Below are 51,290 nucleotides of genomic sequence, written 5' to 3' on the forward strand. Positions count from 1 at the left end.
CGCCGGGCAGAGCCATCCCTGAAACCCTTGCCAAGCAGGGCGCCAGACTGGAGTTGAGACGTCAAGGGCGCGAAGCGCCGCTTCGCGGTCAGGACCCTTGACGTCTCAACTCCAGTCTGGCCGGATCCCGGCATAGGATTCAAGGCGGGGTCTGGCCGGCGGGCCGGGGTATTTAACTAGCTGGGCACACACGTAATTATCCAGAACAACGGCGCGCGTCCCCGCTTATTCAGCCGCCATTTGCGCAAATTTGTCCTGCCAGGCGGTAATGGTGGCGCGATTATCGTGATCCCAGGGATGAAAGCCGGGCTTGTACCAGGCCCAGTAACTGCGCCAGCCCTTGCGGAACAGGCCCGGCTTGAACAGAAGATACCACAAGACCCGCGCCCGCGCTGTCCAGGGGCTGACGCCGTCGGCGATCAGGAGTTTCGAGGCATAGCGGCTGATATTCGAGGTGAAGAGCAGGGTCACCAGCGCCATCACCCGGGTGCGTAGAAAATAGCGCTGACGCGGCGTCCAGTCTTGCGTGACCTGCTGGAAGACGTCAAAGGCGACGGCCTTGTGTTCGGTCTCCTCCAGGGCATGCCATTGCCACAGGCGCAGGATGTCCTCGTGTGTGCCTTCGAAAATGCTGCCATCCTCGAGCGTCACATCGGCCATCATGGCGGTGAAATGCTCCAGCGCGATGGTGACGGAGAGCATGGCGATCGGGCCGCGCTCGCGGGTGATGCGGATCCGGTCGCGGATTTCCGTCTCGATGGCGTCAATCGGGTAGTGGTCCCGGTCCAGCCCGCCATTGAGCGCCACATGCTCACGCGAATGGATCGCCTCCTGCGTGATGAAGGCCTTCGCATCTTCCAGCAGCTTGCCCGAAAGCTCGCTGCGATAATGGCGCACCGCGTCCATGAACAGGCGCTCGCCATCGGGGAAGGTCAGCGACATGGCGTTGAACACCGCCGTCGCCACCGCATCACCGCCAAGCCACGCCTGGCCGCTGGCCGCCTCCGTCGCGAAATGGATATCGCGGGGGGTGACCGTGAGGTCGGGCGGGGTGGTTTTTGTGGCGGGGCGAGGGGCGGTCATAGGCGGTATCCTGAAGGCAGGATGCCATAATGAACGCTGTTCACTTCACGCGCTAGCGAAAAAGGGCGGGCGCAGAAATCACGTCTCCCGGGGCGCCTGATCCGCGCGCACAGCCTTCTTCAGCATCGCCCGATAGCCCGGCGCGCTTGAGCCCTCATAGCCTTCGAAATAACCGCGCTCGCTCAAAAGGCGATGCAGCCGGGGCAGGTTATAGGGCGGGATGGCCGCGAAGAGGTGATGTTCGAGGTGGTAGTTTACAAAATTCGGCGCAACCAGCAGACGCTCGGCCCAATTGGCGTGGGTGGTGTGAGTGTTATTGCGTGGCTCGGTGTCGAGCCGGTTGATGGCGACACCATGCTCTCCGATATGGCGCAGGCGCATGACGGCGGGAAAGACCATGATCCGGGCCGCCCACCACAGACCGATCGCCCAAAGCGCGCCGGCCGCGTAAAGCGCGATCATCATCACCAGCTGGAAGACGAGGAAGGGAAGCTTGGCCTCCAGTGTCGGGTTTTGCCATGACGCGATCAATTCGCGCATCCCGGTCTGGCCGGTCAGATCGCGGGTGAATTTGCGGCGCAGGCTGGCGCGCGTGACGGGATAGTCCTTGACCAGGCCCTTGTCGGGATCCTTTGCCGTGCCGGCATATTTGTGGTGGTCAAAATGATAGGCGCGGTAGGCGAGGAAGGGCGCATCAATGGCGGCGCCGCCGATCCATTTGCCGACGAATTCATTCAGCGCGCGGGTGTGGAAGAGCGAGCGGTGGGCGCAGTCATGCATGATAATGGCAAAGCTGAGCTGACGTCCCCCGAGCAGTGCGATGGCCATCAGCAAGGTGAGCGGATGGGGCCAGATGATGGCCAGCGCATAGGCGGCGATCACGAGGGCAATATCGCCAGCCAGCATCAGGGCACCCTGCCAGTCGGTCGACCGTGACAGGACGCGCAGCTCTTCGCGTGAAAGGCAATCGGACAGGCTGGACGTCATGGCAAATCCTCCAATCCCACTATCGCGCAAAATCCTGCGGTCGGCCAGCTGCCCCCGGCAGGCGTGCTGGCACCGCACCAGCCGGGATTGGCGGGTGACAAGGCCTTGATTTACGCCGATTATGGCCCGCAGGGACGAGGCCTCAAGAGCACGGCGTGATGGCGTTGAAATTTGTCGATCGACGCGGCGTGCTGGCGAGCCTCGCTGCAATGGTGCTGATGCCGTCGGCATCTCCGGCGCAAAGGCGATCGGGCAGAGCCATCGTGATTGGCGCTGGCGTCGCGGGTCTGGCCTGTGCCCGTGACATGAGGCGTGCTGGTTTGGAAGTCGTGGTGCTCGAGGCGCAGACTCGGATTGGCGGTCGCCTCAAGACAAGTCGCCACTGGGCCGATCTGCCGGTTGAGCTTGGCGCGTCCTGGATCCATGGCGTGACGGGTAACCCGGCCGCCAGCGCCGCGCGCAGCGCCGGGCTGGAATTGCAGCCCGCCGATTATGATAATCGCGCTGTTTACGAAGCCGGTGCCGGCTTGCTCGGTCGCCAGGCGCTCGCCCGGCTGGAAGCGGTCGAACGCCGGCTCGAACGCCATATGCAGAGTGCGCCGGGCGAGGCCCTGGCGCGCGCCTGCCGCACGCGTCCGCGCGGTACGATTGCCAACCGGGTGGCGCGCCAGGTCAATCTCGACGCGACCGGTGAGAGCAAGCGCCAGAGGGCCCAGTTCGCTATCAACTCTATTGTTGAACATGAATTCGGCACTGATTTCGAACACCTCTCGCGCTGTTTCTGGACCGAGGGCGAAGCCTTGCCCGGTGGCGATGCCTGGGTTGGGGGCGGGTTTGACCGCCTGGCGCAATCGCTGGCTGACGGGCTCGATATCCGCCTGGGACAGCGGGTTGCGCAGGTTGATTATCGTGGCAATGGCGTCGCTGTGACGACCGCAGACGGGGTCGAGCAGGCCGATGTGGTCATCGTGACGGTGCCGCTGGGCGTGCTGCAGGCGGGCCATATCCGTTTCGAACCCGGCCTGCCATCAACCAAGCTCGAGGCCATTGACGCTCTGGGCTCGGGCCTGCTCAATAAATGCGTGTTGCGTTTCGATGCGATCAACTGGCCGCGCAATATCGAGATTTTCAACCGGCTCGCCGATGCGCGCGGTGAGTGGAGCGAATTCGTCAATCTCGGTGCCTATGACCAGGGCGCGGCGATCATGGCTTTCAATGCCGGCTCCTTTGCCCACGAGCTTGAGAGCGCCAGTGACGCGACGACCGGCATGCTGGCCCTTGAGGCCTTGCGCTCCATGTTTGGTTCAAGCTTTCCCGAGCCGACGGCATTGCAGGTCACGCGTTGGGCCGGCGATGAAAACGCCTTCGGCAGCCATTCCTTCCCGATCGAGGCGACGCGGGCCGACACTCGAATTCGTCTGCTCGATGCGGTCGATAACCGGATATTCTTCGCCGGCGAGGCAACCTCGACCAATGCGCCCGGAACGGTTCATGGTGCGATGCGTTCAGGCCGTGCCGCTGCCGTCGCTGTCGTCGAGCGCTAGGCGCGCTTGCGCTTCGGCCAGACGCGCCCGGCCACCAGGCCGGCGAGGACAGCCCACACCGGCAGTGTCGCCAGAAGTCCGGCCTGGCCTTCAAACATCGCCGCTGTGGCAAACAGCACGACGATCATGGCACCGCCGCGGACACGGCGGCGTTCGAGCGGTTCACTGCTGGCATCGCAGACGCTGGTGACGGCCGGGCAGGTGAGGATGAAGATCGCGCTCAGCGCGGTCACAATCAGGGCGGCGAGGCTCCACGCCGGATCGATCTGGCCCAGCGGCTCCAGTGTCAGCGGCCCCCATTCGCCGCCGCGCTGGACGACGGCAAACATCGAGAACCCGGTCGCGAAGGCGGCAAACACCAGGTTGAGGGTGCGCTTGCGGTCATAGAGCAGGTCGACTGCCATCGCGAAAGCGGCGATCAGGCCCATCGCCCAATAGCCGTCAACGAATACCGCCATGCCGGCCAGCACGGTGACGAGCGCAAGATCGGTCAGCTTGGCGGCCTGTCCGACCGTGCGCACGACGATGCGGGTCGCCATCAGCACCAGGGCGAGCACCCACAGGGCGGGCGCATAACCCAGCGCCATGGCTGCGACGGTCAGCGCCATGGCGATGAAGGCGGCTTCATTGCGATCGGGATCCACTTCGCGGCCGAGTGCCCAGGCCAAGAAGGCGGACAGCAGGCCACCGAGCCCGGCGGAGGCCGCAGCGGCCAGGCCGGCATCGCGCAGGATGAAGGCGGTGGCGCCGGTCGCCAGGGCGATCAGGGGCAGGAGGATCAGCACGGCCTTATTGGTCGGATATTGCGGCTCCAGCGGGCGCGCGATCGAAGACAGACGGTAGATCGGCTTGGACATGATTGGCTCCTCGAATCCCTGTGGCCTATCATGGCGCGGATCGGGCTGCGCGCGAAGAACAGTCTTGCGATTTCGCCGTCATGCGCTTTAGTGACGGCAAGGCCTGCGTACCGAGCAGCCCGGTGGCGAAGGGCAAGAGCATGATCTGGGCAATACTGGTTTCTTTCGCGATCTGCTCGGTCACCGTGGTGGTGCATATGGGCGGACTGGTCTTGCTGATGGCATTCATGCGCGCCCGGACCGGCCGGATCCGGCCGCATCAAAGCATGGCGCGCCAGACTGGATTCATCATGCTGATCGTGTTCGGCCTGTTCGCGATTCATGCGGTCGAGATCTGGGCGTATGCGTTGCTCTATCTGGCGTTGGGCGAGTTTTCGACGCTGGAATCCGCGCTGTATTTCGCCACCAGCACCTTTACCACGCTCGGCTATGGCGATGTGCTGCTGTCGCAGGAGTGGCGCCTGGTCGGGGCCATAGAGGGCTTTAACGGCTTCCTGCTGATCGGCTGGTCGACGGCATTTCTGGTGACGGTGATCGGCAGATTGCGGGCGATCGAGTTTGATTGGCTCGACCATCATCTCGAAGGCGACTGACCGGTTACACACCGCGACTTGCTCCATGGGCGCGAGCCACGTTAAACCGGAGCCTAACCGGGCGTCCGCCCGTCTTGCCTGGGGCCGCAATGTTCAAGAAAATTCTGATCGCCAATCGCGGTGAAATCGCCGTGCGAGTTATCAAGACCTGCCAGCGTCTGGGCATTGCCACCGTGGCGGTCTATTCGGAGGCGGATGCCGACAGTCTTGCTGTGGAAATGGCCGATGAGGCCGTTTTCATCGGACCGCCGGCGCCGGGCGAGAGCTATTTGCGGCTCGATAAAATTCTTGAAGTGATTGAGCAGACCGGTGCCGATGCCGTGCATCCCGGCTTTGGATTTCTGTCCGAGAATGCCGCTTTCCCGATTGCGCTCGAGAAAATCGGTGTGGCCTGGATCGGGCCGAATGTGCATGCGATCGAGGCTATGGGCGACAAGATCCGCTCCAAGCAATTGGCCGCCAAGGCCGGCGTTTCGACCATCCCCGGTGCTGATGGCGAGATCGCCGATGCCGACACGGCCGTCGCGGCGGCCAAGGCCATCGGTTTTCCCGTCATGCTCAAGGCTTCGGCCGGCGGCGGCGGCAAGGGCATGCGGATCGCCCGCACCGAGCAGGAGACCCGCGAAGGCTTTGCCGCGGCGCGCAATGAGGCCAAGACCGCTTTTGGCGATGATCGCATCCTGATCGAGAAATTCATCGAGGAGCCGCGCCATATCGAGATCCAGGTGCTCGGCGACAAGCACGGTCATGTGATCCATCTCAATGAGCGCGAATGTTCCGTTCAGCGCCGCAATCAGAAAGTCCTCGAAGAGGCGCCATCACCCTTCCTCGACGCCAAGACCCGCGCCGCCATGGGCGAACAGGCTGTCGCGCTTTCGGCCGCCGTCGATTATGACAGCGCCGGCACGGTCGAATTTATCGTCGACAAGGATCGCAAATTCTACTTCCTCGAAATGAATACGCGGCTGCAGGTCGAGCATCCGGTGACCGAGATGACGGTGCAGCTCGATCTGGTCGAGCAGATGATCCGCTCCGCTGCCGGCTTGCCGCTCGAGCTGACCCAGCGCGAGGTCAAGATCAAGGGCTGGGCCGTCGAGGCGCGGCTCTATGCTGAAGATCCCTATCGCGGATTCCTGCCCTCGATCGGGCGGCTCAAACGCTTTGTCGAGCCGAAACAGGGCCCGCTCGGCGAGGGCGAATTGCGCATTGATGCCGGGGTGAGGGAAGGCGATGAGATCTCGCTCTTCTATGACCCGATGATTGCCAAGGTGATCGGCTATGGCAAAACCCGCGAGATCGCCATCGACACGCTGGCCGCCGCGCTGGACCGGCTGCATGTCGAGGGGTTGCAGTCGAATGCGCCCTTCCTCTCGGCCGTGCTCGACGAAGCCGATTTCCGCGCCGGGCGTATCCATACCGGCTATATCGACCAGCATTTCCCCGACGGTTTCCACGGCACCGCGCCGCGTGAGGGCCAGCTGGCCTGGATGGTCTGTGCTGCCGCATTCGTGCACGAAACCTTCGTGCGCCGGGCTGCGCAGATCGAGGGCCGTGTCACGCCGCCACCGGCGCCGGGGCCGCGCGAATGGGTCGTCCTGATGGATGGCCGTCGTTTCCCGGTCGAGATCGAGCTGGGCGGACCGGGCGAGGCCCGGGTCTGGGCGCCGACGCTGGCGGAAAAACAGTTCGAGTTGAAGACCGGCTGGCGCGCCGGCGGACAATTATTCGACGGCGAGATCAATGGTCAGGCATTCGCGCTGGAATTCTCCGACCGCACGGAAGGTTACCGCCTGCGTCATCGGGGCTATTCGGCGGTCGCCCTGGTCTGTTCGGCGCGTTCGGCGGAACTGCACCTCCTGCTGCCGGAGAAGGAGAAGGCCGATACCTCCAAACTGGTGTTGAGCCCGATGCCGGGGCTGGTGGTCTCGATCGCGGTCGAGGCCGGCCAGGCGGTCAAGGGCGGCGAAATCCTGCTGGTCGTCGAGGCGATGAAGATGGAGAATGTCATCCGCGCGGAGAAGGATGGCGTGGTCAAGGCCGTGTCGGTCACGCCGGGAGCCTCCGTCGCCGCCGACGAGACGATGATCGAGTTCGAATAGCGCGTGATTGCGCTCGCCGATTCAATCGGAACCCGAAATCGCCTTCACAAATTCGCGTATTAGGCTAGTATTTCGCCTTTGGACGGGGAGAATCTCATGAACTTTCAGGATTTTATTATCGATCCCAAGGATGCCAAGCGCATCCTGATCGGCGCCAGCGGCAAGCTTGGTCCGATGGATTTCGCCCAGGGGCTGGTGGCGATCATTGCGGGATCACTGATTCTCAACCTGGTGTCGCTGGTTCCCGGGATCGGACCGCTGGTCGGCTTTCTGGGCGGACTGGTTCTGGCCTTTGCCTGGGTGTGTATCTTTTCCAAGCGCTTTCATGATGCCGGTCAGTCCGGCTGGATGACCGTCGCCGCGATTGTGGCCGTGATCGTCCTCTCTGTCGTGATCGCAATGATTTTGACCCCGCTCTTCGGCGGTGCCAGCTTCACCGATATGAGCCGCATGCAGACGATGGGGTTCGGCTTTGCGGTCAAGAACATGATCACCAGCGTGCTCGCGAATGCCGCTGTCGGCTATTACATGTTCAAGCTCAAGCCTGCCCTGCTCTGAGGCCTGCCCTGGTCTGAGGCCGGCTCCGGTCTGGCACGGCCAGGTCGGCCCTGTCGCAGCCTTCACTGCCCCATTCCGGTTGACGCCGCGCGCGATCAGCCGGAATGGTGGCCGGTGTTTGCTTGAAAGGTGTGGCCGCCCATGAATCCGCTCATTCTGTTCCTGCCGGTCTATCGCGCTTCGGTCACGGCCTATCTGCTCGGGCTTGTCGCGCTGGCATTGCTGGACGCGATGCGGATGCAGTTCGGGCTGATCCTCATCCCTTCGGGCATCGCGCTGATTGCCATCTGGTTCTTCGTTTACGCCCTGCACGCCAATCGCCGCCGCCATGCGGGGCGGGAGCCGGCGCTGGGTGTGCTGCCGGTTGTGGTCGCCGTGCTCGCCAAGGGCGTTGCGGCCGTGATGGGGATATTCCCGGGCCTGGTCGCGGCCATGACGGATTTCGCCGAACGCAATGGCGTCGACACCGCTGACGACCAGGCCTTTGCCGAGGCCATCAGCCAGCCTGGCTTCCAGGAAGCCTTCCAGAATGATTTGCTGGCCCAGCCGGAACTGATGGACACGCTGACCGCGGGCATGGCCTGGCCGTCCTGGTTTGGCTTCTGGCTGGTAATCGCCCTGTTTGCGATCTGGTTCGCGCGCATGCGCCCGCCAAACGCGCCGTCAGTCTCACCGGGCGTCTGAGGCCTCGGCCGGCGCTGTCTCAGCCAGCTCAGGCGGCGGCACCATGCGCGCCGGCCCGAAAATCTCGTTGAAGCCGAGATGCAGCGCGGCGTCGAAATCCGCCATCGAGGCGCGATGGCCCAGATCCGCCAGGCTGGTGACGCCATAGAGCGGATTGGAGATGCCGCACGGCGTGATGCCGCTGAAATGCGTGAGATCGGGCGCGACATTGAAGGCGATGCCGTGGAAGGACACCCAGCGGCGCAGGCGCACGCCGATGGCGGCGATCTTGTCTTCGCGGCGATCACCACGCTCGACCCAGACACCGACCCGGCCGTCGCGCGTGCCGGCCTCGACGCCGAAACTGGCGGCGGTCGCGATCAGCCAGCGCTCCAGATTGCAGACAAATTTGCGCGCATCCCGGCCGCGTCTTGTCAGGTCGAGCATGACATAGGCCACCCGCTGGCCCGGGCCGTGATAGGTATATTCGCCGCCGCGGCCCGTCGTGTAGACGGGAAAGCGGTCGGGCATAAGCAGATCGCCCGGCTTGGCCGAGGTGCCGGCAGTGTAGAGCGGCGGGTGTTCGAGCAGCCACACCAGCTCACGGGCCTCACCGCTCGCGATCGCCGCGACCCGGGCTTCCATGATCGCAACAGCGTCGGGATAGGCCACTGGCTGTGGCGAAACGGCCCAGTCGACAGGATGTGCGGCATTTTCCATTTGTCTTAACCCTGCGGAAACCGGTTCGGTCAAACATCATCATTCCAGCGAGAAATCGCAAGCCCAGGAGTGTTTGTCCTTGAGCCAGCTCGGCGCCGTGCAGATCGAGATTGCCGTCCTTCTGGGGCGCTCGAAAATGCCAATCCAGCAATTTCTGCGGATGGGGCGTGGAGCTGTGATCCCGCTCGACAGCGGCGAGGACGACCAGGTCTGGATCCTGGCGAACAATCATCCCATCGCCCGCGGCGACGTGGTTTTGCAGGGGGATCGCATCTCGATCACCATTTCCGGGGTCGCAGATGCCAATGAATTCTTCGCAGCTGCTTAAACTGCGGTATTAAGCACTTCACAAGGGGAGGGGATGTTGCTATCTCCGCGCCTCTTCCACGTGCGGTCGTGGCGGAATTGGTAGACGCGCAGCGTTGAGGTCGCTGTGGGGTAAAACCCGTGGAAGTTCGAGTCTTCTCGACCGCACCATTACTTCTCGAAATTGCCTGCAAATATTCGGCGCAGCGAGCCCAGGCTCTCTCGCCTTTGCGGCGCTTGCGTCCTAGTGTGCCGCTGAATCATACAGCGCATGGAGGGCAACTTGAGCGACACAGCTTTCGAAGACGACCTCTATCGCAAGGGCTCTGCCCGCGCTGATACCGACCCCGAGTTTGTCGCCGAGCTGCGCCAGGCTATTTCCGATCTCGATGCCGACCTGATCCGGCAATTGCTGGCGCCTCTGCATGCGGCTGATATCGCCGACGTGCTGGAACAGCTTTCCGCTGGCCAGCAGGGCATTCTTGCAGAACTGACACCGGATATCTTCTCCGGCGATGTGCTGGCCGAGATGGATCCCGGCACGCGCGAAGTCGTGATGGACTATCTCCATCCTTCACATCTCGCTGCGGCCATTGCCGAACTCGACAGCGATGACGCCACCGAAGTGGTTGAAGAGCTCAATGCGGTGAGACGTGCCGCCGTGCTGGCGGAAATCTCAGACATCAATCGCGAGGCCGTCGAATCGAGCCTCGCGTTCGATGATGAGACGGCCGGCCGCCTGATGCAGCGCGAATTCGTCGCGGCGCCGGACTTCTGGACGATCGGCCATGCTATCGATCACATGCGCGAATCCGCCGACGACCTGCCCGACAAGTTTCACGACCTCTTTGTGGTCGATACCGGGTTTCGGCCGGTCGGGGAGATCCCGGTTTGCCGTCTGCTCAGCGCCCAGCGCGATGTTCACCTGACCGATATCATGGAGCCGCCGCGCATTCTGGTGAAGCCGGAAACCGATCAGGAAGAAGTCGCCTATCTGTTCCAGAAATATCACCTGGTCTCCGCGCCGGTGGTCGACAGCGCCGGGCGCCTCACTGGTATGCTGACCGTGGAAGACATGGTCGATGTCATCCAGGACGAGAACAAGGAAGACATGCTGGCGCTGGCCGGCGTGAACGAGGCCGACCTGGCCGATACCGTGCTGCGCTCTGTGCGTTCGCGCGCGCCCTGGCTGTTGGTGAATCTGTTCACGGCGATCCTCGCCTCGGGCGTTATCGCCCTGTTCGAGGGCGCGCTGGAGCGCATCGTGGCGCTGGCCGTGCTGATGCCGATCGTGGCCTCTATGGGTGGCAATGCCGGGACGCAATCCCTGGCCGTTGCCGTGCGCGCAATTGCCGAACGCGATCTGACGGCGGCGAACTCGATGCGGGTGATCTGGCGCGAACTGGCGACGGGTACGATAAACGGCGTGATTTTTGCCGCACTCATTTCGACCGTGACACTGCTCTGGTTCCAGGACTGGGAGATCGCTGCGGTGATCGGGATCGCCATGATCGTCAACCTTTCCCTTGCAGGTCTGTCGGGCATTTTGATCCCGCTCGGCCTGGTTCGTGCGGGGGCCGACCCGGCTGTCGCATCCTCGGTTTTTGTAACCACGGTGACCGATGTCGTCGGCTTCCTGGCGTTTCTGGGACTGGCGACAATCGTCTTGTTGTGATGATATCAGCGCGGGTGCCGGGCGGAGTATTGGTGGTGTAATGGTGCATTTGATCAAATTGCTTGCGGTTGTGGCCCTGTTATGGACGCCGGCCGCCATGGCGCAGGGGCAGGGGCGCTGGGAATCGGCAGCCCGTCTCGATGTGCCCCGCGCCGGGCTTGCGGTGGCAGTGCTGGATGGGCGGCTCTACGCCGCCGGCGGCGCAGGACTGACGTCGCCCCGCGCCGAATTTGAAGTTTTCGAACCCGAACTCAATCGCTGGATGCCCGAGCGGGCCTTGCCGCGCGGGCTCGAACGTTTCGGCATGGCGGCGGTCAATGGCCGTATTTATGCCGCTGGCGGTTACGCGCCCGGCGAGCTCGGCGTTGAGCCGACCGCCTCAATGTGGTCCTGGTCGCCCGAGGGCGGCATCTGGCAGAGCGAAGCCGCCATGCCCGGGCCCAAGGCCGATTTCTCGATGCTGGCCTATGGCGAGCATCTCTACGCGATCGGCGGCACGCGCGATGACAATAGTATCTATGTCTTCGACCCCGAGGCCCGCAGCTGGGAAACCCTCGAGATCCCCGATGATCTCACCCGGCGTGGCGCCGCGATCGTGGCATTCGATGGCCATATCTATGTGATTGGTGGCTCCCTGGGCGGCGAACTTTCGGCCCGCGTCGATGTCTATGATCTGGAGGCGGATGCCTGGACTTCGGGGCCAGACCTGCCGGGCGCCAGTACAGGAATAGCGGCGGTGGCCCTTAATGGCCGCCTGCATGTGCTTGGTGGTACGGGCACCGAGGGCGAGCAAAGACAGACCCTGCGGCGTCATGCCTCCTGGCAGCCCGGTGAGCCGGGCTGGCGTAGCGAGCCTGATCTGCCGACACCGCGCACGGCGGCCGATGCAGCTGTCCTCGAGGGCGGTATCTATCTGATCGGCGGCGGAAGCGGCGGTGGGTTCTTTGCGCCCTTCACCGCGATGGATACGACGGATGTCTTCCTCGATGAGGCCAGCTAAGCCGTCCGGCACCGGGCTTGCAGTCGCTCTGTATTGATGCAGCGACGGGTCTCGAAACAGGACACGATGAAACCGCAAATGAAATCCTCTCCGGCGGCCCGCGCACTGATTCAGCGGTTCGAGCCTTATCGTGAACGTGCTGCCCAGGGCAGTGACGGACGCTGGCGTGTCGGCTTCGGGCACCGTGCCGCTGCCCGTGAGGGTGTGCGAGTGTCGCGCGAGGATGCCGCGCTCCTCCTGATCTATGATGTGATGCAGGCCGAAGCCGCGGTGGACGAGATCTTCCCGGCCCGGCTACCCGATTCACAACGCGATGCGCTGACCTCCTTTGTCCATGACATCGGACCGGCCGCATTCCGAAATTCCGATGTCGCCCGCTATATGTTTGAAGGCCGCGTGGAGGCTGCTGCCGAGGCGCTCGCCAGCTATGGCGAGAGCAATTCGGCCCGCCGTGAGGCGGAAAGCGCCATGATACTGGCCGGGCTCGCCCCGGAACGCGGTGCCGGTCGCAAGCCGGCCATGGTCGATGTCGTGATCAAGGTCGAGCATGCTGGCGATGCGGATCAGCCCGCAGCGGCGACGCCGCCGGCTACGCGCCCGGCCTTGCCCGGTTCGATCATGCCGCCGCCGGCGCCACCGGTTCTGAGCCGCCAGCTCGCTGCGCGCCGTGAAGCGGAACAGGAAATTGCCAGGATCCTTGCGACCGTCGGTGCCATGCCGCACGAGGACGCGGACGATCAGCCCGAGATCGTGCGCCCCGATCCAGCGCCCGAAAGCCCCGCCGCGGCTGAAGTCGAGGCCGCGAGCGAACCGGTCCCGGAGCCAGAGCCAGAGGCTGAAGTTGAAGTTGAGGTTGAGCCAGAGACAGAGCCGGAAGCCGAGCCTGTCGACCAGCCAGGCGGGGATGCCCCACAGGGCATAACAGTGCCTGAACCGCTTGTGGCCGAGGAGCACGCGGTGTCCGCTGAGCCTGCGGACAGCCCGGTTCAGGAGAGCGCCCCCGCGCCGGCCTCGGCCCAGGTGATTGCGCGCATGTCGCAGGAAATTGCCCAGGTCGAGATCGAAATTTCCGGGCGGCAGGCCAGCCAGACAGCCCCGGCCGCGCAAGGGGAAACCCTGCCGGACGGTGTCACGCTGGGCTACGTCTTCGTGCGTACAATATCCGCCTCGCTGGTACTGCCCGATGAATCCCGGGCTGAGGCGGTCGCCCCGCAATTCGCTGTGCCTTCGGACGATGCAGCGGTAAAGCCGGACAGCGATGTGGCCGAAGCTCTGAATGAGGCTGACCTCCCGATCGAGGATCAGCCGACTGACGCGCCAGAGGTCGAGCCTGAAGTCGCGCCGGAAGCCATATCCGAGCCAGAATCGGAACCAGACCCGGAACTAGACCCGGAACCGGAATCCGAGCCCGCGCCTGAAGCCGCCGACGTTGCGGATGCCGGGGATGCGGATTCTGTCCCTGCGGCGGCGGCAATTGTCGAGCGCGCGCTGGCCGTCTCGGGGCAACGTACGCCGCCACCGCATCCAGCGGATACGCCGGCAGCGAGCGCCGGTGCTGTCGGCGACATTGCCGGCGAGGGCGGTCAGACCCGCTTCGGCGAAGATGAGATCGCACATATCGATGAGCTGGCGGGCCTGTCCCAGTCGGCAGATGCCGGTGGCGATGATGATGACGCCTTGTCGCCCAGCGATCTGGTGGGCGATTCAGACATGTTTATCGAGAGCAAGCCTGCCACTTCGGCAGGCGAAGAGGATGGCTGGGGTTTCGTCGCCACCCTCCTTGCCGGTCTGGTCGTTGCCGGTGCCGGGGTGCTGGACATCTATGGCGACTGGCCGCGTGTCTGGGTCGAGCGCGATCCAACCTGGGGCGTGCTGGCAGCGGTGGGCGGCACCTTCCTGGCGGTCACGGCGGGCTGGATGCTGACCTCTGTCCTGGCGGCCAAGCGCCGGCGTCGCCGCGCAGGCTAGGCCATAATGGGCAGGCGGCGATCTTGACCGCCCCGGACGCCGTGCTATGTCGCTGGGCATGATCTCCAATCAATATCCTTCCCTCGACTTCGACCTCGGTGAAACTGCGGACATGATCCGCGACACCGTCCGTTCCTTTGCGTCTGACGAGATTGCGCCGCGCGCGGCCGAAATCGATCGCTCTGACGTGTTTCCTGCTGATCTGTGGGAGAAAATGGGCGCCCTCGGCCTGCTTGGCATGACCGTGCCGGAAGAGGATGGCGGCACCGGTCTGGGCTATCTCGAACATGTCGTGGCGATGGAAGAAATCAGCCGCGCCTCGGCTTCGGTCGGCCTGAGTTATGGCGCTCATTCCAATCTCTGCGTCAACCAGTTGCGCCGGTGGGGTAATGCCGAGCAGAAGGCGCGCTATCTGCCGAAACTGATCTCCGGCGAACATGTCGGGGCGCTGGCCATGTCGGAGCCGGGCGCCGGGTCCGATGTCGTCTCGATGCGTCTGAAGGCTGAAAAGCGGGGCGATCACTACATCCTCAATGGTTCGAAGATGTGGATCACCAATGCGCCGGCCGCCGATACGCTGGTCGTCTACGCCAAGACTGACGCTTCGGCCGGGTCGCGCGGGATTTCCGCCTTTCTGATCGAGCGGAGTTTCAAGGGCTTCTCCGTCGCCCAGAAACTCGACAAGCTGGGCATGCGCGGTTCGGAAACCGGCGAACTGGTGTTCGAGGATTGTGAAGTCCCGGTCGAGAATGTGATGGGGCCGCTCAATGGCGGTGCCAAAATCCTGATGTCCGGGCTCGATTACGAACGCGCCGTGCTCTCGGCCGGTCCGATCGGTATCATGCAGGCCTGTATGGATGTGGTGATGCCCTATGTGCGCGAGCGCAAGCAATTCGGCGAATCGATTGGCTCTTTCCAGCTGGTCCAGGGCAAGCTGGCCGACATGTATGTGCGCATGAATGCGGCGCGCTCCTATGTCTACGCCGTTGCGAAGGCCTGTGACCGTGGCCAGACAACGCGCAAGGATGCAGCCGGGGCGATCCTCTATGCCGCCGAAGCGGCGACCCAGATGGCGCTCGACGCGATCCAACTGCTGGGCGGCAATGGCTATATCAATGAGTACTCCACCGGCCGTCTGCTGCGCGATGCCAAGCTGTACGAGATCGGTGCCGGCACCTCGGAAATCCGCCGCTGGCTGATCGGGCGCGAACTGTTCAACGAGAGCGCCTGATTTCGGACCGGCGCTACGCTGGACCGGGGGAAGGGAATGGCGCTAGGCTCGGGGCCTCGATGCACCGATGAGGCTCTCCATGCGCGTTCTGATGCTTGCAGCCAGTTTGTCGATTGGCCTGTCCGCCTGCGGCGATGCGCAGAAATCGGAAGAGCCGGACGTCCAGTCCATGCCCATGCTTTCGGCGATCAATACGATCGAGGCCTGCCTGGGCCGTTATCCCGATCTTGCCGCGCGTGAAACCGAATGCATCGGGCAATATTCCAATGCCTGTATGAGGTTGAGCCGGGACGGTGAGACCAATGCCGGCATGATCCGCTGCACGGTTGAGGAATATGAGGCCTGGGATGACCGGCTCAACACTGCCTATGGCGCCTATATGCAACGGCTCGACGCGCCGCGGGATGCCGGTTTGCGCGAGGCCCAGCGCGCCTGGATGACGCTGCGCGATGCCGATTGCGACTTTTCTGCCTCGGCCTATGAGGGCGGCTCGATGCAGCCGCTGGTGAGTGCCGGTTGCCATCGGGACTATGCGGCGCGGCGCACGCTTCGCCTGCTCAGCTGGCTGGAAGGCCCGCCTTACTGAGACCGGCGATCAGCCGACGCGCGCGGGCAGGCCGAGCCGGGCGCGCATCTCATCGCTCAGTCCTGCGAGCATGCCCTGGGCCGCGTCGAAGCCGGCTTCCAGCGATTCGTCATAACGATCCCAATCGCGCAGATCGACTGTGGTTTCCGGCAGAATCAGCAAATCGGCCGCTTCGCGCCCGGTATCGCGGTCATCGGCGACGCCGACGGTCGCCGCGCGCATCAGTAGCGAGGCAATGGGCGGCAGGGATTTGAATCCGTTCTTGCGAACCCAGTTGAAAAAATTGGGCGGATCAATGAAATCGGCCGGATCGAGCCCCTGCGCCCGGCTGACATCGACACCGACCACCGAGCCGCGGTGGAAGGCGCGCATTTCACGAGCCGGGAAATTGGTGAAGACGGCGCCATCGACCAGGATTTGCCCGTCCTGGACCACGGGCGGCAGCAGGCCCGGGATTGCGACGGTCGCGCGCAGGGCTTCGCGGACCAGGCCGCTGCGGTGCACGAAGGGCCGGCCGGTGGCGAGATTCGAGGACAGGCAGAAGAAGGGGCGCACCATGTCGGCGATCTCGGCATCGCCGAAATGCTCCTTCAGGCGGGCATTGACCTTGCGGCCCTTGGCCAGGGAGATGACCGGCAGATTCCAGTCGTCCAGCGGGTTGGAATCAACGAAGGCACGGCGGATCCGGTCCTCGAGCTCGTCATCGCTCCAGTCCAGCCCGATCCCGGCGGCAATAATCCCGCCCATCGAGGCGCCGCCGACAAAATCAAACTTCATGCCGGCTTCGCGCAGGGCCCGGATCGCGCCGATATGCGCATAGGCTCGTGCGCCACCGCCGGAGATGATCAAGCCGACCGATTGGCCGGTCAGCGTGCGGGCGAGCCGTTCGGCATCAATACGGTCATGATCCTGACGCCAGTGGAAGACCCGGGCCGCGTCAGCCGCCGCAGCCCATTCCTGCGGCCGCGATGCCGCTGTGGTGCCGCCGAAATGAAGCATGACGACATCGATCAGCTTGAGCTTGGCGGCAGGTGAGGGATCGTCGGGCAGGAGCGGCGTGGAGGGGCGCGCATCCGAACGCGCCAGCAGCCAGATGCGATCCGCCCGGCCCATCGCGCGCCGGGCCCAGACCGGATCGCCCAGGCGCGCGGTCAGCAGCACGATGTCGTGGCGCGTCTCGAGGGCTTCGAGGCGGCTGCCGCTCCATTCTGCATGGCTGTCGTCACAAATGACGCAAGTCTTGCCCAGCCGGGTGAGCGCGTCCTTCAATTCGGCGGCGCGGTAGGCCAGGTCAATCGTTGGCGAGCTGCCGATCAACGCAAACACTTTGGGCTCGGCGGCGACATTGCGCTGGGTACCGCGCAGGCGCGCCAGCATCATGCGGGCCAGCTCGCGCATCAGGCTGGCATGCTTGCGGGTCAGCTTGTCGAAACTCGCCTTGGGCAGGCGCACCAGCTCGGTATCGCGCAGCGCGTAGACGCTGGCACTGTGGGGACTCTCGTCGAGCAGTGACATTTCGCCGACCGGCTCGCCGGCGCGGATATAGCCGATCAGATTAGGCCGCCCGAGCGCCCCGCCGCGAAAGGCTGCCAGCGCCCCCGATCGCACCAGATAGAAAGCATCGGCCGGGTCGCCTTCGCGGAACAGCATTTGTCCGGCGGGCAGGCAGAACCATTCAACCTCGGCCTCAACCGCATTGAGGGCGGATTTCTCCACGCGTTTCAGGAAGGGCAGGAAGGAGAGATTGAGTGCCATGATGTGTCGGGCGAATCTTCAAACGGGCTGTCAGGCCCGCACAATGGATGATTCGAAGGAAACCACGGACTGACGCCCAGCGCAAAGCGCGAAATCGGGTGGATTATTCGGGATGGCAGGATTGGCGTCGCCGTCAGAAGCGGCGGCGGATCACCAGATGGGCCACCGGACGGAAAGAGCGGGCCTGGGTTTCACCGACGGCCTCGCGATCCATATTGTCGAGATCGTCGAGCAGGGTCATGGTCTCGCCGGTATCCTGATCGAGGATTTGCAGCCGGTCGCGGCCGCGGTCCTGGAAATAGGCGCCACCCTCGACGGTCAGGCTCCACTGATCGAGATTGCGCACCGTGATGCCGGCACCAAGATAGCTGGTCAGCTTTTCCAGCCCGGTCTCGCGCAGGTCTTCCGTCAACTCAGCGTGTGGAAAGCCAGCCCAGGCAGGACTGCCAGCCTGTTGGTTCCACGCCGGAACCGCATTGCCATAGAGCGGGCGCACGGCGCCGGCCGACAGGTAGAACTCATCACCAAAGGGGAAGAAGTCGACTTGCCCGGTCAGGGTGGTGATATCGGTTTCCAAAATCGGTGTACTGGGCAGAAGGCCAATCGCCGGTGCCGCTTCCTCACTGGAAAAATGCCAGCGCAACAAGCCCGAATCGCCGGTTTCCCCGATGCGCGTCGTCCAGGACTGTGAATCCTGCAGAGCCTGCGCCGAAACGGCGCCTGAGGCCAGTATCGACACGGCGGCAGCCAGTGCAAAACGCGAAACCATGGACACCTCCCTGAGTGTGATCCGGCGGACAGGAATCTTTGTTCCTGAAGCCTGCGCCCCACCCCTGAATCAGAAGTTAAAGTGCCGACATTGATGGTTTCAAGCCATCTTATGGTTGCCAGACTATGATGAATTCGCGCGCGCTCCAAGGCCGATCATGGGGCTGTGCAAGATTATCATATGCACGCCCGGCCCTTGCCAAGTCAGGCAAGGGCCGGACGATATTGCCCGGTCGCTGGGGAGTGATCGGGCGATGGGTAAGGTCGGTCAGTCCAGATAGGCCAGCGGGTCGACCAGGACGAGATTGGGAGCCGAATCGACGAACTGGTCGAGGAGGTATTTGTGGCCACCGCCATAGACAACCAGGACCCGGTCACCCGGCCCGGCGAGCCGCGCGATATTGGCGAAGATGTGCAGGTTGCGGCCCCACCAGAGCTGCATCTGTTCGGCACCGACAGGATTATCGGCCGCCCCCATCTGGGCGGTGAGAAGGTAGAGCGCGTGATAGCTGGCCATTTCGGCTGAATTGGTCTCGATCAGCCGTTCCAGCACAGGCCGGGCGGCCTGGTCCGGCGACTCCATCTGTGCCTGGATTGGTGCCATGAAGGCATGGAAATCGGCGAGGAGTTCACTCTGGCCGGCCGCTTCGGCCGCGGCGAACATGCCGCCAAAATCCATCTCGCTCGCATAATCGATGGCGTGGACTTGATCCAGGCCGAGCCGTGCGGCGAGCGCCAGGCCGATTTGCTGTCGTTCATTGACGGTCAGTGTGCCTTCGCCGGCACGGTATTGCTGGTAAGTCGCGTTGAATTCCGCCTCGTATTCCGGGAGCAGCTCGACGAGAATCCGGGTCGGTGCGAAGGCTTCGAGCCGGTCGAGCACGACGGCGATTTCCGCCTGGCGTTCCGGGCTCAGATAATCGACGACGGGCGAATTGACGTAATCGCTGCCGCCACCAGTAAAGTGAAATGTACCCAGGACCATGATTTCCGGGGCTGCTGCCGGTTCGGTGGCTGGCGGTTCCTGCGCCAGGGCGGCGGAGCTCATGGCCAGTGCCATGAAGATGATTGCGGTCTGACGAAGCATGGCGGCGTCCCCTGTTTGTGATTGCCTGGACCTGTGATGCCCGGGGCGGGCATTTTGGATGCACGGGTGATTGCCTTGAGGCGGTCAGGCGGGGTAAGCAGCGAAACCCATCCGCGACATGTCGAGGCTTTTCATGACCCAGTTGACGACGGCCATCGATACCGGCTCTCAGGCCTTCCGCGATAATGCCACCGCGATGCAGGCCTTGCTGGAGCAGTTGCAGGCCAAAACGGCGGAGGCGGCGATCGGCGGTTCGCAACGCTCGCGCGACAAGCACACATCGCGCGGCAAACTCCTGCCCCGGGAGCGCGTCGAACGCCTGCTCGATCCGGGCTCGCCCTTGCTTGAGATCGGCGCGCTGGCTGCCAATGGCATGTATGAGGGCAATGTCCATGGTGCGGGCATGATTGCCGGTATCGGCCGCGTCTCCGGCCGCGAGGTGATGATTGTCTGCAATGACCCGACGATCAAGGGCGGCGCCTACTACCCGATGACGGTGAAAAAGCATCTGCGCGCCCAGGAAATCGCGATGCAGAACCGTCTGCCCTGCGTCTATCTGGTTGATAGCGGCGGTGCCAATCTGCCCCACCAGGCCGATGTCTTCCCCGATCGCGAACATTTCGGACGGATTTTCTACAATCAGGCCAATATGTCGGCGATGGGTATTCCCCAGATCGCCGTCGTGATGGGATCCTGCACGGCGGGCGGCGCCTATGTGCCGGCGATGTCGGATGAGAGCATTATCGTGCGCGAACAGGGCACGATCTTCCTCGCTGGCCCACCCCTGGTGAAGGCCGCGACCGGCGAAGTGATCTCGGCCGAAGATCTCGGCGGTGCCGATGTGCATTGCCGCACCTCCGGCGTTGCCGATCACTATGCGGCCAATGACGAGCACGCGCTGCATATCTGCCGCCGCATCATCGCCAATCTCAATTCGACAAAGAAGATCGATCTCGACCTGTCCGAACCGCGTGAGCCGGCGCTCGATCCGGCCGAGCTCGACGGTGTCGTGCCGGCCGATATCCGCGCGCCCTATGATGTGCGTGAAGTGATTGCCCGCCTGGTTGATGGCTCGGTGTTCGACGAGTTCAAGAAACTCTATGGCGAGACCCTGGTCACAGGCTTTGCCCGGCTCTACGGTATGCCGGTCGGCATTATTGCCAATAATGGCATCCTGTTCTCGGAGAGCGCGCAGAAGGGGGCCCATTTCATCGAGCTGTGCGCCCAGCGCGGTATTCCGCTGGTCTTCCTGCAGAATATCACCGGCTTCATGGTCGGTTCGAAGGCCGAGCATGGCGGTATTGCCAAGGATGGCGCCAAGCTTGTCACGGCGGTATCGACCTTCAAGGGACCGAAATTCACGATCATCATTGGCGGATCCTATGGCGCCGGCAATTACGGCATGTGCGGCCGCGCCTACAGCCCGCGTTTTCTCTTCATGTGGCCCAATGCCCGCATCTCGGTGATGGGCGGCGAACAGGCCGCGGCCGTGCTCGCGACGGTCAAGCGCGACTCGATGGAGCATCGCGGCGAGAACTGGCCGCTCGAGGACGAGGCGGCCTTCAAGGCGCCGATCCGAGAAAGCTATGAGGCCGAAGGCAATCCCTATTTCTCCACCGCGCGGATGTGGGATGACGGCATTATTGCGCCGTCCGATACCCGCCGCGTACTGGGCCTGGCTTTGTCGGCGGCGCTCAATGCGCCGATCGAGAAGACGACATTCGGACTGTTCCGGATGTAGGCGAGGCAGGCTGCGGCTCCGTGCCGCGCCGGTAAAACCGATCCGGTTTGCTAGAATGTGGGCGAGGAGATCCGCCCATGCCCAAAACCGTCTGTGTCATCAATGGCCATCCAGATCCGGCCAAGGGGCATTTCGTCGAAGCTCTGGCCGATGCCTATGCGCATGGCGCCGGAGAGGGTGACCACCGGGTCAGCCGGATCGATATTGCCAAACTGCCGGTCGAGTTTCTGCGCAATGCAGCCGAGTTCGGCCGGCCGCCCTGTGATGCGATCATTGCCGAGCGCGCCAAGATCGCGGCCGCCGACCATGTCGTGCTGATATATCCGCTCTGGATGGGTTCGATGCCCGCGATCGGAAAGGCCTTTCTGGAACAGGTCAGCCGCGACGGTTTCATGGCGGACACTTCAGGCGAGGCCAATCAGATGCCGATCCGGAAAATGACGGGCAAATCGGTTCGCCTGATCGTCACCATGGGCATGCCCGGTCTCGCCTATCGCCTGATTTTCGGAGCCCATAGTGTGAAAGCCGTCAAGCAGGGCATTTTCCGTATGGTTGGCTTCAAGCCGGTGCGGCACACGATTCTGGGCATGGTCGAGGCCGCAGGGGCCAAGGGGCGGGCGAAGATGCTCGCCCGCGTACAGGCGCTGGGGCGCCAGGCCCGGTGACGCCTCGCAGGTCAGACTGATCCGCTGCGGCGGCGCGCGCGTATCGTTTCAGACACATGGAGTTTGAAGCGATGCGATATTTGATGATTTCCGCACTGATGAGTTTGGGTACCGCTTCGGCAGCGTCCGCTGCAGATGAACCGGCCCACACAGTGATCCGCTCCGAAGGGGCGATAGAGATCCGCGATTACGAGTCAGTGATCGAGGCACATGTCGAGGTCGAAGGCGACCGGCGCGGCGCGGTCAATGCCGGTTTCCGGCCGTTGGCCGGCTATATTTTCGGCGGCAACCAATCTCGCGACCAGGACGGAGCCGAGGAAATCGCGATGACCACGCCGGTCATCCAGTCGGCCTCGCAGCGCATTGCCATGACCACTCCGGTGACCCAGGCCGCCGCCGAGGACGGCGTCTGGCGTGTTGCCTTCATCATGCCTGCGCAGTGGACGATGGAGACCTTGCCGGTGCCGGACAATGCCGAGGTTCGCCTGGTTGAAGTCCCGGCGCGCCGGATGGCGGCGATCCGGTTTTCCGGGCGCGCCCGTGATGCGGACATGGCCGAGAAACAGGCTGAATTACTCGAATTTCTCGCCGCCAATGCCTATCGGGTGATCGGCGAGCCCCAATATGCCTATTACGACCCGCCCTGGACACTGGGGCCCTTCCGCCGCAATGAAATCATGATCGAGGTCGAGCGATCTGATTGACGGTCGCTCCGGATCGCCCCGAATCCCGGCAGCATTGTCGTGACAAGATCGCTCTTGTGCCTGTAGTCTTTGCCCGAAGTGCTACACGCCAAGCCCGGGGGGATTGAGATGGCAGAGTTTTTCCAGACGGTACTGATGTATGCCCGCGAGGGATTTGCCGAGGTCAACGCCCTGCAGGGGCTGGTGATAGCCTTGATCGCAACCGTCCTGATGACGCGCTGGGCGCGGTTGCTGGTCATGGTTCTCGCGGCTGTGGTGGCCAATGTCCTTGTCGATACGCTGCGGCCGGTCCTGTTCGACCAGGCCGCGGTCAGACTGCCGCCCCTGCTTGAACCGGCCTACTGGCACTACCTGTTGCTCTTGTTTGCTGGCTTTCTGGTCGTGATCGGAATTATGTTCATGGTCAAACGGGTTATGATGAAAGGCTGATAAAATTCCCCTGAGAGGGGAAGAGGCTTTCCAAATCGTAAATTTGTGAACATCGTTAGCCTAATGGGCGCGTCTTGGGGTAAGGTAAGCGTCGTCATTCATGGCGGAGGGGAACGCAATATGGAATTCATGGAGCCGGTGATCGGCTATTTTAATCAAGGTCTCGACTTTTTCATGCCGGGGCTTCTGGCGCATGCAGGCGACGGCGCGGCCGTTAACTGGATGGCGCTTGGCATCCAGCTTGGCGTAATTGCACTCGTGCTGGCGCTGTTGATGCGCGAAATTGGCGGGATCATCATTTTCACCGTCGTCGGTGTGATCATTCACGTGATCGTCGATGTCGTGATGCCGATGGTACGCGGCGGTGGCGGCGAAGGTTTCGATATCAACGCCTTCATCTCGCAATTCACGCAGACCGATTACCTGTTGTATCTGGGCGCCCTGGCGATCGGCTACTTCGTGGGCATCATCATTCTGTCCATTCTCAAGGGCCTGATCTTCCGCGGCGACTGATGCCGGCAGGATGACGGGTTGAAATCGGGGCTGCCGGCATTCGTGCCGGCGGCCCTTTTTTATTTGCCATCCGGGCAGGCAGCGGCAATCCGCCCCTTGGCCCGCGCCCGCCGCGGGGCTAAGTCTGGTGGATCAGTTTCACAGTGAGGAAATCCGATGAGCGACGCAGCCGTCCTGCTTGATGTCAGCCCTGCCGGTGTGGCCGTGGTCACGATCAACCGTCCCGAGAAACACAATGCCTTCAATGCCGAGGTGATTGCGGCGCTGTCGGAAATCTTCGAGACCCTGCGCGCCAATCCGGGCAATGTCCGCCTGGTGCTGCTGCGCGGTGCCGGGCCGAGCTTTTCCGCCGGTGCCGATCTGGAATGGATGCAGTCGGCAGCCCATTTCGACGAGGTCGATAATGAGCAGGACGCGATGGCCCTCGCTACCATGCTCAAGCGCCTCTACGACTTGCCGCAGATGACTGTCGCCCTGGTTCAGGGCGCAGCCATGGGCGGCGGTGCCGGCCTGCTGGCGGCCTGTGATGTCGGTGTCGTGATGGCCGACGCCAAGATCCGCTTCTCTGAAGTGCGCCTCGGCCTGACCCCGGCGACGATCTCACCCTATGTGATCCGCGCGATCGGCCCGAAATGGAGCCGCGCCCTGTTTGCCTCCGGCGAAAGCTTCGATGGCAATTTCGCCTATCACATGGGTCTGGCCCAATATGTCGTCGCGAATATGGAAGAGATGACCCAGATCGAGGAACATCTCGCCAAGCTGGCTTTCGCAACGGCACCGGGCGCCGTCGCCGATGCCAAGCAATTGGTCGATGATGTCGCCGGACGCGAGATCGATCACGGCCTCGCCGTCCACACCGCCAAGGCGATCGCCAAACGCCGCGTCTCCGAAGAGGGCCGCGAGGGTCTTTCGGCCTTCCTCGAGCGGCGCAAACCGAGCTGGGCCGAGTAGGCGCGCGCGCCGCGTGGTCCGACTACCCGATCCGCGCGCATTCCTGCATGCGCGCCGTGAGGCGTTGCGGACCTGGTTCGTGCGCGGACCGTGGACCCAGGGCGTGTTTGAATTTGTCGCCTTCGGCATCAAACAGGCCTGGGCCTGTCTGTTCGGCGGATTGATGCTGGCCCTGCTGCTGGGGACCTATCTGTGGTACCCGCAGGGCTGGGCGCTGGCGCGCTATGATTTTCTGACCCTGGCGGCGCTCTCGATCCAGGTCATGCTGATCGCCACGCGGCTGGAGACCTGGGAGGAGGCGAGGGTGATTGCCGTCTTCCACATCGTCGGCACGGTGATGGAGATTTTCAAGACCTATGCCGGCAGCTGGGAATATCCCGAGGCGAGCCTGCTGCGGATCGCGGGTGTGCCGCTCTTCACCGGCTTCATGTATGCGGCGGTCGGGTCCTATATCGCGCGGGTCTGGCGCATCTTCGATTTTCGCTTCGACCGATTTCCGAAGATATCCTGGCAAATCGCTTTGGCTGTCGCGGTTTACGTGAATTTCTTCGCCCATCACTACGGGCCGGATTTCCGCCTTTTCCTCTTCCTCGCGACCGGGGTCATCTATGGCCGCTGCGTTGTCTGGTTCCGCCCCGATGCGGCCCACCGGCCGATGCCGCTTGTGGTTGGTTTTCTGCTGGTGGCGCTCTTCATCTGGTTTGCCGAGAATCTTGGCACCTTCGCCCGCGCCTGGGCCTATCCCGGTCAGGAGGCGGGTTGGCACATGGTTTCGCTGGCCAAGCTGGGGTCGTGGTACCTCCTGATGATCATCAGTTTTGTCCTGGTGGCCGCTGTGCAGGCCCGCGCGAAACGGGACTGAGGTTTTCGCCTGTCCGGGAATTTCGGTCTGCTCCAGCTTGCGTCGGATAATATTCATCCTTATGGTTGCAGTTCTGATTACCGGCGGGGACCGAGTAATGCGGCGCATCATCATTCGATATTTGACCATCCTGACCGCGGCTGTGCTCGCCACCGCCTGCGCGTCCAATGTGACGGAAACGCATTATTTCGCGGCCTATTCACGCGATGAACCGCGCGAACCCATCGAGTTTTTCCGTCTCCAGGTTGCCGCCGACGCGCAATTCTCATCGTCGCGCTTTGTCGCCGGCTTCTATGATGAGCGGGCTGTCGACTTCCTGTTTGATGAGCTGCGCATGGATAATGGTGCAACCTCGCCGTCCTCCGATGCGTCGCGGCAATTGTCGTCGCTGGGAAGCGGGGAAGGCGCTCCGGATGATATCTCCCTGCTGTCACCCACTATGGATAATGGCGCATTCGTCCTGATTTTCAGTACCAATGCGGACTCAATCGCCCGGACGATTGGCAGTTTTTCTGAATCGGAAATCGTCGCGCAGGCCGTCACCAACCTGCTCAATCAGGAGCGGTTTCGCGGCCTCGAGCAGAGCAATGCCCGGGCCTCAGCGCAGATTTCGCTGGCCAATGCCATGACAGTCAGCTTTGGGCAATCGCTGGAACGGGCAGCGCAGGCGCAGGCCGGTACAGCGGCTGAAGCGGAGTATCTGCGAGCTCTCGGCGTCCTCGCCCGCAGCATGGGGCGGGCCGAGCCGTTTTCCGGTTTCGACGAGGCGCGTGGCTGGTTTGGCGCCGCCGCCGCCGGGCTTGACCGGGAGGCCCGGCGCGAATGAGGACATCTCTGAGACTGACGCTCGCCTTTGGTCTGATGGTCGCGCTGGCAGGTTGTTCCAGCCTCAGCGTCCAGGTCGATGTGGCGGACGCGACCGAGGTTCGAGCCGCGATCGCGCTGCAATCCGCACGCGAGCAGTCTTTCCGCTACCTGTCGCAGAGCGAGGCGGATCTGAGGATACGCACCGAGGCCTTGCAGCAACGCGTGTCTGTCGCTTTCAACGCCGTCGCACAGAGCTATATCGATCTGGCCCGGACGGCCGACCCGGATGAGGTGCCGCGACTTCACAGGCGAGCCGAAGATCTTCAAACTGGCCAGTTGCGTAGGGATGTCCAGAGCGAGACAGACCGCTACTGGGCCCGGGCTGTGACCCTCAATCACCAAATACGTGAGGCCTATCTGGCCAGCAATCCGGGTGAGCAATGGTATGTGAGCGGCCCACTCAGCGCCTTGATTCAGCAGCGTTCGGAGCTGGATGCCGAACTCAACGAGGCGATCGACGCGCTGATCGATCAGTTGATGGCTATCGCCGCGGAGAACTCGGCGCTTGCGCGGCAGTCCGCCGAGGCCGCCGGCGGGCTGAACCGCGGGCAGACGGGCGTGCTCGACGGCCCACCGGCTCCGCCAGACACCCCGGTCGCGGTCGTCGACGCGGCGCAGACCCCCGTTGGCACATCCGGGGCCGAAGTGTCGCCCGAGGTCGCAGCGGCGCTCGCTGCACTGGGCCGGAGTTCACGTTCGGTGATCGGTGAGGGTAGTCTTGTTGGCACCGGCTATGCCTATGCACTTCGGGCCCTGCCGGATAATTTTTGGCGCAATAATTATAATCAGGCCAGCGGTTCCGGGCATTTCGGCAATACCGACATTGTGATCCGGCTCAACTCAACGGGTGATTTTTCAGTGAAGGGGATGACCTTCGACCCCAGCACGGTCGCGGCCATCGCCAGCAAGGTATCGACCCAGGCGCTGTTGCTGGGCGCGCAAATGGCGGGTGTTCCTGTTGCGACCAGTGGGAGCGGGAATAATAACGGCCTGGCGGGTCAGGGCGGGCGGCTGCAATCGGCTCGGCAGACCGAGCTGGTTCGCCAGGCTCGCGAGGGCGCGCAGGCCCGCGCCATAATAGAAATGGCGCACGCTGTACTTGCTGAAGAGGAGGCATTTGCGGATGGCGCTGAACCGGAAGACCGCGCGCGCGCAGAGGCCGCAATCCAGACGGTTTTCGGCGCCTACCGGTCACTCATGAGCCTGGAGAATTATCCCACCGACCCGCCAGAAAACGATTGAGGGTGCCATGAGATTTCACATTGGAGACATTGTTGAGCTGACGGGCGGCGCGGATGCCGGTCAGATCGGTCGGGTCTGTGCGGCCACGCAGCTGGCATACACGGTTCGGATCTGGAAAAATCCACTGAACCACGCCAAGGGCTCGATCCCGACCATTGTTTCGCCATCGCAGTTGAAAGCTGCCAGCGGCGACGCTCCGGCCTGCTGAACGCTGGCCGGTCGGCCGGGGGGTATGAAGTTATTGCGCCGACCGCCGCAATCGCGCACAAACCGCAGGTAATTGCCCCATTCAGAGCTTGCGGAATGCCGATATGATCAAAACGCTCCTGATCGCCAATCGTGGCGAAATCGCCTGTCGTATCATGCGCACTGCGCAGGCGATGGGGATTCGCTGTATCGCTGTGTATTCCGAGGCCGATGCTGACGCCCTGCATGTCCGCATGGCTGACGAAGCGGTTCTGATCGGCCCGGCGCCTGCTGCGGACAGCTATTTGCGTGCCGACAAGATCCTCGCTGCCGCGGCGCAAACCGCCGCCGATGCGATTCATCCCGGCTATGGCTTCCTGTCGGAGAATGCCGAATTTGCCGAGGCCTGCTCGGCGAAGGGAATCATCTTCGTCGGCCCGTCTGCAGCCTCGATCCGGGCCATGGGGCTGAAGGATCGCGCCAAGGCCCTGATGGAGACCGCCGGCGTTCCGGTGACGCCCGGCTATCATGGCGAAAATCAGGATCCGGGCCATCTCAGGGACGCCGCAGAATCGATCGGCTATCCCGTGCTGATCAAGGCCGTGGCCGGTGGCGGCGGCAAGGGCATGCGCAAGGTCGAGCGCGCGGCCGACTTCCTCGCCGATCTCGAAAGCTGCAAGCGCGAGGCGTCCAAGAGCTTTGGCGATGACCGGGTGCTGATCGAGAAATTCATCACCAATCCGCGCCATATCGAAGTTCAGGTGTTTGGCGATAGCCGCGGCCGTGTCGTGCACATGTATGAGCGCGACTGCTCGCTCCAGCGCCGCCATCAGAAAGTGATCGAGGAAGCGCCGGCGCCGGGCATGACGCCCGCCGTGCGCACCGCCATGTGTTCGGCTGCGATCAATGCCGCCAAAGCCGTTGATTATGTTGGCGCTGGCACGGTGGAATTCATTGTCGACGGCTCGGGGCCGCTGCGCGAGGACGGCTTCTTCTTCATGGAGATGAATACGCGGCTACAGGTCGAGCATCCGGTCTCCGAAATGGTCACCGGCCTGGATCTGGTCGAGCTTCAGCTCACTGTCGCGGCCGGCGGGTCGGTGCCGGAACAGGACATGATCGGCCTGCATGGTCATGCGATCGAGGCGCGCCTCTATGCCGAAGACCCGGTCAATGGTTTTCTGCCCTCGATCGGTGCGCTGCACCGGCTGACCTTGCCCGCTGACAGCGATGATGAGCGCGTCGAGACCGGTGTGGAAGAGGGCGGCGAGGTCTCGCTTCACTATGACCCGATGATTGCCAAGCTGGTCGCCCATGGCGAGACCCGGGAGGCTGCGGCCGTGCGGCTGGCCGGGATGCTCGATGAACTCGTCGTCTGGCCGGTCAAGACCAATGCCGGCTTCCTGCGCCGGGCCGTCTTGCACCCTGATTTCCTCGCGGCGCGCCTGAATACCGGTTTCATCGAGACCCATCTGGAAGCCTTGGTGCCAGCCGCATTTGACCTGGCCGATGCCGGTTTCGCCGTACTCGGCGCGCTCGACTTACGGCCGTTGCTCGCCGACCTTTCCGACCCGTTCGATGTCGCCGATGGCTGGCGGATGAATGGTGCGCCGCGGATTTCCCACCGGTTCGAACTGGACGGCGCACCGATTGATGTGTCTCTGGCGATCTCGGGTGACCAGATGACTGTCCACGCTGATGGTGCATCGATGCAGCTGGACGGGCTGGAAATCCAAGCGCTCGATGACGGCTACCTGTTCGAGGCAAGCTGCGGCGGCGAGGTTGTTTCCGCCGAGTTCGAGCTGATGGAGCAGGGGTATCTTGTCTCGTCCCGGGGGCGCACAAGTCTCTTCGCCCTGTCTCACCCTGACGCGGCAGTCGATGCGCTGGAAGCAGGCGACACAATCAAGGCGCCGATGCCGGGCAAGGTGCTGGCGGTTCATGTCAGTGTCGGCGACAATGTGGTCAAGGGCCAGGCGCTTGTCGTGCTCGAGGCCATGAAGATGGAACATGCGCTTGTAGCGCCGCGCGATGGCAGTCTCGCCGAGGTGCGGGTGGATGCCGGTGCCCAGGTGGCCGAGGGCGATATTCTGGTCCTGCTGCATGAAGTGGACGCCGGCGCGGACTGAATTCCCGCCTGACGCGAAACTGGCATCATTCCTGCTCATCGAAAGGGAGAGCAGAGGGAGCCGGTTCAATGCGTGACACTTTCATGGAGCGATTTTCCAGCAATTGGTCAGTCGAGGCGCGGCAGAAATTCCGCACCGAGCCTGTCACCGTCCGCCATAATTATCACGAACATCACCTGTTTTCGGACATGGCACTGGCCGCACTGATCGAACGCCACCCACGCGAGCTGATCGATTTCTGCACCATGGGCGATGATGCCACCGATCACGACAGCTGGCGTGCCGGCGATCCCGGCGCGCTGTCGGGGATGGAATTGATCGATGCGGTGCGCCGCGGCAAGCTGTGGCTCAATCTGCGCCACGCCATGGATCTGGATCCGCAATACCGGCCCATCTTCGACGCCATGCTGGCCGACATGAAGCGCGCCAGTCCCGGCTTCAAGCCCTTCATGGCCGAGGCCGGCATCCTGATCTCCTCGCCGTCAGCGCAGGTCTTCCTGCATTCCGACGCGTCGGAAACCATGCTCTGGCACATGCGCGGCGTGAAGCGCTTCCGGGTCTATCCACCAAAACTGCCCTATCTCAATACCGATGATGTTGAGGCGATGCTGCATCATGACAAGACCGAGGACATCCCCTTCAACCCGGTCTGGGACAAGGATGCCTTCACCCTCGACCTGCATCCCGGCATGGCGGTCAATTGGCCGCTGCACGCCCCGCACCGGATCGAGAACCAGTCGGGCATCAATGTTTCTGTTCCGTTCGAGATATCGACTGCCAGGTCGCGCCGGCAAAATGCCGTGCTCTACGCCAATGGCGTGCTGCGCCGCCGCTTTGGCTGGGTGCCGAAATCGACCCGGCCGGACGGGCTGGTCGCCCTTGCCAAGCAGGCGCTGACGGCGGCGGTCAAGCTGCAGCTCAAATATTTTGGCGCGCCCGACAGGCCCATGCCCAAGAGCGAGACGACCTTCGATATCGACCCGACCGCACCGGACGGGTTTATCGACCGGCAGGCGGCCTAGGCGGCATCAGGATCGGGGCTTCTGCAACGCTGGATTCAGTACGAGCAGGATGAGCAGGGCGGACCCGATTGTCAGCGTGACATAGCCTGTGGGGGCATTGAAGTAGGGATTGCCGACAATCGACGTCCAGCCAATGATGTGAATCAGGATGCTGCTCAACAACAGGGGCAGGGTCCAGCGGGGCGCGCGGTGGTGGGTGTAGAGCATGGCCATGATCAGCCCGCAGCGCAGGAATGGCGCGATGATGGCGGGCAATGGCGTCTCCCTGACCGTCACCCGGACGCGTTCGGGGGACACCGTCCAAGCGTCGGCCCCCATCCAGACCAGCGTGATCTGCAAGGTGAAGAAGAGCGGCAGGATCAGCTGGGCCAGCAATAATGCCGTGAAAAGATGGTGGGCGAAGCGCGTCAGATCGGGCTGTGGGGAGGATTGCATGGGCAATTCAGGGCCTGCAGTTGGTGGTGCGTACAGCATCTGGCTGACCGGTGTCATAAGCAAGCATTGATGCGCAAGCCTTTGACCGGGGTGCGGATTGGCCTTAGATGCCAGTCATGGCGATCCATCTGATAAAACTTTGTGTTGGCGTAAAGGAAGTCGACCAGCTCGAGGCTTCGATCCGGCGCGAAACTGCGGCACGGTGCGCGGCCGGCGAGCCGGAAGTCATGATGCATGTGACCCGCATGATGCCCTCGCGCAAGGATGAGCTCGAGGCCGGCGGTTCGCTTTACTGGGTGATCAATGGCGCTGTGCAATGCCGGTCCGAGATCATCGCGCTGGAACAGGTTCAGGGCGAGGATGGCATCAAGCGCTGCGCCATCATCATGGCGCCAGACGTGGTCCGGACATCGCCTTCGCCGAAGCGGCCGTTCCAGGGGTGGCGCTATCTGAAGCCGGAGGACGCCCCGCGCGACCTCTCAGGACCCGGTGAGGGCGGTGCGGGGCTTCCCGACGATCTCCGGGCCCGGCTGATGGAAATCGGCGCCTGGTAGCGCCTATTCCGCGCTGTCGGGCAGGCGGATCTCATACAGGACCGGCCAAAGCTTGCCCGTGACATAGATCTGGCCGGTCTCACGATTCCAGGCAATGCCATTGGCGACAGCATCGCGTGGATCCGCCAGGCCGGCGGGGAGCAGGGCTGTCAGGTCGACCAGGCCGGTGACGATGCCGGTTTGCGGATCGATGCGGACAATCGTGCTGGTCTGCCAGATATTGGCCCAGATCTCGTCCGCGACCCACTCCAGTTCATTGATCCGCCGGACGAGGCGCCCGTTGAGCGTGACGTCGAGCGTGCCGGTCAATTCCATTGTTTCCGGCTCAAGGAAGCGCAATTGCGGCGACCCGTCGCTGAGGATGAGGCGGGTGCCATCCGTCGTCAGGCCCCAGCCTTCGCCGGGATAGCTGAACTGGTCGATCAGTTCGAAACTCGCGGCGTCAAACACCATGCCCGTTTGCGACAGCCAGCTGAGCATATATATCGCGTCGCCAATCCGGGCGCTGCCCTCGCCGAAAACGGGCGGGTTTATATTGACTTGCTGCAGGACATTGCCGGTTTCCAGCTCGACGCGGCGCAGACTCGACTGGCCGACCTGGCCCGTGCTCTCGAACAGCGCGCCGTCATGCATGAACAGGCCCTGGGTGAAGGCGGCTTCGTCATGCGGATAGGTGGCGACGAGTTCGGCCTGCTGTACCTGGGCGCGCGCGGGCTGGGCGCAGGCGCTCAGCGGCATGGCCAGCCAGGCCAGCACAGTCAGGGGGAGAAGGAGTTTCATGTCGCCGCGTCCAGATCGGTTTATCCGTGATCAGCTTAGCGCCAATTCGGGCGTCAGGAAGGCGTCGCTGCACAATTATCGATCAACCGGGTCTTGCCGAGGCGTACGGCGGCCAGCACCCGAGCGGGGGTGTCCAGCCGGCCGTCGGCCAGCTCTGCCAGACTGGTCGCGCAGCGCACTTCAACATAGTCGACGCTATCAAAGCCGGCCAGGCAGGCCTCAAACGCCGTCTGGCGGGCCTGTGCAATGCTCTGACCGTCGGCGAGCGCCGCCGCGCACTGTTTCAGGATCTGATTGAGCCGGCCGGCGCGCTGGCGATCATCCGCACTGAGATAGGCATTGCGCGATGACAGGGCGAGGCCGTCGCGCTCGCGCACGGTCTCACCGGCAATGATGTCGACGCCCAGGTCAAGATCGCGCGCGAGTTGCCGGATCACCAGTAATTGCTGGTAATCCTTTTCGCCAAACACCGCGACATCCGGCCGGACCTGGTTGAGCAGTTTGGCGACAACCGTGGCGACGCCATTGAAGAAATGCGGCCGCGCGGCACTTTCCAGTCCGGCGGCGGGGCCGGTCATCGAGATTGTGGTGGCAAAGCCCTCCGGGTAGATCACCTCGGTGGTCGGCAGGTAGACGAGGTCGCACCGGGCTTCCGTCAGTTTCTGCGAATCCTCGATCACGCTGCGCGGATAGGCCTCGAAATCCTCGCCCGGCGCGAATTGGGCCGGATTGACATAAATACTGGCGACCACCCGGTCGCACTGGGCCTTGGCCAGCTGCACCAGCGCAAGATGGCCCTGGTGCAGGGCGCCCATGGTCGGCACGAAGCCGACGCTCAAGCCGTCCGCGCGCCAGCTGCGAATGCGCGCGCGCAGGGCGGAAATCGTGGTGGCATGGGGGATTTGCAGATTGTGCATGGGGCTTCCGGAAAACTGTCGGCCATCGGCATAATCATAAGCGATGAGGGAGGCAAGCGCGCCGACTCGGTCTAGACGGAGTGTCATGAAAACTCTGCGACTTCTTCTCGCCTCCATGGCGCTTGTGTCCGGGCTGTCCGCTTGCACCACGACGGCGGATGCGCCCGAAGCCATGGTCTCCCTGCCGCCCGTTGCCGAGACCGAAAATGCCCGGATCGCCGAAATCACGGCGCGCGAGCTTGATCGCCGTGCCCGCCATGAGCCGGATAGCCTGACGGCGGTGGCGCCGCAATTGCGCGCGCTCGCCCTGGCGCTGGCCGGCCCGCCACCGGCGGCCGTACAGGCCGCGCCGGGCGCGCAGCTGATGGCCGGCGCGCCGGAGGCCATGCTGACCGCGCCGAGCTTGTGGCATGGCATTCATCTCGCCTCTTACAGGACAATGGCAAACAGTGTGTCCGGCTGGGCTGAATTACAGGCGCGGTTCCCGGATCTGCTCGCCGACCGCGAAGCGCGCATCGAGGCGGTAAATATCCCCGACCGGGGCGAATTCCTGCGCCTGCAGGCGGGTCCGTATGATACGCTGGCGGCCGCGCGCACCGCCTGTGCGGCGATAACCCGCGCCGGTGAATACTGCCTGCCGGTTGACTTTTCCGGTCGACCACTGGCCGATGCCGGTGGGGACGCGCTGCACTGACATGCGGCACTGGCAGTCTTGCCTGCTTGATCTTGTGTCGCGTTGCAGGCGCGCGGACTAGGCTACTGAAACCATGACCACACACTCTGCTTTCAAACTTCCCACACGCCCTGTCGGCCGCGTCCGCGACGGCGTCGCCGAGGCGCATCTGATTGTCGTCGGCAATGAGAAGGGCGGCGCGGGCAAGTCCACTGTGGCGATGCATCTGGCCGTGGCGCTGATGCGGATGGGCAAGCGGGTCGGCGCGATCGATCTGGATCTGCGCCAGCGCAGTTTTTCGCGCTATCTCGGAAATCGCAATGCCTGGTGCGAGAAGCATGGTGTCGACCTGCCGCGGGTGAGCGAGATCGCCGTGGCGCCAAGCGCCCAGCGTGATCTGGATATTGCCGAGATGGAGGAGACCGAGCGTTTCTCCCACGCACTGAGCGATCTCAAGGCGCGGACCGACTTCATCGTCATCGACGCTCCCGGCGCTGACACGCTGTATTCACGCCTGGCCCATTCGGCCGCCGATACCATTGTGACGCCCGTCAATGACAGCTTTGTCGATTTTGACCTGCTGGCCGAGATCGATCCGGACACCTTCCAGGTCGGGCGACCCAGTGTTTATAGCGAAATGGTCTGGGAGTGCCGCAAGCGCAAGGCCGCGCTGGAACGCCGCTCGATCGACTGGGTTGTGATGCGTAACCGGGTCTCCATGCTGGATGCGCGCAACAAGCGGCGCGTTGGCGAAGGGCTGAAAATGCTGTCGCAACGGATCGGCTTCCGGCTGGCTCCCGGATTTGCCGAACGTGTCATCTATCGCGAACTGTTTCCGCTCGGCCTGACCTTGCTCGACCTGACCGAAAGCGGCTCGACCCTGCCTTTCACCATGAGCCATGTCGCAGCCCGCCAGGAATTGCGGGACCTTCTCATTGTGCTCAAATTATCGGGGCTTGAGGGACAGGCCATCCCGTTCTGATATGGCGGCATTCTTTCTCGGATTTCTCGCCCTAGCAGGCTTTCTCGGCGCCGCCTGGTGGTTTTCGCGGCAGAAGACGGCGCGGGCTGCCCGCCTGGTCCGCATGCTGCTCGGTGGCGGTGCCGTGCTGGCCGGCGCCCTGTTGACCTTGCGCGGTGCGGTGGCACTGGGCGTGCCGATCGGTCTGTTCGGACTGGGCATGCTCGGGATCGCCTATAGCGGGCCCGGACAGAATGGCGCGTCCGGCAGTTCGCCACCGCAATCGGGCAATAGTATGAGCCTGGACGAAGCGCGTGAGATCCTCTCGGTTGGCCTGGGGGCGACGCGTGAGGAAATCCGCCAGGCCCATCGCAACCTGATGAAGAAACTGCACCCGGACACCGGTGGTGGTTCGGCGGCGCTGGCCCGCCAGGTCCAGGAAGCGCGTGATATCCTGCTCGCAGCGCTGGGCGATCAGGATTGACCCGGCCTTTGGCGGGTTGAATTGATCCAGACACGAAAAGGTTGTATTGCTTCTGCCCGGGTTTGGAGTGAGGGCAATGAAACCTTCAGGCGGGAATGGGCACAGGCGCAAGGCGAAACAGCGTGACCTGTTCGGACGCAGCCCCCGCATCGAGACCGGCAGCGATCCGGCAATGAGCCTGATTGCACTGGACTTGCGAGAAATGAGCGAACGGGCGCTGCGCGCGGGACTGGGCCGTTCCAGCAGCCTGATCGAGGTCGCGGCGCTGATGGTCGAGCTTGAGGGCTCGGTCGTGCTTCAGGATGACTGATTGGCCTGCAAAAGCCCGCCCGGCAAAATATTGACCTCCCCCGCCATTTCCAGTTCCAGGATTATAGCGCCGATCGCCCCGGCGGGGATGGCGGCCTGGCGCGATAATTCATCGGCCGAGATCGGTGTGGGCGACAGCAGGGCGCGAACGCGGTCAACCGGATCGGCCGGCGCGGGGATATCGGAGGTCTGATCCGGCATCGGCCAGTCGACAACTTCAAGCGCCTCATCCTCCAGCCCGTTGCCATCATGGCCCGGTTCAAGTCCTTCACGCTCAATGGCCGGTGTGTTCTCCAGTATGGCCAGGACATCCTCCACGCTTTCAATCAGATGCGCGCCGTCGCGCAATAATTGATTGCCGCCCCTTGCGCGCGGGTCGAGCGGTGAACCGGGAACGGCCATCACTTCGCGGCCCTGTTCAGCGGCAAAGCGGGCGGTGATGAGCGAGCCGGATTTCACTGCCGCTTCAACCACTAACACCCCGGACGACAGGCCGGAGATCAAGCGATTGCGGCGCGGAAAATCGCGCGCCGTCGGCAAGCATCCCAGGGCGACTTCGGAGACCAGCAAGCCCTGCTGAGCGATGGCGTGGTGCAGTTCGTAATGCTCGGGCGGATATATGTAATCCAGCCCGCCTGCGAGGACGGCGATGGTTCCGGTCTCGAGCGCCCCGGCGTGGGCGGCGCCATCAATGCCGCGTGCCAGACCGGAGACAATCACAATGCCGGCCGAGCCCAGACCATGGGCAAGCTGTCGCGAAAAGCGCAGGCCCGCGGCCGAGGCATTGCGCGCGCCGACCATGGCACAACAGGGTCTTGTCGCCAGTTCGAGGCGGCCCTTGACGAGGATAAGCGGCGGTGGAGCGGGGATACAGGCGAGGGCGTGGGGAAAATCCGGCTCGCAATGGGCCAGAAGGCGGACGCCGGCGCGGTCTATGGCGTCGATTTCGGCCTCGGCGCGCTCGCGCGGCGGGATGGCGGGGCGGGGCGATCCGCTTGTCCTGGCAAGGCCGGGCAGGGCATTGATGGCAGCTTCGGCGCTACCGAAACGGGCGAGCAACCGGGCAAAGCTGACGGGGCCGATGCGCGGCGTTCTTGCCAGGCGCAACCAGTCACATCGCTCGCTATAGCTCAGTTCTGCCGACCTCACGGCAGCCTCCGAATCTGCCCTGCCTTTGCCTGCTGCGGATTTGCCGCCCGTCTGTCCTTCGTATGCTGCCCGTGTGCCGTTGGTTCAGGTTTCGTCTGCCGTAGACTCACCGTCGGCTGGCGTCTTCTTGCCACCACCGATGCGCGGCTCCTCACCCTTGAGGATGCGCCCGATATTCGCCCGGTGCAGCCAGTAGATCATCACGGCGAGCAGCCCGGTCATGATCGCGACATCGGGCCGGCCGAGGACCAGCGCCGCGACCGGTGCGGCCAGCGCACCGACCAGGGCGCCGAGCGAGGACATGCGGAAAATCGCTGCCGTGATCAGCCAGCTGGCGATCACCGCCAGCCCGACCGGCCAGGACACGACCAGCACCGTGCCGACGAAAGTCGCGACGCCCTTGCCGCCCTTGAAATTGAGCCAGACCGGAAAGCAATGCCCGGCGAAGGCAGCGGCCCCGGCGACCAGGCCGGCCGTGGTGCCGAGGAAAAAGCCGAAGATCGCCGCGGCGATGCCCGCCTTGCCGGCATCGAGCAGCAAGGTGGCCAGCGCCAGATCCTTGCGCCCGGTACGCAACACATTGGTCGCGCCGATATTGCCCGAACCGATGGCGCGGATATCGCCCAGCCCGGCCAGCTTGGTGATCACCAGGCCGAAAGGGATGGAGCCGAGCAGATAGCCGGCCAGTGCCGCGATCAGAATAAAAAGCGCATTCATTACGATCTACCCGTCATGGTTGTGTATATTGATCCCGCCGACGAAGCTTTGCAAGACCCGCCCCTGGAAACGCCGTCCCGACCAGGCGCAATTGGCGCGCGGCGAGGCGAGCGCATCGGCATCGACGACCCAGGGAATATCGCCATCGATCAGGATCAGGTCGGCCGGAGCGCCCGCTGTGACACGCCCCTGGGGCAGGCCGAGCAGATCGGCGGGGCCGCAGGTCAGGACGCGTAGGGCGTCGATCAGTTCCAACTGGCCATCATGGACCAGGCCGAGCATGGCGCCGAGCAAAGTCTCGACGCTCAATGTGCCGGAGATCGCCAGCGCAAACGGTTCGCCCTTGTCGTCAAACGGGGTCGGGCGGTGATCGGAGACGACGGCATTGATCTCGCCATTGATGACGGCCTCGACCAGGGCGCGGCGATCCAGTTCCGAGCGCAGGGGCGGATCCATGCGGAAAGCCGAATCGAGATCACCGGCGTCGGTTTCATTGAGGGTGAGGTGAGCGACGGCCACGGTTGCGGCGATTTCGATGTCGCGCGAGCGGACATGGCGCAGCGCATCCAGCCCGGCCTCGGTCGAGAGCCGGTCGATGAGGAGTTTGCCGCCGGAAAGCTCGGCCAGGCTGGCATCACGCTCGATGGCGATGCGTTCGGAGATGGCGGGTTCCGAGGGCAGGCCCATGCGCGCCGACCAGTCGCTTTCCAATGCCACCGTGCCGGCGGAAAGCTCGGCATCGGCCGGGCGCGAAGCGAGCCAGAAATCGAACTGGCTGGAATAGGCCAGGACGCGCCGCATCACCCGGCTGTCGGCGATCGGCCGGTCGCCATTGCCGACCATGACGGCGCCGCAGCGTGCCAGCAGCCCGATCTCGGCCATTTGCTCGCCCGCAAGGCCCACCGTGGCGGCACCAGCCGCGAGGAAGCGCACACCATGATCGCTGAATGTGCGCACCAGCGCGGCGAGGCTGTCAGGGCTGTCCTGCGGCGTGCGGGCATTGGGCGCCAGCATGAGTGTGCCGACACCGCCGCGCGCGGCTCCCGCCGCCAGCGAGCCCATCGTCTCGCCATCGGGGGTGAGGCCGGGTTCCCTGGCGGTGCGCAGATCGATCAGCGCCGGGGCGAGGATACGGCCACGCGCATCAATGATCTCGTCGCAGGCATCGATATCGATATCCGGTCCGGCCTCGATGATGATGCCGTCCTCGACCACCACACCGCCGGGCCCGTCATAATCAGAGGCTGGATCGACCAGGCGTGCATTGATGATGGCAAACATCATGATCCATATCCCTTGCGGATATTGGTGCCGATCAGTTCCAGCATCGCCATGCGTATGGCGACACCGCTCTCGACCTGATCGAGGATCAGGCTGATCTCGGGATCATCGGCGAGGCGGGTATGGATTTCGACACCGCGATTCATGGGTCCCGGATGCAGCACCAGCACGTCCGGTGAGGCGACTTCGAGGCGTTCATGCGTCAGCCCGAACAGGTGGAAGAATTCCCGCTCAGACGGCACGAAACTGCCCGTCATGCGCTCTTTCTGCTGCCGCAGCGCCATCACCGCATCACAGCCGACCAGCGCCGCATCGAGATCATGGAAGACCTCGACACCCCATTGGTCGACATCGGTTGGCAAAAGGGTTGGCGGGGCACACAGGCGGATTTCGGCACCGAGAATATTCAGCAGGCCGATATTGGAGCGCGCGACGCGGCTGTGCAGGATATCGCCGACGATCAGGATCCGCCGCCCGCCGACCGAGCCCCAGCGCTGGGCCAGGGTGAAACTGTCGAGCAGCGCCTGGGTCGGGTGTTCATGCATGCCATCTCCGGCATTGATCACGGACAGCCCGGTCGCCTCGGCAAGGAATTTCGGTGCCCCGGTCGCCGGATGGCGCACCACGAGAATATCGGGCTGCATCGCCGCCAGGGTGCGCGCCGTATCCGACAGGCTCTCGCCCTTCGAGGTCGACGAAGAGGCCATGGCGAAATTGACAACATCGGCGCCGAGCCGCTTGCCCGCCATTTCGAAACTGCCCTGGGTGCGCGTCGAGGCCTCGAAGAACAGGTTGAGCACGGTCAGCCCGCGTAAGCCGTCCGAGGATTTGTCCGGCGTGCGGTTGCGCTTGAGGAAGACCTCGGCGCGCTCGAAAATGATCGCGATATCAACGGGATTGAGGTCGGCCACCGATAGAAGGTGACGGTGAGGGAAATCGTAGGAAAATTCCGCGCGGCTCATCCCGCCTCCCGCTTAAAGCGACCCGCCCAAGGGGTCGGCGCGGTATAGGCGGCGAGGCGGGGCGTGGCAAGGGGGGCGTTTCCCTCTCCATGAGGAGAGGGTGCCCGGCAGGGCGGGTGAGGCGGGCCATGTGCACAGCGCAGGACTGGCGCAGCGGACGCTAATCGCCGACCGGTGGTGTTTCCCCCCTCATCCGCCCTTCGGGCACCTTCTCCCCGTGGGAGAAGGAAGGGGGGCGGCTAGCCCAGCAGCCAGAGCCAGAACGGGATGGTGATGAAGCAGAACAGCGTAGAAGCCGTGATGTCGCCGGCGGAATAGGGGGCGTCACCGCCCATTTGCTGGGCCAGGACATAGGCCGAGCCGGCGCCGGGTGAGGAACCGGTCAGCAGGAGGATGGTCAGCGGGATGCCCTCCAGGCCCATGGCTCGGCCAACGCCGTAGAAGACCAATGGCCCGACCATGAGCTTGAGGAAGACCGACAGGGCCAGCAGGCGTGGCCGTGCGCGCATGGTCGTAAAGCTCAGTCCGGCGCCAACCGAGAGCAGGATAAGCGGCAGGGCGGCTTCGCCCAGCAGGGAAAGCGTGTCGGTCAGGGCGGCCGGGACGGGGATGTGGGCCAGATTGACCACGCCGCCTGCGACCGAGCCGAGGATGAGCGGGTTGGTGACGATGCGGTAGAGGATGGAGCGCCAGTTCGGCGCCGCGCCTTCACCCCAGACCGCCAGGGCGGCGACGCACTCGATATTCACCAGCGGGATGGAGACGACCATCACCAGGGCGACAAGGATTTCGCCCTGGTCGCCGAACAGCGCGATGCCGAGCGCCAGGATCAGCATCCCGTTCCAGCGGCACACCGCCTGGAAGACGCTGGTATAGGTCGGGTCGGGGATTTTCAGCGCCGGTTTGAGCGCCAGCATGATGACGGCCATCGCCAGAAAGCCGAGCACTGAGGCGATCAGGAAGGGGCCCAGCGTGATCGATGAGAGGTCGGCGCGGGCGATGGCTGTAAACAGCAGGGCCGGCGACAGGCCGAGATAAGCCAGGCGCGAGACCGGGCCCCAGCTATTGTCCGGCAACAAGCCGGAACGGCGCAGCAGCCAGCCGATGGCGATGACACCGAAGATCGGGAAGAGGGCGGCGAGGATCATGGCCTATAAATGCTCCAGCCGGTCGAGCACGCTGCGCAATATATTGGCGGCAGCATGGGCATCGATGACTTCCTTGCGGCGCTCGCGGCGCATGCCCGCGGAGATCAGCGCCTCGGTGGCCTCGAAGGTTGAGAGGCGTTCATCCTGGAAGATGATCGGGATATCGCGCAGATTGATCAGATTGCGGGCCAGGGCGCGAGAGGACTGGGCACGTGCGCCTTCCGATCCGTCCATATTATAGGGCAGGCCGATCACCAGGCCGACCGCCTTGCGCTCATCATAGAGCTGGAAAATGCGGGCCGCGTCATGGGTGAACTTCGTGCGCTGAATGGTTTCCACCGGCGTGGCGAGCCCGCGCGTGGCACCACAGGCCGCAACACCAATCGTCTTGGAGCCCGGATCGAGCGCAAGGATCGGGCCTTGGGCTAAGTCTTCAAGGTCAATCAGGGCCATGGGTTCGAAATGCTCCGAGTGCGGTTTGCCGTCAAGCTTTCTTGCACCTGCGAAGACGTATTGCTACTCAGTCGGCATCGATTGCCCGGAGCTGATTTCCATGTCCGTCACCGCTGATGATGTGCGCCGCATTGCCCGGCTTGCACGCCTTGCCGAACCCAAAGACCGAATCGACACGCTGGTCGGCGAGTTGAACGGGATTCTCGCCTGGATCGAACAGCTCAACGAGGTTGATGTCGAAGGCGTCGAGCCGATGACCACACCGGTCAAATTCCCGCTGCCGCAGCGCGAGGATATCGTCAATGATGGCGGGATTCGCGACAAGGTGCTGGCCAATGCGCCCAGCAGCGAAGACGGATTTTTCGTTGTGCCCAAGAGCGTGGAATAGAGACCATGAGCGATCTCCTCAAACTCTCCCTTACCGATGTCACCGCCAAGCTGCGGGCGCGCGAAGTCTCCGCGACCGAATTGGCGAAAGAAGCGCTGGCCGCCTGCCGGTCGGCCCAGGGCGCGCTGAATGCCTTCACGGCGTTTGATGAAGCCAAGACCATGGCGATGGCGAAAGCCTCTGACGAGCGCCTGGCGCGCGGCGAGGGCGGGCTGCTGGAAGGCGCGCCGCTGGCGATCAAGGATCTGTTCGCGGTTGAAGGCGTCTCGACGACGGCTTCCTCGAACATCCTCAAGGGGTTCAAACCGCCCTATGAGAGCTCGGTGACCCAGTCCTGGTGGGATAATGGCGGCGTCTTCCTGTGCAAGACCTCGATGGACGAGTTTGCGATGGGCTCCTCCAACGAGACCTCCAATACCGGTCCGGTCAACAACCCCTGGAAGGGCGCCAAGGGCGAGACCCTGACACCGGGGGGTTCCTCGGGTGGTTCGGCGACCGCAGTTGCCGCCGACTTGTGCTTTGGCGCGACCGGCACCGATACCGGCGGCTCGATCCGCCAGCCGGCTTCGTTTACGGGCACGGTCGGCGTAAAGGGCACATATGGGCGCACCTCGCGCTGGGGCGCGATCGCCTTTGCCTCCTCGCTCGACCATCCGGGCCCGTTTGCCAAGACGGTCAAGGATGGCGCCATGCTGCTGCAGGCGATGTCGGGCCATGACCCCAAGGATTCGACGTCCTTGCCCAACGAAGTCCCCGATTTCGTCGCCGCCTGTGGCCGCTCGGTCAAGGGCCTGCGCATTGGCGTGCCGAAGGAATACCGCGTCGATGGCATGCCCGACGAGATCGAGCAGGCCTGGCAGCAGGGCATTGAATGGCTCAAGGCCGCCGGCTGCGAGATCGTCGACATCTCCCTGCCGCACACCAAATACGCCCTGCCGGCCTATTACATCGTCGCGCCGGCGGAAGCCTCGTCCAATCTCGCCCGCTATGACGGCATGCGCTACGGCAATCGCGTCGAGGGCAAGGATCTGACCGAGACCTATGAGAAGACCCGCGCGAGCGGTTTCGGCACCGAGGTCCAGCGCCGCATCATGATCGGCACCTATGTGCTCTCGGCCGGGTATTACGACGCCTATTATCTGCGCGCCCTGAAAGTGCGCACGCGCATCCTGCAGGATTTCGACCAGGCTTTCGAAAAGGTCGATGCCATCCTGACGCCGTCCGCACCGTCGGCGGCCTTCCCGTTGGGGTCGAAATCGAATGACCCGATCGCGATGTATCTCAATGACGTCTTCACCGTGACCGCCAATCTGGCCGGTGTGCCCGCCATGTCGGTGCCCGCCGGGCTCGACAAGGATGGCCTGCCGCTGGGGCTGCAGATCATCACCAAGGCGCTCGACGAGGAGACGATGTTTACCGTCGGTGCCGCGCTCGAGGATGCCGCCGGCTTCACCGCCAAACCGGCCAAATGGTGGTAGGGCGATGAGCGAGAACACGCCCGTCGAGACCCCGGAAGAGACGCCGGACGCCAAGCCCCGGAGCGTGATGGACCGCATCATGTTTGCGGTGATCGCCCTGATGTGCGCGATGTTCGGCCTGCCGATGGTGTATTCCAGTGGCACGGTGGTCGGCGCGATGTTTGCCGGGACGATGCCCAGCCTGTGGACCATCGCGCTGGCGCCGATCGGACTGGCGCTGGTCTATGCCGCGATCCGCCTGGCAATGGTGGCGCTGATGCCGAACAAGCGCGCGCCATGAGCCCTGCGCCGGCACCGGCAGCGGTCAAGCTGATCCGCCCGGCAATCTATGCCGGCGTGCTGGTCTGCCTGTTGGGTGCGGCGCTGGTCGCGGAGAAGCTGGAGTTCGGTCTGCCGCTGGTGGCCGAGATCATCCTGCTGGCGACGGGCGTGGCGATCCTGGTATTCGGCCTGCTCGCATCGCTGTCCTGGCGGGGCCTCCAGGCGGCGATGGCGAATGAGGCGGCGGGCAATGCCCCGTTGCCCTGTGATGACGATGACGATGATGAGGACGACTAGCGCGTCCGGACTATGTATGTGGGCGATAATCTGGATGGCGTGCTGACGCCCATCCATGAAGGCTTTGAAGAGGCAGACCGACATGAGTGAACACACCTATCGCATCACCGGTTCCACCGGCGAGTGGGAAGTCGTGATGGGGCTTGAAGTGCATGCCCAGGTCGTTTCCAACTCGAAGCTCTTCTCGGGCGCCTCGACCGCCTTCGGCGCGGACCCCAATACCCAGGTCTCGCTGGTCGATGCGGCGATGCCGGGCATGTTGCCGGTGATCAATCACGCCGTCGTCGAACAGGCGGTGAAGACCGGGCTGGGCCTCAATGCCGAGATCCATCTCTTCTCGCGCTTCGACCGCAAGAATTACTTCTACCCCGATCTGCCGCAGGGCTATCAGATCTCGCAATTCCAGTTCCCCATTGTCGGTGAGGGCGAGCTGGAATGCGAACGCGATGACGGCTCGCGCTTCACGGTCGGGATTGAACGCCTGCACCTGGAACAGGATGCCGGCAAGTCGATCCATGATCTCGATCCGAACTCGACCTATGTCGATCTCAACCGTTCCGGCGTCGCCCTGATGGAGATCGTCTCCAAGCCGCATATCCGCTCGCCCGAAGAGGCCTCGGCCTATGTTTCCAAACTGCGCTCCATCCTGCGCTATCTGGGCACATGTGGCGGCGATATGGAAAAGGGCCAGCTGCGCGCCGACGTCAATGTTTCGGTCTGCCGCCCCGGTGGCTATGAGAAATTCCGCGAAACCGGTGATTTCAGCCATCTCGGCACGCGTTGCGAGATCAAGAATGTCAACTCCCTGCGCTTCATCCGCCAGGCGATCGATTTCGAGGCCCAGCGCCAGGTCGATCTGATCGAGGATGGTGGCACGGTGCAGCAGCAGACGCGTCTGTTCGACAGTGTTACCGGCGAGACGCGCTCGATGCGTTCCAAGGAAGAGGCGCATGATTACCGCTACTTCCCCGATCCCGACCTGCTGCCGCTCGAGCTGGAGCAGGCCTGGGTCGACGAGATCAAGCGCAATCTGCCCGAATTGCCGGACGAGAAGCGCCATCGCCTGGTGACCGATCTCGGCCTGTCCGATTACGACGCCTCCGTTCTCGTTGCCGACAAGGACCGCGCCGATTATTTCGAGGCCGTCGCCGAGGGCCGCGATGCCAAGCTGGCGTCGAGCTGGGTCAATAACGAGTTGTTCGGCCGCCTCAACAAGGAAGGCCTCTCCATCACCGAGAGCCCGGTCTCCGCGACCCAGCTCGGCCAGCTGATCGCGCTGATCAGCGATGACACCATCTCCGGCAAGATCGCCAAGGATGTGTTCGAGATCGTCTGGGACGAAGGCGGCGATCCGGCCGAGATCGTCGAGGCGCGCGGCATGAAACAGGTCACCGATACCGGCGCCATCGAAGCCGTGATCGACCAGCTCATCACCGACAATCCGGAACAGGCCGCCCAGGTGAAGGAAAAGCCCAAGACGATGGGCTGGTTCGTCGGCCAGGTGATGAAGGCGATGCAGGGCAAGGCCAACCCGCAAGCGGTCAACGAGATCCTGGCGAAGAAGCTGCTGGGGTAATTCCCTCTCCCATGAGGTGAGGGGCCCCGGCAGGGCGGGTGAGGCGGGCCTGCGCACGCTCTCAGGACTGGCGCTCGCGCCGCTAATCGCCGACCGGCGGCGTTTCCCCCTCATCCGGTTCGGACCACCTTCTCCTCACGGAGAAGGACCGTGTTGTGCTCTCCATGAAACGGCAGTGAGATAGCGTAGTTGACCTGAGCCCTTCGGCTCACTCGTTCGTTTCGAGAGTCTGACGCTTTCATAGTCCATGGTTTGCGATGTGGCGAGCGTGCCGGGAGTGGAGCCCCCGCGTAGCTCGAGCGACCGACACGCTGCGGGCGTGAGCCCGCCCAGGGATGAGGGGGGCCGGTGGTGGTTGTAGTCGTGGCGCCAGCGCGCCAGCACCTTGCGGGCATGGGCGAGGCTGAATTACCTCAATGGAATGCTGGAAATCCGAACACGTATCCAAGTGATCGCGGATGGGTTTGATCCAACGCGGGGAATACTTCATGCTGATGGTGCGAGCGGGCGAGACGCCTACGTTTTCGACCTGATGGAGTCGGCGAGGCCGGATGAGGAATATCGTATCCTTCGTACGCTGAGACGTCAGAATTTTATCCCAGCTGACCTTGCGGTATCAAGCACAGGCGGCTGCCGCATGAGTCCAGCCTTGGCTACCGCTTTGGTTAGCGACTTTCGAGCTCCGTAATCCGCGCTCTCACGTCATCAGCGCTTTGCGGCTCCCCTCGGCCATCATGGTATTCCGCAAGCTCCGTCCACACGGATATGGCCTCAGCTCTTGCACGCTGATCGCCATTCTCCCGCCACAAAGCCGCAAGCGCATTGCCGAGGTTATTCTGGGTCGAGGCCCAAGCCGACGGCATCGCCTCGCGGGTGTAGACCTCCAGCGCGGACCGGAAAGTGATCACTGCCTCGTCTATCCGGCTCGCATCTCCGAGCATCTCCCCGAGGATTTTAAGTGCACTGCCCAGATTGTTTTGGGTCATCGCCCAATCCGACGGCATCGCTTCGCGGGTGAAAACCTTGAGTGCCGCCCGATAGGCGGTGACCGCGTCTTCCAGCCGGCCCGCATCTCCGGCCAGTTGTCCGAGGGTTTGAAGCGCAGAAGCCAGATTGTTCTGGGTCGTGGCCCAATTCGACGGCATCGCTGTGCGGGTATACACTTCCAGCGCAGCTCGGTAGGCGGTGACCGCGTCCTCCAGCCGACCCGCGTCCCCGGCCAGTTCCCCGAGGTCTGCCAGCGCACTGCCCAGATTGTTCTGGGTCGCGGCCCAATCGGATGGCATTGCCGCGCGGGTTCTAACCTCCAGCGCAGACTGGTACTTTGTCACCGCATTCTCAAGCCGACCCGCATCCCCGGCCATTTGCCCGAGGACTGCAAGCGAAAGGCCCAGGTTGTTCTGGGTCATGGCCCAATTCGACGGCATCGCCGTGCGGGTATACACTTCCAGCGCAGCTCGGTAGGCGGTGACCGCGTCCTCCAGCCGACTCGCGTCCCCGGCCAGTTCCCCGAGGTCTGAAAGCGTATTGCCCAGATTGTTCTGGGTCGCGGCCCAATCGGACGCAAGGGCTTCGCGGGTCCTAACCTCCAGCGCGGACCGGTAGGCGGTGACTGCCTCCTCCAGCCGACCCGCGTCCCCGGCCAGTTGCCCAAGGGCATGAAGCGAAAGGCCCAGGTTGTTCTGGGTCGCGGCCCAATCCGGTGGCATCGCCGCCCGGGTTCTAACCTCGAGTGCCGCCCGATAGGCGGTGACCGCGTCTTCCAGCCGGCCCGCATCTCCGGCCAGTTGTCCGAGGGCGGCAAGCACGGCACCCAGATTAGTCTGGGTCCTGGCCCATTCCAACGGCATCGCCGCACGGGTATGTACCTCTAGCGCGGACCGGTACGCTGTCACCGCATCCTCGAGCCGCCCCCCATCCCCTGACTGTTGCCCGAGGACTAGAAGCGCGGTACCCAGATTATTCTGGGTCATGGCCCAATTCGACGCGGTCGCCGCGCGGGTATAGACCTCCAGTGCAGCCCGAAAAGCTGTCACCGCGCCTTCCAGCCGGCCCGCATCCCCGGCCATTTGCCCGAGTGCGGCAAGCGCACCGCCAAGATTATTCTGGGTCGCGGCCCAATCGGACGGCATTGCCGCGCGGGTTCTAACCTCCAGCGCGGACCGGTAGGCGGTCACTGCATCCTCCAGCCGACCCGCATCCCCGGCCATTTGCCCAAGGGTTTGAAGAGCAGTACCCAGATTGTTCTGGGTCAAGGCCCAACCCGCCGGCATCTCATCGTGGGTTCGAAACTCCAGTGCGGCCTCGTAGGCGGTGACCGCATCCTCCAACCGCCCCCCATCCCCAACCAATTGCCCAAGGGTTTGAAGCGCAAGGCCCAGATTGTGCTGGGTCATCGCCCAATCCGACGGCATCGCCTCGCGGGTGTAGACCGCCAGCGCGGCCCGGTAGGCGGTCACAGCCTCGTCTATCCGGCTCGCATCCCCGGCCATCTGCCCAAGGCTTTGAAGCGCAAGGCCCAGATTGTTCTGGATCGCCGCCCATTTCTCAGGACTGTTGCCCTTCAAATACTGGGCGGCGGTTTTCATGGCTTCGATGGCGAGCAGTATGTTGTCGAGATCGGTCAGGTCTTGCGCGTTCTGAGACAGGCTGTACCCGGCATCCGCAAGGGCTTTGGCCGCTTTTTCCCGCCAGACCGGCTCCTGTAACAGCCCGTCAGGACGGCTGGCCCGGGTGATCTCGAACAGGTGGGCGATCGCGTGGCGGCGCTCTTTCATGGCCGCGTCGATGATGACGTCCAGAGCGGCGTCGATTTTGCCGGGATCACCGGATTTGAGGTCCTGGGCAGGTTTGCGCAGGTCAATACCGGCGGCCTCACTGCGCAAGATGGCGAAGGTTCTCAAAATGCCCGCCAGGACGAGCAGGTCGAAGAGGATGCGCAGGACAAAATTGAGGACCAGCCCGGCCTGGCCGCTGGACTGTACGCCGGACAGATTGTTGACGCGGAACACCTCGCTCCAATCGACTAGCGGAATGGCCTTGGCCAGCTCACCCCACACAAAGAGCGCCGCATCGACTGACGGCAGTGCAGAATGCCCGTCCGTGACCGTCACCAGCTCTGCGATGCGGACATAACCAAGGGGCACAAAGAAGAGCAGCAGGGCGACGCCGAGGAACATCTCATCGCGCAAGTCCTGGTCCGCTTGCTCCGCACGCCCGCGCGCCCGGTTTTCAAGCTTCTTGTCCTCGTCCCGCTCCCACAGCCGATAGACCGCCAGAACAGCCACCAGCGCCATCGCAACGGCGGCCAGCGCGACCGATGTCGGGGCGAAGGCGCCCACCGCTGCCAGAACGCCAAAAAAGGCTGTGAAACTCGCCCAACGCTTCCAACGGGTCTGGAACGACGCGCCGATGGCTGGGGCAATACCGTGCCTCAAAAGGCGGTCAAGACCGGTGAACAAGCGCCCGAAGACCCAATCCAGCCGCACCAGGACCAGGAATTTGTAGAGCAGCCAAAACAGCCCACCCAAAAGCAATGCCGCCGCGAACGACACGCCACCATTCATCAGCGCATTCATGCCGCGCTCGACCACACCATCAGACAACATGAATGCCCCACGCAAGTTACATCCATAGATCGTTATTGTGCGGGTCGGCCGGAGTCAAAACCTCCAGCGGATCAAACCGCATTGTTCAGGATCAGCCGAGGCTTGGAGCAGGATCACCTCGCTGGAGACGCGTAAATATCATGGGGCTGTCGCGTCCGACCTGTGGCGATGTTTAATTTTGGATATGTCTATACCCCCTCTCCGCGAGGAGAGGGGGGCCCCCGGATCCAGCCTTCGGCCGGTCCGGGGCAGGCTCCGGGCGGGTGAGGCGGGTCAGGTGCACATCTGCGCACTGGCACCGGCCCCCGCAATAATGCTATCGCTGCATCAGCGAGCCGCGGGGACAGCAGATGATTCAGACACAGGATGACTCGGCCTTGGACGATCTGGTGCCGGTCGAGGTCTTGCAGGAACACCTGCTGGCCGTCTGGCACTGGTTTCTCCAGGCCATGCTCAATCTGGATATCGCACTGCAGATCGGGCTGATCGCGGCGGCGATTATTCCGGCCCTGATGTTCGGGCCACGTTTGCGGCGGCTGGTGGAACACCATACCGCTTCGCGTATCCGCACCGGTCTGGCGCGGCGCCTGCTCTCGGCGGCGCTGGCGCTGGCGACACCGCTGGCCCTGTTGATGGTGCTGGCGACGATCCGCATTGTTCTGGGCAGTCTGGACCGCCCCTATGGGCTGATTGATGCGGCGATGAGCCTGATGTCGGCCTGGCTGGTAATCCGCGCCGTGACGCTGATCATCCGCTCGAAATTCTGGTCGAATGTCGCGTTTTACGTGATCTGGCCGGTGGCCGCGCTCGATGTGTTCGGTCTGCTCGACGATGTCGTCATTCAATTGCAGGCGCTGGCCATTCCGCTGGGCGAGACGGCCGATGGCGCGCCGGTTGATCTCAGCCTGTTCGATATCCTGCGCACGGTGATCTATTTCGCCGCCCTGTTCTGGCTCGCCTCGCTGGCCGGGCGCGCCGTCAATGCCCAGCTGGAAAAGGCCGAGGAGATCTCGCCGGCCTTCCGCGCCCTGATCGCCAAAGTGCTCGGCTTCGTGCTGCCGGTCGCGGCCCTGCTGATCGCGCTGCAGCTGACCGGCTTCAACATCGCCACGCTGGCCATCTTCTCCGGTGCGGTCGGTATCGGTGTCGGCCTGGGCCTGCAAAAGACCGTCGCCAACTTCGCCGCCGGTTTCACCCTGCTGGCCGACAAGTCGATCAAGCCGGGCGATGCGCTCGAGATTGACGGCACGTTTGGCTGGGTCACGGAGATGCAGTCGCGCTATGTCTCGATCCGCACCCGTGACGGCACGGAAATGCTGATCCCGAACGAGCGCTTTATCGTCGAGGGCGTCATCAACTGGTCGAAATCCGACCGCGCGGTGCGCGTGCACGCCCCATTCGGCGTCAGCTATGCCACCGAGGATGTCGAACTGGTGCAGCGGGTCGCGATCGAGGCGGCCCAGAGCGTTGAGCGTGTGCTGGCTGACAAGACGCCGGTGTGCAATCTGATGGGCTATGGTGCCAGCTCGGTCGATTTCGATCTGCGATTCTGGATTACCGATCCGGAAAACGGGCTCTCCAATATTCGCAGCGCTGTCAATGTCGCGCTGTGGAAGGCCTTCAAGGCCCATGACATCGAATTCCCTTTCCCGCAGCTGGATATCCATGTGAAGGAATTGCCGCGCAGCCGGACCGGGGCCCGCATCGCTTCACCCGACTAGGGTCTGTACTCAATAAGGGGATTCCCGGATCGTTGATTGCGTGATTCACTTCTGCGCGAAGCAGGAGGAGATCATGGCACGTTATGATTTGAGCGATGAAGAGTGGGCGCTTGTCGGGCCGCTCTTGCCCAAGCCGGGCAAGGGCAAGCGGCGGGTGGACGATCGGCGGGTGGTGAACGCGATCTTCTATGTGCTGCGCACCGGGGCTCCGTGGCGCGACCTTCCCGGTCGGTACGGCCCTTACACAACGGTCTACAACCGGTTCAATCGCTGGGCCAAGCGAGGTATCTGGTTGAGGGTGTTCGAGGAATTGGCCCGGCGCTCGCCGCAGTCGCTGCAGCTGATCG

The 51,290-nt window shown here is 63.4% G+C and carries 53 protein-coding genes, 1 tRNA gene and 1 pseudogene; 37 read left to right on the forward strand and 18 right to left on the reverse strand.

What is annotated here, in order from left to right:
* Window positions 1-225: 225 nt before the first annotated feature.
* A complete protein-coding gene (locus BLT42_RS13255; protein ID WP_091771580.1) occupies window positions 226-1,083 on the reverse strand; it encodes a metal-dependent hydrolase in 858 nt (285 codons plus the stop codon).
* A gap of 78 nt (window positions 1,084-1,161) precedes the next feature.
* Window positions 1,162-2,070, reverse strand: a complete 909-nt coding sequence (locus BLT42_RS13260; protein ID WP_091771582.1) for a fatty acid desaturase family protein — start codon at window positions 2,068-2,070, stop codon at window positions 1,162-1,164.
* A gap of 158 nt (window positions 2,071-2,228) precedes the next feature.
* Between BLT42_RS13260 and BLT42_RS13265 the strand changes: the two genes are divergently transcribed.
* Window positions 2,229-3,614, forward strand: a complete 1,386-nt coding sequence (locus BLT42_RS13265; RefSeq protein WP_091771584.1) for an FAD-dependent oxidoreductase — start codon at window positions 2,229-2,231, stop codon at window positions 3,612-3,614.
* On the opposite strand, the gene BLT42_RS13270 is transcribed toward BLT42_RS13265, so the two are convergent.
* Window positions 3,611-4,471, reverse strand: a complete 861-nt coding sequence (locus BLT42_RS13270) for a hypothetical protein (RefSeq protein WP_091771586.1) — start codon at window positions 4,469-4,471, stop codon at window positions 3,611-3,613. The two genes, BLT42_RS13265 and BLT42_RS13270, sit on opposite strands and share 4 nt — an antisense overlap.
* Before the next feature lie 80 nt (window positions 4,472-4,551).
* On the opposite strand from BLT42_RS13270, the gene BLT42_RS13275 reads away from it, so the two are divergent.
* From BLT42_RS13275 to BLT42_RS13290, 4 genes are all read left to right on the forward strand, one after another.
* Window positions 4,552-5,064 carry a potassium channel family protein gene (locus tag BLT42_RS13275; protein ID WP_233342501.1) on the forward strand — a complete coding sequence of 171 codons (513 nt, stop codon included), beginning with the start codon at window positions 4,552-4,554 and terminating at the stop codon, window positions 5,062-5,064.
* An 89-nt stretch (window positions 5,065-5,153) separates the two neighbouring features.
* Entirely contained in the window at window positions 5,154-7,163 is a 2,010-nt protein-coding gene (locus tag BLT42_RS13280) for an acetyl-CoA carboxylase biotin carboxylase subunit (protein WP_091771588.1), read from the forward strand.
* Window positions 7,164-7,259: 96 nt separating this feature from the next.
* A complete protein-coding gene (locus BLT42_RS13285) occupies window positions 7,260-7,721 on the forward strand; it encodes a DUF805 domain-containing protein (protein ID WP_091771590.1) in 462 nt (153 codons plus the stop codon).
* Between the two features lie 141 nt (window positions 7,722-7,862).
* Window positions 7,863-8,405 (forward strand): hypothetical protein, encoded by a 543-nt coding sequence (locus tag BLT42_RS13290; RefSeq protein ID WP_091771592.1) that lies wholly within the window; start codon window positions 7,863-7,865, stop codon window positions 8,403-8,405.
* Here BLT42_RS13290 and lipB read toward each other — a convergent pair.
* Entirely contained in the window at window positions 8,391-9,104 is a 714-nt protein-coding gene (gene lipB / locus BLT42_RS13295) for a lipoyl(octanoyl) transferase LipB (protein ID WP_091771594.1), read from the reverse strand. The two genes, BLT42_RS13290 and lipB, sit on opposite strands and share 15 nt — an antisense overlap.
* Before the next feature lie 79 nt (window positions 9,105-9,183).
* Between lipB and BLT42_RS13300 the strand changes: the two genes are divergently transcribed.
* The 7 genes from BLT42_RS13300 (at window position 9,184) to BLT42_RS15280 (ending at window position 15,870) form a co-directional block, all read left to right on the forward strand.
* Window positions 9,184-9,432 carry a FliM/FliN family flagellar motor switch protein gene (locus tag BLT42_RS13300; RefSeq protein WP_091771596.1) on the forward strand — a complete coding sequence of 83 codons (249 nt, stop codon included), beginning with the start codon at window positions 9,184-9,186 and terminating at the stop codon, window positions 9,430-9,432.
* A gap of 62 nt (window positions 9,433-9,494) precedes the next feature.
* A tRNA-Leu gene (locus BLT42_RS13305) sits at window positions 9,495-9,581 on the forward strand.
* 112 nt (window positions 9,582-9,693) lie between these two features.
* On the forward strand, window positions 9,694-11,085 hold the full coding sequence (gene mgtE, locus BLT42_RS13310; protein WP_091771675.1) for a magnesium transporter: 1,392 nt from the start codon (window positions 9,694-9,696) through the stop codon (window positions 11,083-11,085).
* A 40-nt stretch (window positions 11,086-11,125) separates the two neighbouring features.
* A complete protein-coding gene (locus BLT42_RS13315) occupies window positions 11,126-12,085 on the forward strand; it encodes a Kelch repeat-containing protein (protein ID WP_176780365.1) in 960 nt (319 codons plus the stop codon).
* A 78-nt stretch (window positions 12,086-12,163) separates the two neighbouring features.
* Window positions 12,164-14,053 carry a lysozyme gene (locus tag BLT42_RS13320; protein WP_176780366.1) on the forward strand — a complete coding sequence of 630 codons (1,890 nt, stop codon included), beginning with the start codon at window positions 12,164-12,166 and terminating at the stop codon, window positions 14,051-14,053.
* Between the two features lie 58 nt (window positions 14,054-14,111).
* A complete protein-coding gene (locus BLT42_RS13325) occupies window positions 14,112-15,284 on the forward strand; it encodes an isovaleryl-CoA dehydrogenase (RefSeq protein ID WP_091771677.1) in 1,173 nt (390 codons plus the stop codon).
* A gap of 79 nt (window positions 15,285-15,363) precedes the next feature.
* The gene (locus tag BLT42_RS15280; RefSeq protein ID WP_233342502.1) at window positions 15,364-15,870 is read left to right on the forward strand and encodes a lysozyme inhibitor LprI family protein; all 507 of its coding nucleotides are present in this window, start codon (window positions 15,364-15,366) and stop codon (window positions 15,868-15,870) included.
* A 9-nt stretch (window positions 15,871-15,879) separates the two neighbouring features.
* Here the strand turns inward: BLT42_RS15280 and BLT42_RS13335 are convergent, their stop codons facing one another.
* From BLT42_RS13335 to BLT42_RS13345, 3 genes are all read right to left on the reverse strand, one after another.
* Window positions 15,880-17,625, reverse strand: coding sequence for a patatin-like phospholipase family protein (locus BLT42_RS13335; protein WP_091771602.1), 1,746 nt, complete (start codon window positions 17,623-17,625; stop codon window positions 15,880-15,882).
* Between the two features lie 133 nt (window positions 17,626-17,758).
* The gene (locus BLT42_RS13340) at window positions 17,759-18,394 is read right to left on the reverse strand and encodes a hypothetical protein (protein ID WP_091771604.1); all 636 of its coding nucleotides are present in this window, start codon (window positions 18,392-18,394) and stop codon (window positions 17,759-17,761) included.
* Between the two features lie 267 nt (window positions 18,395-18,661).
* The gene (locus BLT42_RS13345; protein WP_091771606.1) at window positions 18,662-19,480 is read right to left on the reverse strand and encodes a DUF5694 domain-containing protein; all 819 of its coding nucleotides are present in this window, start codon (window positions 19,478-19,480) and stop codon (window positions 18,662-18,664) included.
* Window positions 19,481-19,613: 133 nt separating this feature from the next.
* On the opposite strand from BLT42_RS13345, the gene BLT42_RS13350 reads away from it, so the two are divergent.
* From BLT42_RS13350 to BLT42_RS13405, 12 genes are all read left to right on the forward strand, one after another.
* Entirely contained in the window at window positions 19,614-21,221 is a 1,608-nt protein-coding gene (locus BLT42_RS13350) for a carboxyl transferase domain-containing protein (RefSeq protein WP_091771608.1), read from the forward strand.
* Window positions 21,222-21,298: 77 nt separating this feature from the next.
* On the forward strand, window positions 21,299-21,886 hold the full coding sequence (locus BLT42_RS13355) for an NAD(P)H-dependent oxidoreductase (RefSeq protein ID WP_091771610.1): 588 nt from the start codon (window positions 21,299-21,301) through the stop codon (window positions 21,884-21,886).
* A gap of 98 nt (window positions 21,887-21,984) precedes the next feature.
* On the forward strand, window positions 21,985-22,590 hold the full coding sequence (locus BLT42_RS13360) for an SOUL family heme-binding protein (protein ID WP_233342503.1): 606 nt from the start codon (window positions 21,985-21,987) through the stop codon (window positions 22,588-22,590).
* Between the two features lie 108 nt (window positions 22,591-22,698).
* Window positions 22,699-23,019 (forward strand): hypothetical protein, encoded by a 321-nt coding sequence (locus tag BLT42_RS13365; RefSeq protein ID WP_091771615.1) that lies wholly within the window; start codon window positions 22,699-22,701, stop codon window positions 23,017-23,019.
* A 120-nt stretch (window positions 23,020-23,139) separates the two neighbouring features.
* Window positions 23,140-23,532 (forward strand): hypothetical protein, encoded by a 393-nt coding sequence (locus BLT42_RS13370; RefSeq protein ID WP_091771616.1) that lies wholly within the window; start codon window positions 23,140-23,142, stop codon window positions 23,530-23,532.
* Between the two features lie 156 nt (window positions 23,533-23,688).
* Window positions 23,689-24,483, forward strand: coding sequence for an enoyl-CoA hydratase-related protein (locus BLT42_RS13375; protein ID WP_091771618.1), 795 nt, complete (start codon window positions 23,689-23,691; stop codon window positions 24,481-24,483).
* Window positions 24,484-24,562: 79 nt separating this feature from the next.
* Window positions 24,563-25,345: a DUF817 domain-containing protein gene (locus BLT42_RS13380; RefSeq protein WP_091771681.1), complete on the forward strand. Its 783-nt coding sequence runs from the start codon at window positions 24,563-24,565 to the stop codon at window positions 25,343-25,345.
* 97 nt (window positions 25,346-25,442) lie between these two features.
* Entirely contained in the window at window positions 25,443-26,171 is a 729-nt protein-coding gene (locus tag BLT42_RS13385; RefSeq protein WP_091771620.1) for a hypothetical protein, read from the forward strand.
* Window positions 26,168-27,454: a hypothetical protein gene (locus BLT42_RS13390; RefSeq protein WP_143024157.1), complete on the forward strand. Its 1,287-nt coding sequence runs from the start codon at window positions 26,168-26,170 to the stop codon at window positions 27,452-27,454. Before BLT42_RS13385 ends, BLT42_RS13390 begins: the two co-directional genes overlap by 4 nt.
* A gap of 7 nt (window positions 27,455-27,461) precedes the next feature.
* On the forward strand, window positions 27,462-27,662 hold the full coding sequence (locus BLT42_RS15285; protein ID WP_091771624.1) for a hypothetical protein: 201 nt from the start codon (window positions 27,462-27,464) through the stop codon (window positions 27,660-27,662).
* 103 nt (window positions 27,663-27,765) lie between these two features.
* On the forward strand, window positions 27,766-29,769 hold the full coding sequence (locus tag BLT42_RS13400; protein ID WP_091771687.1) for an acetyl/propionyl/methylcrotonyl-CoA carboxylase subunit alpha: 2,004 nt from the start codon (window positions 27,766-27,768) through the stop codon (window positions 29,767-29,769).
* 68 nt (window positions 29,770-29,837) lie between these two features.
* Window positions 29,838-30,791: a hypothetical protein gene (locus BLT42_RS13405; RefSeq protein WP_091771626.1), complete on the forward strand. Its 954-nt coding sequence runs from the start codon at window positions 29,838-29,840 to the stop codon at window positions 30,789-30,791.
* A 6-nt stretch (window positions 30,792-30,797) separates the two neighbouring features.
* Here the strand turns inward: BLT42_RS13405 and BLT42_RS13410 are convergent, their stop codons facing one another.
* Window positions 30,798-31,226 carry a hypothetical protein gene (locus BLT42_RS13410; RefSeq protein ID WP_091771628.1) on the reverse strand — a complete coding sequence of 143 codons (429 nt, stop codon included), beginning with the start codon at window positions 31,224-31,226 and terminating at the stop codon, window positions 30,798-30,800.
* Window positions 31,227-31,342: 116 nt separating this feature from the next.
* Between BLT42_RS13410 and BLT42_RS13415 the strand changes: the two genes are divergently transcribed.
* Entirely contained in the window at window positions 31,343-31,780 is a 438-nt protein-coding gene (locus BLT42_RS13415; RefSeq protein WP_091771630.1) for a DUF1489 family protein, read from the forward strand.
* Between the two features lie 3 nt (window positions 31,781-31,783).
* Here the strand turns inward: BLT42_RS13415 and BLT42_RS13420 are convergent, their stop codons facing one another.
* Both BLT42_RS13420 and panC read right to left on the reverse strand, forming a co-directional pair.
* Window positions 31,784-32,560, reverse strand: coding sequence for a glutaminyl-peptide cyclotransferase (locus BLT42_RS13420; protein ID WP_091771633.1), 777 nt, complete (start codon window positions 32,558-32,560; stop codon window positions 31,784-31,786).
* 53 nt (window positions 32,561-32,613) lie between these two features.
* On the reverse strand, window positions 32,614-33,477 hold the full coding sequence (gene panC / locus BLT42_RS13425) for a pantoate--beta-alanine ligase (RefSeq protein WP_091771635.1): 864 nt from the start codon (window positions 33,475-33,477) through the stop codon (window positions 32,614-32,616).
* An 85-nt stretch (window positions 33,478-33,562) separates the two neighbouring features.
* Here panC and BLT42_RS13430 point away from each other — a divergent pair, with 85 nt between their 5' ends.
* From BLT42_RS13430 to BLT42_RS13445, 4 genes are all read left to right on the forward strand, one after another.
* Window positions 33,563-34,171 carry an SPOR domain-containing protein gene (locus BLT42_RS13430; RefSeq protein WP_176780367.1) on the forward strand — a complete coding sequence of 203 codons (609 nt, stop codon included), beginning with the start codon at window positions 33,563-33,565 and terminating at the stop codon, window positions 34,169-34,171.
* 73 nt (window positions 34,172-34,244) lie between these two features.
* On the forward strand, window positions 34,245-35,132 hold the full coding sequence (locus tag BLT42_RS13435; RefSeq protein ID WP_091771639.1) for a division plane positioning ATPase MipZ: 888 nt from the start codon (window positions 34,245-34,247) through the stop codon (window positions 35,130-35,132).
* Between the two features lies 1 nt (window position 35,133).
* Entirely contained in the window at window positions 35,134-35,595 is a 462-nt protein-coding gene (locus tag BLT42_RS13440) for a DnaJ domain-containing protein (protein WP_091771640.1), read from the forward strand.
* A gap of 76 nt (window positions 35,596-35,671) precedes the next feature.
* On the forward strand, window positions 35,672-35,905 hold the full coding sequence (locus BLT42_RS13445; protein WP_091771643.1) for a hypothetical protein: 234 nt from the start codon (window positions 35,672-35,674) through the stop codon (window positions 35,903-35,905).
* Here BLT42_RS13445 and dprA read toward each other — a convergent pair.
* The 6 genes from dprA to ruvX form a co-directional block, all read right to left on the reverse strand.
* Window positions 35,893-37,053: a DNA-processing protein DprA gene (dprA, locus tag BLT42_RS13450; protein ID WP_091771645.1), complete on the reverse strand. Its 1,161-nt coding sequence runs from the start codon at window positions 37,051-37,053 to the stop codon at window positions 35,893-35,895. The two genes, BLT42_RS13445 and dprA, sit on opposite strands and share 13 nt — an antisense overlap.
* An 84-nt stretch (window positions 37,054-37,137) precedes the next feature.
* Window positions 37,138-37,770, reverse strand: a complete 633-nt coding sequence (gene plsY / locus BLT42_RS13455; protein WP_091771647.1) for a glycerol-3-phosphate 1-O-acyltransferase PlsY — start codon at window positions 37,768-37,770, stop codon at window positions 37,138-37,140.
* A gap of 6 nt (window positions 37,771-37,776) precedes the next feature.
* Complete coding sequence (locus BLT42_RS13460; RefSeq protein ID WP_091771649.1) at window positions 37,777-39,054, reverse strand: dihydroorotase; 1,278 nt, start codon at window positions 39,052-39,054, stop codon at window positions 37,777-37,779.
* Window positions 39,051-40,013 (reverse strand): aspartate carbamoyltransferase catalytic subunit, encoded by a 963-nt coding sequence (locus tag BLT42_RS13465; protein WP_091771651.1) that lies wholly within the window; start codon window positions 40,011-40,013, stop codon window positions 39,051-39,053. The genes BLT42_RS13460 and BLT42_RS13465 overlap by 4 nt, the downstream gene beginning before the upstream one ends.
* Window positions 40,014-40,252: 239 nt before the next feature.
* On the reverse strand, window positions 40,253-41,161 hold the full coding sequence (locus BLT42_RS13470; RefSeq protein WP_091771653.1) for an AEC family transporter: 909 nt from the start codon (window positions 41,159-41,161) through the stop codon (window positions 40,253-40,255).
* Window positions 41,162-41,164: 3 nt separating this feature from the next.
* Complete coding sequence (gene ruvX / locus BLT42_RS13475; RefSeq protein ID WP_091771655.1) at window positions 41,165-41,614, reverse strand: Holliday junction resolvase RuvX; 450 nt, start codon at window positions 41,612-41,614, stop codon at window positions 41,165-41,167.
* A gap of 100 nt (window positions 41,615-41,714) precedes the next feature.
* Between ruvX and gatC the strand changes: the two genes are divergently transcribed.
* The 5 genes from gatC to gatB all read left to right on the forward strand — a co-directional run bounded on the left by gatC (window position 41,715) and on the right by gatB (window position 45,614).
* Window positions 41,715-42,002: an Asp-tRNA(Asn)/Glu-tRNA(Gln) amidotransferase subunit GatC gene (gene gatC / locus BLT42_RS13480; protein WP_091771657.1), complete on the forward strand. Its 288-nt coding sequence runs from the start codon at window positions 41,715-41,717 to the stop codon at window positions 42,000-42,002.
* A 5-nt stretch (window positions 42,003-42,007) separates the two neighbouring features.
* On the forward strand, window positions 42,008-43,480 hold the full coding sequence (gene gatA, locus BLT42_RS13485; RefSeq protein WP_091771659.1) for an Asp-tRNA(Asn)/Glu-tRNA(Gln) amidotransferase subunit GatA: 1,473 nt from the start codon (window positions 42,008-42,010) through the stop codon (window positions 43,478-43,480).
* A 4-nt stretch (window positions 43,481-43,484) separates the two neighbouring features.
* Window positions 43,485-43,760: a hypothetical protein gene (locus BLT42_RS13490; RefSeq protein WP_091771661.1), complete on the forward strand. Its 276-nt coding sequence runs from the start codon at window positions 43,485-43,487 to the stop codon at window positions 43,758-43,760.
* Window positions 43,757-44,038, forward strand: coding sequence for a hypothetical protein (locus BLT42_RS13495; RefSeq protein WP_091771663.1), 282 nt, complete (start codon window positions 43,757-43,759; stop codon window positions 44,036-44,038). Before BLT42_RS13490 ends, BLT42_RS13495 begins: the two co-directional genes overlap by 4 nt.
* A gap of 82 nt (window positions 44,039-44,120) precedes the next feature.
* Window positions 44,121-45,614, forward strand: coding sequence for an Asp-tRNA(Asn)/Glu-tRNA(Gln) amidotransferase subunit GatB (gatB, locus tag BLT42_RS13500; RefSeq protein ID WP_091771691.1), 1,494 nt, complete (start codon window positions 44,121-44,123; stop codon window positions 45,612-45,614).
* Between the two features lie 135 nt (window positions 45,615-45,749).
* Here gatB and BLT42_RS15290 read toward each other — a convergent pair.
* Window positions 45,750-46,007 (reverse strand): annotated as a pseudogene (locus BLT42_RS15290) (integrase core domain-containing protein); the annotation flags it as partial.
* Window positions 46,008-46,035: 28 nt separating this feature from the next.
* On the opposite strand from BLT42_RS15290, the gene BLT42_RS15365 reads away from it, so the two are divergent.
* A complete protein-coding gene (locus BLT42_RS15365) occupies window positions 46,036-46,302 on the forward strand; it encodes a CRISPR-associated endonuclease Cas1 (protein WP_091771667.1) in 267 nt (88 codons plus the stop codon).
* On the opposite strand, the gene BLT42_RS13515 is transcribed toward BLT42_RS15365, so the two are convergent.
* Window positions 46,280-49,222 carry a tetratricopeptide repeat protein gene (locus tag BLT42_RS13515; protein ID WP_091771669.1) on the reverse strand — a complete coding sequence of 981 codons (2,943 nt, stop codon included), beginning with the start codon at window positions 49,220-49,222 and terminating at the stop codon, window positions 46,280-46,282. The genes BLT42_RS15365 and BLT42_RS13515 overlap by 23 nt on opposite strands.
* A gap of 350 nt (window positions 49,223-49,572) precedes the next feature.
* On the opposite strand from BLT42_RS13515, the gene BLT42_RS13520 reads away from it, so the two are divergent.
* Together BLT42_RS13520 and BLT42_RS13525 are read left to right on the forward strand one after the other, a co-directional pair.
* Window positions 49,573-50,943: a mechanosensitive ion channel family protein gene (locus BLT42_RS13520; RefSeq protein WP_091771671.1), complete on the forward strand. Its 1,371-nt coding sequence runs from the start codon at window positions 49,573-49,575 to the stop codon at window positions 50,941-50,943.
* A 73-nt stretch (window positions 50,944-51,016) separates the two neighbouring features.
* On the forward strand, window positions 51,017-51,290 hold a 274-nt coding region (locus BLT42_RS13525), incomplete at its 3' end, for an IS5 family transposase (protein ID WP_143024160.1).

This window comes from Maricaulis salignorans, from assembly GCF_900103475.1.
Lineage (GTDB): Bacteria > Pseudomonadota > Alphaproteobacteria > Caulobacterales > Maricaulaceae > Maricaulis > Maricaulis salignorans.

Coding starts and splice junctions, on each gene's coding strand:
- BLT42_RS13255 (WP_091771580.1), bottom strand. CDS start 1,083: ATGACCGCCCCTCGCCCCGCCACAAAAACCACCCCGCCCGACCTCACG.
- BLT42_RS13260 (WP_091771582.1), bottom strand. CDS start 2,070: ATGACGTCCAGCCTGTCCGATTGCCTTTCACGCGAAGAGCTGCGCGTC.
- BLT42_RS13265 (WP_091771584.1), top strand. CDS start 2,229: ATGGCGTTGAAATTTGTCGATCGACGCGGCGTGCTGGCGAGCCTCGCT.
- BLT42_RS13270 (WP_091771586.1), bottom strand. CDS start 4,471: ATGTCCAAGCCGATCTACCGTCTGTCTTCGATCGCGCGCCCGCTGGAG.
- BLT42_RS13275 (WP_233342501.1), top strand. CDS start 4,552: ATGCGCTTTAGTGACGGCAAGGCCTGCGTACCGAGCAGCCCGGTGGCG.
- BLT42_RS13280 (WP_091771588.1), top strand. CDS start 5,154: ATGTTCAAGAAAATTCTGATCGCCAATCGCGGTGAAATCGCCGTGCGA.
- BLT42_RS13285 (WP_091771590.1), top strand. CDS start 7,260: ATGAACTTTCAGGATTTTATTATCGATCCCAAGGATGCCAAGCGCATC.
- BLT42_RS13290 (WP_091771592.1), top strand. CDS start 7,863: ATGAATCCGCTCATTCTGTTCCTGCCGGTCTATCGCGCTTCGGTCACG.
- lipB (WP_091771594.1), bottom strand. CDS start 9,104: ATGGAAAATGCCGCACATCCTGTCGACTGGGCCGTTTCGCCACAGCCA.
- BLT42_RS13315 (WP_176780365.1), top strand. CDS start 11,126: ATGGTGCATTTGATCAAATTGCTTGCGGTTGTGGCCCTGTTATGGACG.
- BLT42_RS13320 (WP_176780366.1), top strand. CDS start 12,164: ATGAAATCCTCTCCGGCGGCCCGCGCACTGATTCAGCGGTTCGAGCCT.
- BLT42_RS13325 (WP_091771677.1), top strand. CDS start 14,112: ATGATCTCCAATCAATATCCTTCCCTCGACTTCGACCTCGGTGAAACT.
- BLT42_RS15280 (WP_233342502.1), top strand. CDS start 15,364: ATGCGCGTTCTGATGCTTGCAGCCAGTTTGTCGATTGGCCTGTCCGCC.
- BLT42_RS13335 (WP_091771602.1), bottom strand. CDS start 17,625: ATGGCACTCAATCTCTCCTTCCTGCCCTTCCTGAAACGCGTGGAGAAA.
- BLT42_RS13340 (WP_091771604.1), bottom strand. CDS start 18,394: ATGGTTTCGCGTTTTGCACTGGCTGCCGCCGTGTCGATACTGGCCTCA.
- BLT42_RS13345 (WP_091771606.1), bottom strand. CDS start 19,480: ATGCTTCGTCAGACCGCAATCATCTTCATGGCACTGGCCATGAGCTCC.
- BLT42_RS13350 (WP_091771608.1), top strand. CDS start 19,614: ATGACCCAGTTGACGACGGCCATCGATACCGGCTCTCAGGCCTTCCGC.
- BLT42_RS13355 (WP_091771610.1), top strand. CDS start 21,299: ATGCCCAAAACCGTCTGTGTCATCAATGGCCATCCAGATCCGGCCAAG.
- BLT42_RS13360 (WP_233342503.1), top strand. CDS start 21,985: ATGAGTTTGGGTACCGCTTCGGCAGCGTCCGCTGCAGATGAACCGGCC.
- BLT42_RS13365 (WP_091771615.1), top strand. CDS start 22,699: ATGGCAGAGTTTTTCCAGACGGTACTGATGTATGCCCGCGAGGGATTT.
- BLT42_RS13370 (WP_091771616.1), top strand. CDS start 23,140: ATGGAATTCATGGAGCCGGTGATCGGCTATTTTAATCAAGGTCTCGAC.
- BLT42_RS13375 (WP_091771618.1), top strand. CDS start 23,689: ATGAGCGACGCAGCCGTCCTGCTTGATGTCAGCCCTGCCGGTGTGGCC.
- BLT42_RS13385 (WP_091771620.1), top strand. CDS start 25,443: ATGCGGCGCATCATCATTCGATATTTGACCATCCTGACCGCGGCTGTG.
- BLT42_RS13390 (WP_143024157.1), top strand. CDS start 26,168: ATGAGGACATCTCTGAGACTGACGCTCGCCTTTGGTCTGATGGTCGCG.
- BLT42_RS15285 (WP_091771624.1), top strand. CDS start 27,462: ATGAGATTTCACATTGGAGACATTGTTGAGCTGACGGGCGGCGCGGAT.
- BLT42_RS13400 (WP_091771687.1), top strand. CDS start 27,766: ATGATCAAAACGCTCCTGATCGCCAATCGTGGCGAAATCGCCTGTCGT.
- BLT42_RS13405 (WP_091771626.1), top strand. CDS start 29,838: ATGCGTGACACTTTCATGGAGCGATTTTCCAGCAATTGGTCAGTCGAG.
- BLT42_RS13410 (WP_091771628.1), bottom strand. CDS start 31,226: ATGCAATCCTCCCCACAGCCCGATCTGACGCGCTTCGCCCACCATCTT.
- BLT42_RS13415 (WP_091771630.1), top strand. CDS start 31,343: ATGGCGATCCATCTGATAAAACTTTGTGTTGGCGTAAAGGAAGTCGAC.
- BLT42_RS13420 (WP_091771633.1), bottom strand. CDS start 32,560: ATGAAACTCCTTCTCCCCCTGACTGTGCTGGCCTGGCTGGCCATGCCG.
- panC (WP_091771635.1), bottom strand. CDS start 33,477: ATGCACAATCTGCAAATCCCCCATGCCACCACGATTTCCGCCCTGCGC.
- BLT42_RS13430 (WP_176780367.1), top strand. CDS start 33,563: ATGAAAACTCTGCGACTTCTTCTCGCCTCCATGGCGCTTGTGTCCGGG.
- BLT42_RS13435 (WP_091771639.1), top strand. CDS start 34,245: ATGACCACACACTCTGCTTTCAAACTTCCCACACGCCCTGTCGGCCGC.
- BLT42_RS13440 (WP_091771640.1), top strand. CDS start 35,134: ATGGCGGCATTCTTTCTCGGATTTCTCGCCCTAGCAGGCTTTCTCGGC.
- BLT42_RS13445 (WP_091771643.1), top strand. CDS start 35,672: ATGAAACCTTCAGGCGGGAATGGGCACAGGCGCAAGGCGAAACAGCGT.
- plsY (WP_091771647.1), bottom strand. CDS start 37,770: ATGAATGCGCTTTTTATTCTGATCGCGGCACTGGCCGGCTATCTGCTC.
- BLT42_RS13460 (WP_091771649.1), bottom strand. CDS start 39,054: ATGATGTTTGCCATCATCAATGCACGCCTGGTCGATCCAGCCTCTGAT.
- BLT42_RS13465 (WP_091771651.1), bottom strand. CDS start 40,013: ATGAGCCGCGCGGAATTTTCCTACGATTTCCCTCACCGTCACCTTCTA.
- BLT42_RS13470 (WP_091771653.1), bottom strand. CDS start 41,161: ATGATCCTCGCCGCCCTCTTCCCGATCTTCGGTGTCATCGCCATCGGC.
- ruvX (WP_091771655.1), bottom strand. CDS start 41,614: ATGGCCCTGATTGACCTTGAAGACTTAGCCCAAGGCCCGATCCTTGCG.
- gatC (WP_091771657.1), top strand. CDS start 41,715: ATGTCCGTCACCGCTGATGATGTGCGCCGCATTGCCCGGCTTGCACGC.
- gatA (WP_091771659.1), top strand. CDS start 42,008: ATGAGCGATCTCCTCAAACTCTCCCTTACCGATGTCACCGCCAAGCTG.
- BLT42_RS13490 (WP_091771661.1), top strand. CDS start 43,485: ATGAGCGAGAACACGCCCGTCGAGACCCCGGAAGAGACGCCGGACGCC.
- BLT42_RS13495 (WP_091771663.1), top strand. CDS start 43,757: ATGAGCCCTGCGCCGGCACCGGCAGCGGTCAAGCTGATCCGCCCGGCA.
- gatB (WP_091771691.1), top strand. CDS start 44,121: ATGAGTGAACACACCTATCGCATCACCGGTTCCACCGGCGAGTGGGAA.
- BLT42_RS15365 (WP_091771667.1), top strand. CDS start 46,036: ATGCTGGAAATCCGAACACGTATCCAAGTGATCGCGGATGGGTTTGAT.
- BLT42_RS13515 (WP_091771669.1), bottom strand. CDS start 49,222: ATGTTGTCTGATGGTGTGGTCGAGCGCGGCATGAATGCGCTGATGAAT.
- BLT42_RS13520 (WP_091771671.1), top strand. CDS start 49,573: ATGATTCAGACACAGGATGACTCGGCCTTGGACGATCTGGTGCCGGTC.